Source organism: Kordiimonas lipolytica, assembly GCF_001550065.1.
Genome location: NZ_LRUB01000005.1, coordinates 1 through 45,661, shown reverse-complemented (window position 1 = coordinate 45,661; position 45,661 = coordinate 1). Strand labels below are relative to the sequence as shown.

Here is a 45,661-nt window from a genome sequence, read left to right as displayed (position 1 = left end):
GGTAATACCCCCAATAAATAGCGGTACTCAAAAGTAGAATTTTCTCGTAACCAGAACGCAGGAGATTTTACATGAAGACATCACGTTATTCGGACAGCCAGATCATCAGCATCTTGAAGCAGGCGGAGGCTGGCACGCCGGTGCCTGAACTGTGCCGGGAGCATGGAATGAGCAGCGCCTGCTTTTATCGGTGGCGTGCAAAATACGGAGGCATGGATGCCTCGCTGATGAGCCGAATGAAAGAGCTGGAAGCGGAGAATGCCCGGCTCAAGAAGATGTATGCCGATGTGCAGCTTCAGAATGATGTCATCAAGGAAGCCATGGCAAAAAAGTGGTGAAGCCGTCCCGACGTCGCGAGATGGCAAGAACTGCTGTCTGCAAGGGGCGGCTGAGTATCAGGGCGGCGTGCAGCGCCTTTTCGATCAGCGAGACATGCTACCGGTATAAACCGAAGCTCTCAGACGAGAATGCCGAGATCGCTGACTGGCTTGTCGGCATAACCGATCGTCAGCGCAACTGGGGTTTCAAACTGTGCTTTTTGTATCTACGCAACGTGAAGGGCTATGGCTGGAACCATAAGCGTGTGTACCGGGTCTACCGGGAACTGGAGCTGAACCTACGGATCAAGCCGAGGAAGCGTCTGTATCGGGAAAAGCCTGAGCCACTTTCTGTGCCTGAGGCGATCAATGATGTCTGGAGTATGGACTTCATGCATGACCAGTTGTCGGATGGTCGCAGCTTCAGGGCCTTCAATGTGATTGACGACTATAATCGCGAAGCCTTGGGCATCGAGATCGACTTCTCCTTGCCAGCTACGCGTGTCATCAGGGCCTTGGACCAGATTATTGAATGGCGCGGGGCTCCCCTGGCTCTTCGCTGTGACAACGGTCCTGAGTATGTCGGTCACCAGTTGGCAGAGTGGGCTTCAAAACGCGGGATCGCCTTACAGTTCATCCAGCCAGGCAAGCCTCAGCAAAATGCCTATGTTGAGCGCTTCAACCGGACAGTTCGTTATGACTGGTTGAACCAGTATATCTTTGAGACAATTGCGGAGGTGCAGGAGGCCGCCACGGCCTGGCTCTGGACTTATAACCATGAGCGCCCCAATATGGCGCTCGGCGGCATCACGCCAAAACAGAAACTGGCCATGGGCATGCCCATGGCCGCCTAAAGTATTCTACTTTTGAAGCCCTCTATTATTGGGGGTATTACCGGCCCCGCCGCTGATTGGCGATAATTTCCTCAATTGCAGCGCCTATCCTCGGCGGGCAACCTGGCCCAGAACGCGGATCGTCGCCAGAAAACCAGCCATCAAAGGTCGGTGTCAAGCACGCTCAGTATACGCTACAGCGTATATATCTGACTTATACGCTGTAGCGTATATTGACGAAATATGCGCTATAGCGTATATGCTATCTTAACTGATTATATGAGGCAGTTATGGATCATCAGCTTGTCAGGTCGGCCAAGGATATCGGGATCGCGCTCCGGCGGCGGCGGCGTACGCGCAATCTCACACAAGCAGAGCTCGCGCAGCGTGCTGGGCTCAGGCAGAGCACGGTCTCACAGGTCGAGAATGGCCTCGAGACGGTAAAGCTCAGTACCATCATTGAGCTTATGCGCGTGCTTGATCTCGAGATCCAATTGCAGCCGCGCAGCAAAAGCACACCCCAGGATATTGAGGACCTGTTCTGATGGCGCGGCAAAAAAGGGCGTCCCGCCTCCTGGTCGCCCTCAATGGCCGACATGTGGGCAATCTTGACCGCTCGAACAACGGTGCCGTCAGCTTCACCTATGCAGCCGATTGGCTTGCGGATATGCGGCGGGCTATCCCGGTTTCCCTGTCCTTGCCTCTTCGCGAAGAGCGCTATGTCGGTGCGCCCGTCTTGGCTTATTTTGACAACCTGCTGCCCGAGAATGATCCCATCAGACGCAAAGTTGCCGAAAGGGTCGGGGCTGAGGGCACGGACGCTTTCAGCATGCTTGATAAAATCGGCCGGGATTGTGTGGGAGCCCTGCAGTTCGTACCGGACGGAGACGATATTGCACAGCCGGGTCCGCCGGAAGGGGAACCGGTGGATGACGCAGCAGTCGCCGACATCATCCGCAATCTGGCCACGGCGCCTCTTGGCATCCGCACAGACAAGGACCGCGACTTCCGTATCTCGCTTGCCGGGGTTCAGGAGAAGACGGCTCTTCTATGGGCGGATGGATGGCAAATACCGAAAGCGGCCACACCGACCACCCACATTCTCAAGCCCCAGCTCGGCAAACTGCCGAACGGCCTTGATATGTCGGACAGCGTCGAGAATGAGCATTTTTGCCTCACACTGTGCGCCGAGTTTGGCCTCGATGTGGCAGGTAGCCAGATCATCGATTTCGAAGACAATCGCGTTCTGGTCGTGGAGAGGTTTGATCGGCGCCACACAAAAGATGGCCGGTTGCTGCGCTTGCCGCAGGAAGACTTCTGCCAGGCTCTTGGCGTACCGGCGACCCGAAAATACAATAATGAAGGCGGACCCGGTATCGGCGAATGCCTGCATCTATTGGGCGGCAGCGACTATGCCGATGAGGACCGCCGGCATTTCCTCAAAGCCCAGATGCTTTTCTGGCTCATGGGGGCAACTGACGGGCACGCCAAAAATTTCAGCCTGTATCTGGCGCCGGGCGGCGGATACCGGATGACTCCTTTTTACGACATCATGTCGGCCGAGCCCAATCTGGCTCGGCATGAACTGCGCCGGCAGGAGATGAAACTGGCTATGGCGGTTGGCGACAGACGGCATTATCCGATCGACACCATCTATCCACGGCACTTTCTGCAAAGTGGCAAGGCAGCTGCGATGGACCCCGACGAGATCGAGGAAATCCATGCATCGATACAGGAGGCCGCTGATGGCGCGACCGAGCGCGCCAGAACAAAAATGCTAGAGGACTTGCCTGAAGAAGTGGTGGTAAAAATCTCAGAGGCTGTTCAATTGCGGCTCCGCAGACCAATGCAAGAACTATGAACACTGCATCGGTCAAATGAGGTGGCTCGAGTTCTTGATTGCAGGCGATGCATCAGCACCGGAATTTCTACAGGCTGCCGAGTGCCAAAGCTCACCCCATTTGAGCTTCAGCTCCAGTTTGTATAGGTATCAAAACTTGAGATATCGAAATTTTTCTACTAAAAAAACTGAGACCATTTTTGAAAACTTTTTTACCTCGACGGCAAAACTCGAGACGGATCGGCGTTAATAGACCAAAAAAGTAAACTCATATTTATTCAATAAATTCAAATAATTATACGATAAAAGCCATTTAAAGCCACATCAAAACAACAGACAACTTTAGATCGGGTTACACTGGCAGTGTAGAGGTTTCGTTTCCTCCTTGTCGCCCTTGTGGCTTTCACCCAGCCCGCGCTTGGCGCGCCCGCGCTCTGGCGGGTGGCAGACAGCGACACGGAAATCCACATCTTCGGCACCCTGCACATCCTTTCGGATGGCATGAACTGGCTGAGCCCGGAGGCTCGCGTGGCCTTCATGGACGCCGACGCGCTGATCGTGGAGCTGAGCGGCGAGGAAATCGACCGCGCCGGCCCCCTCTTTACCACGGCTGGCAAATTGCCCGAGGGGCAGACCCTGCGTTCGCTTGTGGGCAGCGGCATCTATAATGACGTGGAGCGACTGTCGCGCAAGCTCGGCCTGCCGGCCAATCATTTCATGGAGAATACGCCCTGGTTCACCGGGCTGTCGCTTTCGGTCATTGGCCTTGTCAAAGCGGGCTATAATCCGGCGAGCGGGGCGGACAAGTTTTTCATCGCCCAGGCCGAGGGCATGGCAAAACCCGTTTTCGGGCTGGAGACCGCGGTGCAGCAGGTTGCCCTGTTCCAGAACCTGACCGTCCAGCAGGAGAAGGCCCTGCTCATCGATACGCTCAAACAGAATGCACAGATCGACGTGCATTTTGCCGCCATGCAGGCTGCCTGGCTTGAGGGCAACACCACGGAGCTTGATCATATCCTCAATGATGCACTCAAGATCGCGCCGGGGCTGAGGGAACAGATGCTCACAACCCGCAACCGCGACTGGGCCGGCAAGCTGATGCAGGTCCTGGACAAACCGGGCAAGTTTTTTGTCGCCGTGGGGGCCGGGCACTTAACCGGCAGCGATTCGCTCATCCTCATGCTGGAGGGCATGGGCGCGCCGCCCGCCCGGATTGAATAGGACAGACCATGACCGCAGGCTATTCTGGCACCCCGCTGATCAAGAAACTGGGCATCAAGGAAGGCTTCCGGGTGCGCCTTGAACATGCCCCGGTGCATTATGACACGCTGCTCGGCCCACTGCCCGTGGGCGTTGAGGATTCACAAGATGACTGTGACTTCATCCATGCCTTTTACAAGGAACGCGCGCTGTTCGCTGCGGAACTGCCAAGCCTGATGGCGGCCATCAAACGTGACGGCATGATCTGGATTTCATGGCCCAAGAAGGCATCGAAAGTCCCGACTGACATGACAGAGGATGTGGTGCGCGACGTGGCGCTCCCCATGGGCCTTGTCGACGTGAAGGTCTGTGCTGTCGATGAAGTCTGGTCCGGCCTCAAGCTCGTGATTCGCAAGGAACTGCGGTAGCTCAGCCGTCGGCCCTGCTGAGGTCGGCGAGGACATCGGGCCGGTCTGCAAACAGGCGGCGAAGCTGGGCCTGCGCCTCTGGTGCAGGCAGCGCGCCCTGCGGCTTCACAGTGGGATAGGCGCTGAAGTCCATACCGAACAGTGGCGGCGAAAGGTCCGGGCGGTAGCGGGCGCGCACGGCCTCGTTGCTGTCTTGATACTGTGCCACAAAACGCTCGGCTTCTGATCGGGTCGGCTGGACGGAGGGCGCAGCAGGCAGCGCCTCAAGGCGTTCGAGAAGCATGCCGCGCCAGCGCCCCGAAGGCGCAAACACACCGTCCTTTTGTGTATTCACATACGCCAGCAGGCGCTGCGCCTCTGCGGGCAAGGCTTCATTGCGCCGGGGTGGCACACAAAATCCTGCGTCCCACAAGATACCCGCAGCGAAACAGAAATCGCTCAGCAGGTTTTGATCCTGAAACGCTTCCTTGTCATACAGGCGCACCGTCAGCGCCCCTTGGCCAAAGGTATCCTCATACAGGGAGCAGGCCGCGTGGTAGTTGAAGCGGTGCGCCTGTGCGCCGAACGAAAGGTCCGGCTCCGTATGCGCATAGCCGGCCCGAAGCGCTGTCGAATAAAGACTGACCGCCACCTCATCCTGCCGGCGGACATAGAAGAGGACCCTGACCTTGCGCGCCAGCGGTCGCAGCAAATTGGCGAGGCGCGCAGCTTCCTCCGCGTTTTTCACCCGGGTATGGCAATGTTCGCCCGAGAATATGAGGCGCCGGAACCCCGCTGCGGCCGCATCAGCCAGCTCTGCGTGCAACGCCGCCAAAAAGGTCTCCTGAAAGGCTGCCAGCGCCTGCGGGCTTGCATCCCCCACCTCCTGCCGGAGGAAGCCCTGTTCACGCACGCTGTTCTGGGCAGCAACCGCAAGACGGGTGTGATTTTCTTCGCCAGGGGTGTGGGGATAATAGATATTCTGTGCGCCAAGCCGGTCCCGGTTCGCGCTCAGGAAACGCTGGATGGTGGACGTGCCGGTTTTCTCTGCACCGATGTGCAGAATGATTTTATCGAAAACCGGGGCCGCCATGGCCACGGTCAACCGTTGATGCTGTCGGCGATCGCGCGTGCCGCCGCCGCCGGATCATCCGCCCCAGTAATCGGGCGCCCGATCACGAGGATATCGGCGCCGGCTGTCACCGCGTCCGCTGGGGTCATCACCCGCTTCTGGTCACCGGCAGCGCTGCCGGCCGGCCGAATGCCGGGCACAATAAGCTTGAAGGTTTCGCCGCCCGCCTTGCGCGCAAGCGTGATTTCGCGCGGGCTGCACACGAGGCCGTCGATGCCGCTCGATTTGGCGAGGCCCGCGAGGCGTGCCACCTGTGCCTCGACCGCGTCCGCCACGCCGATAGCATTCAGGTCGCTGCCATCAAGGCTCGTCAGTACACTCACGCCGATCACCCAGGGCTTATCAAGCCCGTGTCGGTCAGCCTCTTCCGCCGCGGTTTCGGCTGCGCGGCGCATCATCTCCGGCCCGCCCTGCGTGTGGATCGTGAAGAGCTTCGGTCCAAGCGGTGCCACAGCGCGAATGGCGCCCGCCACCGTGTTTGGGATGTCATGGAACTTGAGGTCGAGGAAGATCGGCAGGCCTGCGTCTGCCACACGCTTGAAGCCGTCAGCGCCGTTCGCGCAGAAGAACTCGAGCCCCAGCTTGATGCCACCCACGCTGCCCTTGAGCGCTTCTGCAAGCGCTGTCGCCTTGGCGACATCAACAGTGTCGAGGGCGCAATAGATGCGGTCGCTGGGTTTTACGGTTTCAGGCATGGGCGTATTCCTTTTCGGCCGGGCGGTTGCCCCCGGATTAGCCCTGTTTGCCCCCATTTGGCAAGGCCTCGGTCGCACTGCGCACCGTTTCGTGGGCGCTCCTGGCGTGTGCCTTGTGCACATCTTCCGAGAGCGCAGAGACCTGGTCCTCCAGGTATCCGGCACGGCGTTCGGCCTTGCGCCGGCGGGCAAAGCCCTTGAGCCGCAGCCAGCCAGTCACACCGCCTGCAATCAGGAGGCCGACGAAGATGCCAAGAAACAGAACAAGGTAAAGCGGCACCGACACAGAGAGGGCACCAAAAGGCTCAAGTGCCAAAACCACATGCTGGCGGTTGGAAACCGAAAAAAGAATGAGGAGAAGCGCAAGCGCAAACCAGAAAATGCGGCGAATCAGGCTGCCGAGAGACTGTGCCATGACACTCTTTCGATTAGGTATCTGCGGTCCGGGCCTCGCCACACAAGCGCGGGGCCCATCGGTTTCTAGTCGTTCAGCCGCTCACGCAGGTCCTTGCCGGTCTTGAAGTAGGGCACCCGTTTTTCGGCCACCTCAACCTTCTCGCCCGTGCGAGGGTTGCGCCCGACACGTGCCGGACGTTTTTTCACGGAAAAGGCACCAAAACCGCGGAGTTCCACCCGGTCGCCACGCGCCAGCGCCGCAGTAATTTCATCAAAAATCTTGGATACGATGCGCTCAACGTCCCGATAATACAGATGGGGGTTGGCTTCGGAAATTTTTGCAATCAACTCGGACTTTATCATCTAGGTCCTCCCCTCGGGGCAATCTTGTCAGCAACACTCGGAACCAAGCTACCCGTGTCCAGCGCCTTAAGCGTGCCACCTGATCTCGCACACGTCAAGATAAGCCTTTCTAGGAAAAGGGCTTTTGTCACAGTTTTTTGAACCGGGCGCCGATGATGGACACGATGACGCCAAACTGAGCCGGAAATATGGCCACGCCCGGCCGAACCGGACGTGGCGTGTCAGGGGTTCAGGACCCCAGGTGCTCGAGGAACGCGCACAGCGCGGCAAGGGCGAAAAAAGCGGCCGCCGGCACAGCTGCAAGGCGAAAGGATTCCCGGTACATGGTGCCTTCCCTAGCTTGAGGCGTGTTCATGGGTTACCCGCCAGGTGTCACCCTTGCGTTCCAGGATGAAGGTGGCATAGCCGGTGGCACTGTGGTCACCGAAATCCAGCGTCCAGCGGCAGAAGATCATGCCGGAAGTGCCTGAAAACCGGCGAGCGCTGATTTCGGAAAAGGTCACCTGACCCATCTTGTCCCTGCCCGGATAATGGGTGGCATACCGTTCGCGGGTTGACTGCCAGCCGCGCGATGCCGATTTGCCAGCGGCAAAGACAAAACCTTCATCATTCCAGTAGCCATTCAGGAAGGCTGTCATGTCACCGCGGTTCCAGTCTGCCGCCATGGTATGCAGCCGTTCGATCATCGGCTCCGGGAGCGTCTCACCGGCACCGGCCGGCAGGGTGAAAACCGGCAGGGAGAAGAGAAAGACCGCCGCAAGGGCCGTCAATTTGAGCTGTCGTGTCATTATGGTCTCCTAAAAGAAAATGCGGGCCCGAAACAACGGACCCGCATTCCTTTTAGTCGCGCGTAGGGGGCACGGCTGTGCCCCACATCACAGGATGACTTATTTGTCTTCCTTGGCTTTCTCGAGTGCAGCACCGAGGATATCGCCGAGGCTTGCGCCCGAATCGGCGGAACCATACTGCTCAACAGCTGCTTTTTCTTCAGCAACTTCGAGGGCCTTGATGGAGAGGTTCAGCTTGCGGCTGCCTTTGTCCATGCCGGTAACCATGGCGTCAACCTTGTCACCTTCAGCGAAACGCTCAGGGCGCTGGTCAGCACGGTCACGGGCGAGGTCGGAGCGGCGGATGAACGCGGTAACGCCCGTGTCGCCAACTTCAACTTCGATGCCGTTCTCGTTTACAGCTTTAACCACACAGGTGACTTGTTCGCCTTTCTTCTTGGAAGAAACGTTGGAGAACGGATCGCCGGACAGTTGCTTGATGCCGAGGGAGATACGCTCTTTCTTCGTATCGACGTCGAGCACAACAGCCTTGACCATGTCGCCTTTCTTGAATTCCTGGATGGCTTCCTCGCCCGAACGCTCCCAATCGAGGTCGGAGAGGTGAACCATGCCGTCGACATCGCCGTCGAGGCCGATGAACAGACCGAATTCGGTGATGTTCTTGACTTCGCCTTCGATTTCGGTGCCGGCCGGGAATTTGGCAGCAAAAGCTTCCCACGGGTTTTCGCCACACTGCTTGAGGCCGAGGGAGATACGGCGCTTCGAAGGATCAACTTCGAGAACCATAACTTCGACTTCCTGGCTGGTGGATACGATTTTGCCCGGGTGTACGTTTTTCTTGACCCAGCTCATCTCGGACACGTGTACGAGACCTTCTACGCCGCTTTCGAGCTCAACGAAGGCACCGTAGTCGGTGATGTTCGTAACCGTACCGGTGAACTTGGCGCCAACCGGGTATTTGGCTTCGATGCCATCCCACGGATCGGCTGCAAGCTGCTTCATGCCGAGGCTGATGCGCTGCGTTTCCGGGTTGATGCGAACAACCTGTACTTTCACGGTCTCGCCGATCGACAGGACTTCCGACGGGTGGTTCACACGGCGCCAGGAGATGTCGGTCACGTGCAGCAGGCCGTCGATACCGCCGAGGTCAACGAAGGCACCGTAATCGGTGATGTTCTTCACAACGCCCTCAACAGCGTCGCCTTCCTGGATCTGACCCATGAGCTCAGCACGCTGCTCAGCACGGTCTTCTTCGAGGACGGCACGGCGCGATACAACGATGTTGCCGCGACGACGGTCCATCTTCAGGATCTGGAACGGCTGCTCGATGTTCATGAGCGGGGTCACGTCACGGATCGGACGGATGTCAACCTGGCTGCCCGGCAGGAATGCAACAGCGCCAGAGAGGTCAACCGTGAAGCCGCCTTTAACGCGGCCGAAGATAACGCCGTCAACACGGGCGTCGCCTTCAAATGCTTTTTCAAGCATTTCCCAAGCTTCTTCACGACGAGCTTTGTCGCGCGACAGGATCGCTTCGCCGAGCGCGTTCTCAACGCGGTCCACGAATACTTCTACGGTGTCGCCGATCTTGATCTCAGCCGCTTTGCCAGCCGGGGCAAATTCTTTGAGCGGTACACGGCCTTCAGCTTTGAGGCCAATGTCCACAATCGCAAAGTCGTTCTCGATGGAAACGACGGTACCCTTTACAACACGGCCTTCAAAGCCGTCGTCTTCGGAGGGGAGGGTTTCGTTAAGCAGTGCCTCAAAATCGTCGAGGCTCGGCATCTTTGCCGCTTCAGACATGTAGTCTTCCTTTCAGGTCTATACTTTTCGTGCCAGCCGGTTGGCTCCGGCGGTCTTCTTCCGGGTTTCTCAAGTGCGGGACCACCCCGCGCTTTTCTGTGGTCCGGAAGCCTCAAACACCAACAAATTATGACCCCTCGGGCCAAGCTTCCCAGTATGGTCAGCGTCTGGCCCGGGAGTCGCTCTCGTAAAGCGTCATCGGTTATTGGGGCGCCATGCGTTCTTTCACAAGTGCCGCCGCCCTTAAAAACACGGCGTCTATATCCAAATTGCTCGTATCAAGCAAGAGGGCATCTTCCGCGGGCTTCAGGGGCGCATCCTCGCGGTTCATGTCGCGTTCGTCCCTTTCGCGCACGTCGGCGAGTATAACACCAAAATCGGGCTCGACGCCACGCTCCTCCAGCTCCTTGAAACGGCGCTTCGCACGCACCTCCGCGCTTGCGGTCACAAAGAGCTTCACGTCCGCGCCGGGGCACACGACCGTGCCGATGTCCCGGCCATCCAGCACCGCGCCGGGTCGGCCTTCCGGTGGGTTGGCTGCAAAATTACGCTGAAAATCCAGAAGGTTAGCTCGAACGCCCGGGAGGGCTGCCACCTTGGAAGCTGCGTTACCTGTCGCCTCCGCCCGCAGTTCGGGGTCAGAGAGCAGCGCAAGGTCAAGGCTTTTGGACTGCGCCTCCGCCACACCGGCATCGGCCGGGTTGCCACCGACGCGCAGCACGCTGAGGCCCACGGCACGGTAGAGCCCGCCGGTGTCGAGATAGGCGAAGCCGAACTCATCCGCCAGCCGCCGCGCCAAAGTGCCCTTGCCCGCCGCTGCCGGCCCGTCAATTGCGATAATCAATGCGAATCACCTCCCAAAGTTCGAGCTAGGGTTATAGGCCCATCCGCAAACCCTGCCAATTTTTTTGCTTGATTTCCCATTGTACCCCATGTACCCCTATTACAGATGGTACATATCAAAAACAGCGAACAGCCATGAACATCACAATCGATATCGACAGCGAGGAACCGCTTTTTGCCCAGGTGGTGGAGCAGGTCAAAGGCGCGGTACGAGCCCAGGCCCTGAAGCCGGGCAACGCCCTGCCGTCCATCCGCCAGCTTGCGGGCGACCTTGGGCTCAATAACAAGACGGTTGCCAAGGCATACCGCCTGCTTGAGCGTGACAATGTCATCGTCACCCGCGGCTATCGCGGCACCTTCATCCATGATGACGCGGAGCAACATTGCTCCTTCGACCTGGCTGGCTGGACCCGGTCCCAGCTCGCCACCGCCATTGAAGCCTGCCGCAAGGCGGGCGCCACTGACAGCGAGATCCGCATCGCCTTCGCAAGCGCGATGCAGGAATAGAAAGGAAGAGCAGAAAATGCCTGCCGATTTCAACATGACCGCCGTACTCACCCTGATGTACGCCGTGTTCCTGAGCCAGATCTACCTCATCTCCGTGCATTATCCGCGCAAGATGTGCGCGCGTATCCGCGAGGTGATCGAAGCCTACCCGCCCGCAGACTATCCCAAGCTCTACCCCGGCCCCTATGCCTGGTACGCCGAAAGCGCAAAAAGCCGCGGCCTCAGCCTTTTCATGGCGATAAATTACGCCATCGCGGCCCTTGGCCTTGTCATCCTTGGCGTCATGCTGGGCACGGGGTATGAGCCAGCGCTTCTGGGCGGTGATGAGGTTTTTGTCATGCTGTATTTCATGCTGCAGATGTGCCCGCTTTTTTACATCCAGATTGCCGAATTTCGCCACTATGCGCTGATGCGGCAGCAGTTTGCGGAAACGCGCCGTTCGGCGTCTCTGGCCCCGCGCCGCATGAGCCAGTTTGTGCCGCCAAAGCTTGTCGCGCTGGCCGCCCTTCTCTTCGCCCTGTGGCTGGTATTTTACCTCAGCGGCAAGGGCGACATAGCTACATGGGGCAGCGAGGTTTATGCCACGCTTGTGATGATCACCGGCATGAACATCTTCTACGTGCTCTATATGCGCCGCATGGTGTTTGGCAAGAAGATCGACCCCTACCGCGCGGACGAGGATCGCGACCGCCAAATCCGCGTGATGGGCAAGATCTATGTGCTGTCCAGCATCGGTGTCAGCCTGTTCCTTGCCCTCACCCAGGCCGCAGACCAGTATGGCTTCGAGATTTTCGATCCCGTGCTTGTCAGTTTCTACCTGCAGCTTTGCATCATCGGCGGCCTCGGTTTTGTGTTCCGGGACATTTCCGTGAACAGCCTGAATTTTGAGGTTTACCGCAAGCAAACGGCCAGCCAGCCCTGACATAGCCACTCGTCATCATATGCCCGCACCCTCCCGACGTCCCTAAGCGCGAGGGGGTTCGCTTTCACGACAGCGAGGGACATATGGCACGGCAGCGGGCTCCATGCGGGGCCCGCTGTTTTGTTTGGCCGGTAACCCAATATGGATTCGACTCTCCGCCATATCAGTGATAAGAACAAAAAGCGAACACATGAGAGGGACGGACCATGATTGAAAGCGCAACGGCGGTGCTGCCGGTTGACCGCATTGAACCCAGTATCGACTTTTTTGCCCGTGTCGGCTTCGAGAAGGTGGTCGAGGTGCCGGAAGGCGACCATCTGGGTTTTGCCATCCTGATGCAGGGCGGTGTGCAGCTCATGTACCAGACCCGAACCAGCATCTTTGAGGACAGCGGCATGCTGCCAAACCCGAATGAGGGCACGCCCGTGCTGATGTTCCTGAAAACGGACGACCTTGAGGGATGCAAAAAAGCGCTGGAGGGTTATGAGGTGGTAATGAAAGAACGCACCACCTTCTACGGCGCGCGTGAAATCGGCTACCGCGAGCCCGGCGGCCATATTGTCACCTTCGCGGAATTCGCTGAAGAAGCCGAGGGCTGATCAACGCGCGAGCTTGAGCCCCGCACCAAGGCCGGTTAACAGGTCGATGAACACGGGGAAGCTCGTTTGGATGGGTGCGGCGTCATCGATGGTGATGGCGCTTTCCGCCATCTGGCCGAGGACCGAGAAGCTCATGGCGATGCGGTGATCAAGGTGGGTGGCGACAATGCCGCCGCCCTTCACCTTGCCGCCCGCACCCCTGATCTCGATCCCGTCTTCAAATTCGGTCAACTCAACGCCGTTGGCCTTCAGGCCCGCCGCCATCACGGCGAGACGGTCCGATTCCTTGACCCGCAGCTCCTCAAGGCCCTTAAAGCGGCTGGTGCCTTCCGCGACCGCAGCGGCACAGAAAAGCACAGGGAACTCGTCAATCATCGTCGACGGGTCAACCGGCAGTTCAGATACGGCCTTGAGCTTCGCCGCACGCACCCGCAGGTCCGCCACCGGCTCACCGCCAAGCGTACGTTCGTTCAAAATCTCGATATCCGCGCCCATGGCCTTGAGCGCGTGCACGATGCCGGTGCGCAAGGGGTTCATGCCCACATTCTCGACCGTGATGTCCGAGCCCGGGATGATGGATGCGGCGACCAGCAGGAAGGCGCTCGAGGAAATGTCACCCGGCACCTCGAAGTTCACGGGCTTCAGCTCAGGCTGGCCGGTGAGGCGCACGACATAAAGCCCGTCTTCTTCTGCCGTCTCAATCTCCGCGCCCATGGATTTGAGCATGCGTTCGGTGTGGTCGCGGGTGGCGACCTTCTCGCGCACCGTGGTCACACCCGGTGTATTGAGCCCCGCCAGCAGCACGGCGGACTTCACCTGCGCGCTCGCCATCGGCGTGGTGTAATCGATCGGCAGCGGGTTCTGGCTGCCGGTGACCGTAAGCGGCAGGAACTTGCCGTCGCGTGCACTGAAGGTGGCCCCCATGGTGGTGAGCGGGTCGATCACGCGGCCCATGGGGCGGCCACGCAAGCTCGCGTCGCCGGTCATGGTCACGGTAATGTCATGACTGGCAATCAGGCCCATGATCAGGCGCGTGGACGTGCCCGAATTGCCCATGTCGATCACATTATCGGGCGTCTGCAGCCCGCCAATGCCCACGCCGTGCACAACCCAGTGCCCTTCGCCGATTCGCTCAACGCGGGCACCCATGGCACGCATGGCCTCGGCCGTCGCCAGCACATCCTCGCCTTCGAGAAGCCCTGTAACCTCGCTTTTCCCCACGGCCAGTGCCGAAAGCATGATGGAACGGTGGGAAATGGACTTGTCACCCGGCACTTTCACAGTGCCGTTCAACGGACTACGGGGCGATGAAATAAGACTTGGCACGAGAGGAATTCCGGCTTTAGAAGTATGGACAGACACTAATGCTTTGACAGGCGCAAACGATCATGGCAAGGGATGCGCCGAATTCTTGGCCGAAAAGCGCAATGAGCGCAAGGCCTGATAAGTGCGGAAACGCAAGGAGAGAGACGTGGCGAAACCCGAATGGGGCACAAAGCGCACCTGCCCGAAATGCGGCACGCGCTTTTATGATCTGGGTAAAGACGACCCGGCAACCTGCATCGATTGCGGCAACCAGTGGGCGCCTGAGCCTGTTCTGAAAGCCAAGCAACCGGTTATCATTGAAGACAAGCCTGCCAAGGAAGCCGACAAAGACGAGGACGATGTGGATCTCGACGACGAGGACGACATCGATATCGATGACGATGATGATGTTCTCGGTGACGTAAGCCTTGACGACGACGATGATGACGAAGTGTCGGGCATGGTCGACACGTCGCTTTCGGACGACGAAAACTAAGCAAATTCGCTCTGCGGGCGGCAGTTTTGCCGCCCGGGGCACCCTGGTTCCCCGAACTGTTTTTTTTGCTTGCGCGAGAATAGGGCTCCGCCTATAGTCCGCGCCGTTCCGGGGACGGAACACCACCAGCAGATCGTCATGATCATGGGGCCGTAGCTCAGCTGGGAGAGCGCTACACTGGCAGTGTAGAGGTCGTCGGTTCGATCCCGATCGGCTCCACCACTCACAAGTGGTTGATATTAAAGGAAAAATTCTTATTCCTTGTCGCTCTGCAGCAAAGTGCTAGAGCTCTGAGTCAGAGGCGGTGAGTCTCTCGACCAATCCATCTCCAAAACTTCGGCTAAATGGTCTCTCTTTTGCGGATTCGATTCAGGAATCAAATTTATCCCGTGTTTACGCGGGCTTGCGCGGACGATTTTTTGCGAATTGGTCGCTGGTTCGTCTCACTGGAAGCCCACCACCAGTAAAGCATTGATATAGAACGATATTTTTTGATTCGGCACTTCCCGCAGTTCTGCGGGAGATGGGCTGATCGAATTGGATCAGAGACCCTTCATTTCAGCTCAAAATCGGTCATTTCCAGCCCCGGTCTCTGTTGGGCTTTTGACGTCCAATCCGTTGAAGCAGTCTGGTGTCAGATAAACACCCATCCATCCGGGCGATAGCCTCCTAAAACCAGACTATCAATACGAATGACCGTGCCTCGAGAGGCCGCCCTCGGCACAGGCAAAACCAGGATGTCATAAGGAAATCAGGGCAAGCCAGACCAGACGAATCCGAGCACGCGTCTCTGGTCCTGCCAGTCGAGGGGGAGGTCCTTGAGACGCTTGAGTTTCTGGGGCGTGAGGTCGACGGGCTGTTCGCCATGGAGGATGGCGGTGACGATATCCGGAGCGAGGAAAGCCAATGGCAGGATGCGACTCACATCTGCCGGATGCACCTGTTCCCGTTCGGCAATGTCCCGGACCTTTTCGACTTTGCCGGTCTTCAAATCCTCGAACCAGCAGTGGGCTCGTGCCACAAGTTTCACGAGGGTTTCATCGGTGGGTTTTGATTCAGACTTCTGGCCCGGTATGACCAATCTCATTTCCGCTCCGCGACGCTTGAGTTGAACGGGAACGGTGATCCGGGGAGGGTCGTTCTTCTGTTGATCAGGAGTCTCATCTGAATCCGATATTGGGCCTATCGCGCCTAAACGCTCCCGAAGCTCCAGGGGATCAAAGGTGATCCTGATTTCGTAGAGGCTGACATCGATGCGCTGGATCAGCGGGCGCAGGAGATGTTTGAATGTATCCGGGTCGGTCTTCTCTTTGGCGGTCTGGATATGTTTCGAGAACCTGGCGCAGGCTATGGTGACTTTATCCAACCGGGTTGACGTCAAGATGTCACTGCCCGTCAGTTTCAGGACCTGCACTGGATCTCTCAGAAGGTCCAGGATGCTGGTGAGAATGATGTCCTCCACCTGTCTGGCCGGGAGACGCCAACCCTTGTTGGGATCGGTCTTCTTGTCCCTGAGAGATGCTGAGATGTAATAGCGATACCGTCTGCCACCTTTCTGACTGTGGCTGGCGACCATGCGTTCTCCGCTGTCGTCATAAAGAAGGCCTGCGACCCAGGAAGGTGAAGGAAGGGTCCTGTTTTTGTTCTTGCCCGGACCATTCTTGTCGAGAAGGGCCTGGACCTTCTCCCAGATATCGTGGTCTATGATGGCCTCATGTTCGCCCTCATAGAGCTTGTCCTTGTGACGGATCTTTCCGGCATAGAGCGGGTTGCGGAGAAGATAATAAAGCTGGCCCCGTGAGAAGTAATGCCCACCAACTGTCTTACCGCTTTGCTGGGTATAGCGCTTGCTCCTCAGGCCTTGGTCCCGGGCGGTAAGGGTCAGGTGTTTGACGTTCCCGAGGTCGAGGTAAGTCTCGAAGAGCCAGCGGACTGTCCGGGCTTCTCCTTCATTGATGTAAAGCTTCCTGTCCCTGAGATCATAGCCGAGGGGCACCGGCCCTCCCATCCATATGCCCTTCTTCTTAGACGCCGCAATCTTGTCCCGGATGCGCTCTCCGGTGACTTCCCGCTCGAACTGGGCAAAGGACAAGAGGACATTCAGGGTCAATCGTCCCATGGAGCTGGTGGTGTTGAAGGACTGGGTCACTGAGACAAAGGACACGCCCTTGTCTTCCAGTCTCTGGACAATATGGGCGAAGTCCAGCAGGGACCGTGTCAACCGATCCACCTTGTAGACCACCACCACGTCGACTCTACCGGCATCGATATCGCCCAGAAGCGTCTGCAAGCCCGGACGGTTCATGGACCCGCCCGAGAAACCGCCGTCGTCATAGCGATCCCCTAAACAATTCCACCCCTCATGGGCCTGGGACTTCACATAGGCCTCGCAGGCCTCTCTCTGGGCATCCAGACTGTTGAACTCCTGCTCCAGTCCATCCTCCGTGGACTTCCGGGTGTAGATGGCGCAGCGGAGCCTGGTCATGGGGTGGGGTCCGGTTCGGGGTGAGGCATGGCGTCAGTCTTGGCATCTTCTGTGAGTAACTCTGGATAAGCGGGAGCGTTGACACTGCTATTGTTTGGCGACCTGGAGGCTGGGCGTTTTGCGCTGGAATTCGGGGTTGGGGGCTTTGCTCGCGCTGGATTGTAGGCGTCCACTGCATCCGACCGCTTCCGCAGGCCAAAGAAGCGGTTCCCGCTCCAGCGGGTGCCGGTGATGGTCCGGGCGATGGCGGAGAGCGATGCGTAAACACGTCCGTTCCACACCAGCCCGTCCTCGGTCACATCCACCACATGGACGGTACCGCGCCATTCTCGCATCAGCCGGGTGCCGGGCGTAAGTTGGAGAGAGTCGGTAGAAGCCTTTGATGAGCTTGGGTCGGCGACCTGACGGAGTTCTTGCCTTACGGCAGATTTCAAACCCCCTGAGCCTAGTTTCTGAACTTCATAGGCCAGAGCATAAATCATCAGACGGTGGCTCAGGCCCTTGGGAACGGCGGCGCCGAACGTCTCTACCCATTGCGATTTGAGTTCTGCATGAGAGAGGGAGGGCAAGGCGGCAAGGCCGGTTGCCACCTTGGCTGCGCTCTCGGCCGTCCCTCTGTTTCCGTTCGGGACGCTGGAGTGTTTAGGCCTTCTTGCGGTACGAGCAGTCATGATTTATCTCTGCTCCAAATGATACAGAGCGGTACCGTCCCGAGTTGTTCGTCGAATTGTATATCCCCGCGCCCGAAGTCGACTGAGTGCACCGCGAACCGTTGCTTGCTTCCACCCGGTTAGCGTCGTCAGGTCATGCAGGGAAGTCGCTTCTGACGCTTCAAGGCAGTAAACAATCTCTCCAAGCTTGCCGGCAGGGGGAGTTAGGCGGATGCGGTCCCTTGGTCTGGCGTTTAGAACAGTTTTCCAGCGGCTAATCATCGACCTCACCTGTGTCGCAAGGCCTGATCGCGTTACTCCGTCTCCGGGGGCGTCCAGCATTGTCTGTCTCCACTTCTCATTTTCGTCTCGTCCATGCATCCATGGAACCGACACCAATGCCAGTGGAATGTAGAGATAGAAAGGTTCTATTCGAACGAGTGTAGCAGAGGGGAGACTGATGTTGGGCAAGTCGGCTTCAGATTGCGTGCGATCTCCTTCCCAAATTTCAGGAACCAGAGACGCACAGTTTCATAAGAAATTTCCAAGCCTCGTTCGACCAGCAAGTCCTCAACGTCACGGTAGCTCAAAGTAAACCGGGCATATAGCCAGATCGCATGGTGGATAACCTCAGGAGGAAAACGATGGCGATTGTATGAGATTTTCTGCATGCCAAAATTATAGTGCAGCTTCAAGTACAGTGGTAGACAAAGTAAATGTGACAGTACCATTCGAAAAACGTCGGTGTTGAATTTTCACTGAAAAAATGCAGCATATGGTTACAGAAGTAGTATTAATCACTGGTGAAATCGAAGTTCATGATGCTGCGCCTATTTCAGGTCGTCATTCTTTCTTCGCGAAGTTTTGATCTGCGTGTCTTGCCATCGAAATCGCGTAATCTTTCCTGCGTGAACTCGAATGTTCGAGGGATTTTATATGGAGTGAGAAACTCAAGTAAGAACTCTCTAAGTTCATTTTCAGTGGGTGCAATGTCCCCATGTTCAGTTTCCATTATTGCATGGACACTCTGGCCAAGATCATTGTCCGGAAGCCCGATAACCACACAAGATTGAACATTTGGATGAGCCTCAAGGGCACCTTCGACCTCTGCCGGATAAATATTTGCCCCACCAGAGACGATCATATCTGTTCGCCGATCAGCTAGATAGATATATCCTTCGTGATCGACCCAGCCGATATCTCCTAGGGACTCCCATCCATCAGGCCGTCTTCTGGGAACTGCCCCAATGTAATGTGATCTTGACCCTGGCCCTGATTCCGGTAGCAGATATAGAATGACCTGCTTCCGTGAAACTGGACCGTTCTATGTGAGAATTTTCTCGTAATATGTCTGGCAGGCAACGCGAGGACGGATGATGAAGAAATCCAGGTTCAGTGAGCAGCAGATCGCCTTTATTCTGAAGCAGGCAGACGACGGTTTCAGTGTCGAGGAGGTCTGCCGGAAAGCGGGCGTTTCGCAGCAGACGTATTATATCTATGGACGGCTCTCCCGTTGCAAGCCGATTTTGACATGATCTGCATTGGTCCGTTGCAAACATCTATCCGGCGTCACCTGGTTTGTCCAGGGCGCCCAAATGGGGAATCCGCGCACACACGCCTCTACAGCTGGTAGGCCATTGAATGAAGGCCTCGATAAAAATCAGGCTCGTTGCATGCCGGTCCGACCTGTGCAGTTCATTTCTCCGTCGTCTCGCAAACCTTGGGCGGGTCTTCAGAAAGCGGCACGGTAAGGTTCACCTTTGTGCAGCACGGCCCAGATAATCCGTGCGTTCTTGTTGGCGACCGCAACCGTGGCCCGGTTGAAGCCGCGCCGCTCTCGAAGCTGATTGACCCACTGATTGTTTGGGTCGGTTTTGTTCGGTGCCGTTCGCACGACGGCTCTCGCCCCATGAACCAGCAGGCTTCTTAAATGTTGACTTCCCCGTTTGGATATTCCCATCAGCGTCGTCCGGTCGCCACTGGAGAACTGTCGTGGTACGAGGCCAACCCATGCGGCCAGGTGTCGCCCGTTTCTGAACTCCGATCCGTCACCGATGGCGGCGATGACTGCAGTCGCTGTCTTGGGGCCCACACCTTTGATTTTTGCAATGCGCTGACAGGACTCGCTCTGTCGAAAGACAGCGTCTATCTTCTTGTCGAAGCTGGCTATGCGGCGATCAAGGTCGCGGAACAGGTCATGGAGTTCAGCGATGGCTTCACGCGCCAGAGGTGTGAGCTCATTGTCGTGATCCGACAAGATCTCCGGAATGAGGCGCCGCGCCCGCGTTATTGATTTCGCCATGGCAAAGCCGCGATCGAGAAGCAGGCCCCGGATCTGGCTGACAACAGCTGTGCGGTGGTTCACCATACGCTGACGCGCGCGGTGTAACGCCTGAATGTCCTGTTGCTCAATCGACTTCTTCGGCACAGAGGGAATATGGGGCTGGCGGGCCGCTGTGCAGATTGCTTCGGCATCGTTTCCGTCGTTCTTCTGCCTTCGCACAAAAGGCTTCACATATTGCGGGCTGATAACCTTCACCTTGTGGCCGAGTTCTTCAAATTTACGGGCCCAATAAAACGCGCCGGTGCACGCCTCGACGACAATCATGCAGGGCTCAATCCGGGTAATGACCTGGAGCAACTGGTCGCGCATCACGCGCTTCTTGAACACCGCCCGTCCGGCCTTGTTCACTCCATGCAGCTGGAACACATTCTTCGCGATATCTATGCCAAGGGTTTCTATGCTCATCTCCATTCTCCTTTCGTTGCGCACATCAAGTCTGCGCTACCTGAGGGAGAGCCGTCCATCCCATTGATGGCGCAAGAAGTATGGCGGGCTTATGCCGTCTGAGGTGAAAAGGCTGAAGCAGCTCGAAGAAGAGAACGGCCGGCTCAAACGGATGGTGGCGGACCTGTCCCTGGACAAGGCGATGCTGCAGGATGTTCTGGCAAAAAAGCTGTAGCGCCTGTGGCGTGCCGACGCCTGGTTGACTATCTGCAAGGTATTTTTCAGGTTTCGATCCGCCGTGGCTGTTCTGTTCTTGGCCTGCAGAAATCGACCTACTTTTACAAGGCGCGGCGGCCGTCACAGGCAGCTTTGAGGAGGCGCATCCGGGAGATTGCGGAGACCCGCGTTCGCTATGGATATCGGCGGATTCATATCCTGTTGAAACGGTAGGGGTGGGAAGTGAATGCTAAACGGGTTTACCGGCTTTATGTGGAGGAAGGCCTGCAAATCAGGAACAAGCGACCGAAGCGAAAGGTGGCTGCCAAGCTGCGGGAAGACCGCAGGCCGCCCGAGAAGCCCAATGACGTTTGGGCGATGGACTTTCTTTCGGACCAGCTCTTTGACGGCTCCAAAATCCGCATCCTGACCATTGTGGACGCTTTCTCGAAGATCTCTCCGGCCATTGATGTCCGAACGCGCTACACAGGGGCCGATGTTGTCCGGACGCTTGAGCGAGTTACGGCCGAACACGGGATGCCAAAATCCATCCGGGTTGATCAGGGGCCGGAGTTCATCTCCAGGGATCTCGATCTCTGGGCTTACATGAACGGTGTAGTGCTCGACTTCAGCCGGCCCGGAAAGCCCACCGACAACGCTTTCGTGGAGGCATTCAACGGCAAAGTCCGGGCCGAGTGCATCGACCAGAATTGGTTCTTGTCTCTGGATGATGCCCAAGTAAAATGTGAAGCGTACCGCCACGAGTACAACACCGACCGACCGCACAGCTCAATCGGGGCCACCTGCCCTCCGATGAGTTAGAAGACGGGAAAACGCTCCAGGCAGCGGTCCAGCGTTGGGGGCAAGTCCAAGATGAAGAACAGACTAACCTTAAATCGAGGACTTTCCAGGGGTGCAGGTCAAAGCACTGGGGCAGGGGAGGTATATTCCCCTGCCCCTCAGTTGCTGAACGGCCTTGCGGTTTAGAAGTTCTTGCGAAGTGAAACGCCCCACCATCGTGGCTTGGCGTAGCTATATACAGCGTTACCCCCCGAGGCTATGAGGTCAAAGGCAAAGTTCCGACGATCCACATCGCTGATGTTGTCAACAAAGGCAGAAATTTCGAGGTCTTGGTCCGGTAGGAAATAGCTCACCCGCGCATTATGCACGAAGGATCCGGGCACAAATGTAGCAAAATTATTATCAAGCGATGCATAGCGATCATCAATGTAATCAAAACTCCACTGGAGTGTCAGAGATCCCGGGCCCACATCAAAGCTCTTGCTGGCGAGGCCATTAATTGTCCATTTTGGCGCCAGCACACCATCCTGATCCTGAACTCCTGAATAGGTCGGGATGCCTTTCAATGTTGAGTGAAGATATGAAATACCGAGGCTTAGATAAATACTGTCGTCCGGGCTGGCATTGATTTCCAGTTCACCGCCGTAGAACTCACCATCGTAATTCGCCACGATGTTCTGGAATGCGGCAAAGGTATAACCCTGGAAGTTATTATAATCGTAGTAGTAGCCGCTGACATTTAGCTGCACCATACGTTCAGCAAGGGCCATCTTTGTACCCGCTTCGTAAGCCCACACCGTTTCAGAACCATATGGTGTTTCATTGAGACCCAAGGCACCGTTTGAGTTGGTGTTAAACCCTGGACCTTTTTGACCGCGGGACGCACTTATGAAAATGAGTGTATTGTCGTCCGGTGTGTAATCAAGCTGTAGTTTGCCAGTCCAGAGATCTTTATCCAGAGAAGAGAGAGCGCCGACGGTTTCCGGGCTGAAGTCATAGTCCAGCAAGGGCAGATCATACACTGTGGTGCCGGTGCCGCCGAAATATCCATTGCCGAGTTCCAGATAGTACAGCTTGGAGTCGATGTCACGTTCGTCTTTTGTGTACCTCAAACCAAAGCTGGCTCTCACTTTCTCTGAAATCTGATATTCCAACTGCCCAAATGCAGCGTAGGACTTTGCGCCCTGATCGATAATGTTGATGTCGCTGAAGGCAAAGTCACTTCCAGACAGGCTCGGATACTCAAACGAAATATAGGAATCTTGGCTGATATTCAGGTAATAGAGACCCGCCGTCCAGACCAGCTTTTCATCTGCGCTGGTGCCAGTGGCGCGCAGTTCCTGGCTATATTGCTCAAGCTCCTGTCCAAGGCCATAAGCACAATAGTTGACTGGACCGCCATCACAGTCTTCCACATAATCAAATTCAAAGTCAGTGTAGTTTGAAATCGAGGTGACGGTTAAGTCATCGCCACTCCATTCCAGCTTCAACGTACCGGTCATTTTCTCGTTTCGGAAAAGGCCGATATTGTTGAACTCACCTGTCTGGGCGTTGGGGAAAGGATCCCGATAACCATTAAAGTCATTTCCAGGTCCGGTGCCATAGGCATCGACATCCGCAGGCAAGGGTGCCGGAGCTCCGGTTACAGGGTCTAGATATGCTACAATGCCCTTGTAATTCCCTGACTCATGTTCCGGCTTTTTATCATAAGTGATGATCAGGTTGGCAACAAGGTTTTCAGAAAGGTCGGCTTCAAGCTGGCCGCGGACGCCATAGAATTTATTTTCCATGGTGTCTTTCCCTTCGGGTAATTTGTTTTTCCACCAGCCGTCGGCATCTTCAAACCGGCCGGTGATGCGCCCGCGCACCTTGTCTGAGATCGGACCGCTGATTGCGCCTTCAAGGTTGATGCTGTTAAAACGGCCATACTCGGCAAAAGCATAACCTTCAAATTCTTCAGTCGGGCCTTTGCTGATGAAATGGGCCAGGCCGCCGCTTGATGCACGACCGAATAGGGTGCCTTGAGGGCCTCTTAGAATTTCCACCCGCTCGAGATCATAAATCGGAAACGCCGCCGCACTGGAAGACGCCAGATATACGTCGTCAATATATATAGAATTTGGTGACTCCTGAGTTGGCGAAAAATCCGACTGGGCGATGCCTCGTATGGTCAGGTTACTTGCGAGACTGCCGCTGGAGACGGAATCCAGCAATACGCCCGGCGCGACACGAAGAATATCCTTGGATTCGCGGACACCAGCCGCGTGCAACTGATCGCCGGTGCGGGCGGTAATGGAAATGCCAACGTCGTTAACGTTCTGTTCCCGCTTCTGAGCTGTAACTGTGATTTCCTCCAACAGCCGGGATTGCTGCGCAAATGCCCCCTGTGCCACCAGAATGCCCGCGCTTAGAGCGGTTAAAGTCAGTAAAGGGGTATTTGTCATTTTCCTCTCCTTGCGATGTAACTTAGTTTTTACGATTGATTAACTTTCACGAAATTTTCGCTGCATTCGCCACAATGCTGGTTCACTAGAGGAAGGTTACGGACTGCCATCGTAAATACGGCTAATAGATCACCCCTCTTAGGGAACTTGATAACGTCATTGATACTAACTCGTCGAACAACGCTAACTTCACCGTGGATTGCTCAGGTTTTATACACCGTCACATGACGGACGTTATTTAAGGCGATTATTTTTGTCAATAGGGTAATAATAACTGGGCCAATTTCCCATTTGTCGGGAAGGGCCCGGAAGCTTGAGAAGCATTGAACGGATAACCCGGTACGGGTTTTCAGAGAAGGTATGCAACTGTCTGCTATTAAATGAAAAAAACGCCTGGAAAGCTCAAATTATTGGCTAATTCTGGCTACTGGTGCAGAATATTGACAATAGCTTTACAGGTACCTCCTCAAGGTGTATCGGGCCGTGGGGCACCAGTGAATCAAAGGTAAGGCTATCAAAAGGCTCGAGGTCATATGTGTCTTCCCCGACCCGGTAGGTGAGCTTGCCCTGAATGATGTAAAGGAATTCAATTCCCGGGTGGGAAAAAGCAGGAATGACCTCGCTGGCATCATTCAAAGTGATAAGGAAAGGCTCAAAAACTTTTTCATAGCCCTTCTCATAAAACAGTAGTTGATAGGAATGGCCTTGGCTCGTCCCTCGGCCGATGACTTCGGGGCCCTGATCAGCTTTCACATATTGGGCAGTGGACCGCGGTCTGTCGTAGTCCCCAAATACTTCAGATATGGCCATTCCCAGTGCCTTGCAGATGCTCTCAAGGACATCAAGGCTTACATTGGTCTGGTTGTTTTCAATCTTGCTAAGCATGCCCTGGCTGATACCTACGAGATGGGCAACCTCACGTAATTTGATTCCTTGGGCGAGTCTTCGCCGCCTGATTTCGAATCCAACATGTCCACTAAGTTTTCCGACCATTATTCTTCCCAGTCGCCCAAATAATTTTTACCAACAGGATAGAATATTCATATCATGAATAAAATTTTCATGAAATTAAAATTCTTATTGCGGAGGGGAGTAGTCTGAATATCCTCGGGAGGTGCAGTTGATCGCAAGGAGACCACTTCATATGTCTTTAGCTCTTCTCAAGCAGGTTCTTTTCCCCTGGCAGGAGGCTATACGGTTTTTCCCGGATGAAAAGCCGTTGAGGGACTCATATGATGTGGTTGTTATTGGTGCCGGCGGTCACGGACTGGCAACCGCCTACTATCTGATCCGTGATCATGGCATCAAGGATATTGCCGTTCTTGAGCAGGGCTATATCGGTGGTGGCAACACCGGCCGCAACACTACGATTATTCGGTCGAACTACCTGACGCCAGAGGGTGTCAGGTTTTATGATGAGAGCGTCAAGCTTTATCAGGACCTGTCTGACGACCTAGATATCAACCTGTTTTATTCAACCCGCGGCCACTTTACGCTGGCGCATTCTGACAGCGCTTTGCGAACCATGCGCTGGCGGGCCGAAGTCAACAAGCATTTCGGTATTGATAGCGAGGTGTGGAACCGTGACCAGATCGCAAAAGATGTTCCGTTCCTCGACCTTGACTGTGGCGGCGAGCATCCGATCTTGGGGGCGCTCTATCATGCGCCTGGGGCCCTGGCGCGCCATGATGCTGTGGCTTGGGGCTATGGTAGGGCGGCGGCGCAACGCGGCGCGGAAATTCATCAAAAGACCCGGGTAACAGGGATAAAAACCTCTGGCGGCGCGGTGACCGGCGTCGAGACCAATCGTGGATCTATTGCTACCAATCAAGTGGTCTCTTGTGTAGCCGGTTCAACACCTCGAATTACAAAAATGCTGGATATTGAAACCCCGCTGGAGATCTACTCCCTTCAGGCGTGCGTCACCGAACCGCTCAAGCCGTTTCTGGATCGTATTATCGTGTCTGGCAGCTTACATGTCTATATCAGCCAATCTTCCCGAGGTGAACTGGTAATGGGAGCTTCCCTGGATCCCGCGCCGTTGCATTCCACCAGGTCCACGTTTGATTTTACCGAGGGCATGGCGGACATGCTTTTGGACCTGTTTCCCTTTGTTGGGGACGTGAAGCTGGTTCGCCAGTGGGCGGGTATGGCGGATATGACGCCGGATTTTGCGCCCATTATGGGGCTGACTCCTGTTGATGGCTTCTTCATCAACGGTGGCTGGGGTACCTATGGCTTCAAGGCGACCCCGATCAGCGGCAAGACGCTGGCTTACACGATCGCCAATGGCCGCGCTCATCCATTGATTGAGCCCTACGCTCTGGAGCGTTTCGCCAACCTGTCACTGGTCGGCGAAAAGGGCGCAGCGTCAGTTGGGCATTAGGGGAGGAGGCGGCATCATGAAACAGATCAAGCTTGATCGCATCGGTACCCGTCCGTTGTCAGAATTCAGCTACGGCGGAGAAGTGGTCGACGAACCTGAAGGAGACACGCTCTCTGATCGCGAATGGGCTGGCTATCTATTCAATGCGGATGGTGCTCCAGGCGTCAAACTGGAATGGTGGCGCCATGTACCGACCGGCATCTGGTACCGTCTGCGTCGCAATACCATCACCGATGAGTTCATCATTGACCAGCCCAAGGTGGAGGCAAAGGCATGACCCGACGCTTACCTCCCATTGCCGGTGAATGGATTAACCGTGAAAAACGTCTGGACTTTACTTTTGAAGGGCGGTCGGTCAGCGGCTTTGAGGGCGATAGCATCAGTGCCGCGCTGATGGCCAATGGTGAAGTAGTCCTTGGACGCAGTTTCAAATACCACCGCCCACGGTCCGTGATGAGTGCCGCGAACCATGATGTAAACGTGCTCGTCCAGACTGCTGAACGCACCAATATCAGGGCAGATGTGGAGCGCGTAGAAAGCGGCATGGCACTGATGCCGGTAAATGTCTTCGGATCGCTGAAGCGAGACCGGGCAAGCCTGTTGCAAAAATTCAAAAGATTTTTACCGGTAGGGTTTTACTACAAGGCATTTTACCGCCCTAAAGGTATGTTCCCTTTTTGGGAAAGGCGGATTCGTGCCATTGCTGGGCTGGGTCGTGTGGATACCAGTTGGCGTTCTGAACGTCCTTTCGCCACCTCTCATCATACGGATGTACTGGTTGTCGGGGGCGGCGCGAGCGGTATGTCTGCAGCGCTGTCAGCTGCCGAGGCCGGCGCTCGGGTTGTTCTCGCTGACGAAAACCCTCAACTGGGCGGCAGTCTGCACTATCAGAGTTTCTCTGACGCTAGCAGGCACAGGGCGCTGAAAAAGCTGATCGCGGCTGTTGAGGCTGAGCCCGGCATCACAATCCTGACCGGTGCCGAGGCCTGTGGCTATTATGGCCATCATCTGGTGCCGCTTGTTACCAGGGAAGGTATTACCAAGGTTCAGGCAAAGGCGGTTGTAGTTGCCACAGGTGCATTCGAGCAGCCCGCTGTCTTTGGTAATAATGATGTCCCTGGTGTGATGCTGGCGTCGGGCGCGCAACGGTTGATCGCGCGTTATGCTGTGCAGCCTTGCCAGCGTGCCGTAATTCTTACCGCCAACGAGGAGGGATATCATGCGGCGCTTGATATGCTCTCTGTTGGTCTTGAACTCGCAGCCGTTGTTGATCTGGCGGCAAGTGCCGATCGTGGGGGCGCGGCGGCAGAAATCAAGAACAAGGGTATCCCGGTTTTTGATCACTCCGCAATATATGAAACTGTTACGGGAAAGTCCGGTGTTGCCGCTATAGAAATTTGCCCTCTGGATGAGGGTGGCAACCTTGACCGCAGCAAGCGCACCCTTATTAGTGCTGATGGTGTATTGACTAGTGTTGGCTTTGCGCCTGCAGCTGCTCTCCTCTACCAGGCGGGGGTGAAATTCAGCTATGACCCCGTCCTGCATCAGTTGGTACCGGGCGACCAGCCAAAGGGCCTATATGCAGTTGGCCGGGTAAACGGTGTTTATGATCTGTCGGACAAACAGGTCGATGGAAAGGCCTGTGGCAAGCTCGCAGCGGCGGATGCGCTTGGACAAACTGTCGGTCAGCCGAAGCGGCCAGGCCGCAGCCAGACAGCGCATTCACACGAATACCCTGTATTTGAGCATGCCAAAGGCTGGAACTTTGTCGATATGGACGAGGATCTGACCCTGAAAGATCTGACCCGCGCCGCAGAAGAGGGCTTTGACAATATTGAATTGATGAAGCGTTTTTCGACCATCGGTATGGGACCAAGTCAGGGCAAGCATTCAAACATGAATGGGATCCGCATTCTGGCCCGGAAACGGAATCGCAGTATCGATGAGACCGGATCTACAACAGCGCGGCCCATGTTCCATCCGGTACCGGTCAAGGCTTTGGCCGGCCAGCGGCTGCGGCCCATGCGCCGCACTGTGCTGCATGATTTCCATGCTAGCCACGGCGCACAGTTCATGGAAGCCGGGCACTGGTTACGACCCGAGTTTTATGGCCTCGAAGCTGACCGCGGAACCGCAATATCTGCCGAGGTCGCAGCAGTCCGAAGTGGCGCCGGGCTGATCGACATTTCAACTCTTGGGAAAATCGAGATTTTCGGTGTCGATGCTGCGGAATTGATGGATAGACTTTACACCATGCGCATGTCCAATATTAATGAGGGCATGACGCGTTATGCCTTGATGGTGGATAAAACGGGCATCGTCATCGATGATGGGCTTGCGGCGCGGCTCTCTGAAAACAGGTTCTATGTTACAACGACGTCCGGCACCTCCGACAGCTCTTTTGCGGAAATGCAGAAGCGGATACTGGAGTGGGGTCTGGATGTGGATATCCTGAACCTGACAGGGCAATTGGGCGCGATCAATATCGCCGGCCCGCTATCACGGCAAGTACTGGGCCCGCTGACCGACATTGACCTTTCAGAGGAGGCTTTTCCCTTCCTCGCGGTGCGTCAGGGTCTGGTGTTCGGCGAACCGGCGCTGCTAATGCGGGCCGCCTTTGTTGGAGAGCTGAGCTATGAAATACACATGGCGCCTGCGGCGCTTGAAAAAGCGGTTGCCGCCATTATGGACACGGGAGAAAGTGTCTCCATCCGGCCCTTTGGTGTTGAGGCACAGCGGCTGCTGAGGCTCGAAAAGGGACACATCATTGTTGGTCAGGATACGGATGGTCTCACAAATCCGTTTGAGGCGGGGATGTCATGGGCGGTCCACGCCGAGAAGAATTATTTTGTTGGCAAGCGTACGCTCGAATGTCTTAAGCCGAAGAGAGCGCGCAGCCTTGTTGGTTTCACCGCGGACATCGATGAAGCCGCGTTAAAGATGGCCGAGTGCCATCTGGTGATCGCTGATGGTGACATCCGCGGCCGTATCACCAGTGTTGCCCAGAGCCGCACTATCGGCAAGGTGATTGGTCTTGCTTACGTGGATGACGGCACGGTGCGGGCCGATGGCAGCTTTCATGTCAGGATCAGTGACGGGCGGATGGTCAAGGTCAGTCGTGCCGATCTGCCTTTTTATGACCCTGACGACTCCCGTCAGAGGCTGGGCGTTGATACCCTTGATGGTGTCGCAGTGCCGGGAGAGGCTGCATGACCGGGATACCGACAATTGCGTCGCTCGACGGCTTTATCCTGTTTCATATTCGGGGCACGGCAGCGCGTGAAGCGGTGGAAGCAGTCCTGCCGGATGCACCGACCGCGGTGTTGACGGTACATGACCTGGTGGACGGCGGATTTATCGCCTGCCTCGGCAAGAAAGAATATTTTCTGCTGACACATTCCGGTCAGCCGTTGTTGCAGCCGGAACGGCGGGACAATCTGACCGTTTATGCTCGATCTGACGCCTTGTTTCTGCTGTCCGGCGATGGTGTCGAAGAATGGCTAAAGCGGACATCCTCGCTGGATTTGAGAAACAGGCCGCCGGAAGAATTTTTGATGTCACGCCTTTTGAAAATCAGTTGCTGGCTGAAAAAGGCGTCAGGCGCTCTGGGTGATGGCTATCTGATTGGGTGCGACCCAACCTACAGCCGCTATTTCACGCGGGCGTTGGAGACTTCGATGCAGTCATGTGCGGCCGGCAAGTAATGAAATCGAAATAGGGCGGGAAACAGAAACAGAGAAGGGAAAAAAGTGGTGGAACTCAAGGAAGCTCAGAAATTTTTGAAAGAAAATGACGTCAAGTTTGTAATGGCGCAGTTCGTGGACATCCATGGAACGGCGAAAACCAAGGTTGTTCCGACGTCGCACCTTGAAGATATCGTCACCGACGGCGCTGGTTTCGCTGGCGCTGCCATCTGGGGCATGAATCAGGAGCCCCACTCACCCGATTACATGGCAAGGGCCGCTCTCAGCACCCTTTGCCTCATGCCCTGGATGCCGGGTTTTGCCCGTGTTGTCTGTGTCGGCCATGTCAACGATGAACCCTACCATTATGACAGCCGTTACACACTTATGCGGCAGATCGAAGTGCTAAAGAAGCGTGGCTGGACCATGAATACGGGTATCGAGCCTGAAATGAATCTTCTCAAGCGGGACCCGGACGGCACACTGAAACAGGCTGACGAGACGGATACCCTGCAAAAACCCTGTTACGATTACAAGGGGTTGGCTCGATCCAGTGCCTTCATTGAAAAATTCGTTGGTTCCTTGCAGCAAGTTGGCTTCGATGTTTACCAAGTTGACCATGAAGATGCCAATGGACAGTTCGAAATCAACTACACCTATTCTGACTGCCTGACATCTGCGGACCGTCACGTCTTTGTCCGTATGGCAGCCAGCGAAATCGCCCATCAAATGGGGCTGATTTGTACGTTCATGCCGAAGTATGACTCAAAGCGCACCGGTTCCGGCATGCATTTGCATATTTCGATGTCCAGCGCAGAATCAAATAACATTTTCCATGATGATTCTGACGCGCGCGGATTGGGGTTGTCCAGAACCGGCTATCATTTCCTTGGTGGCATCATGAAGCATGCCAAGGCTCTGTGTGCTTTGGCGGCTCCAACGGTGAATTCCTATAAGCGGCTTATTGTCGGCACCACTCTCTCGGGCGCGACCTGGGCCCCGGCGATTATCGCCTATGGCGGTAACAACCGTTCAACGCTCGTGCGTTGTCCCTATGGCCGCCTTGAGTTTCGCATGGCGGATGGGGGCTGCAATCCCTACCTGCTGACCGCGGGGCTAATCGCAGCGGGCCTTGACGGCGTCGACAAGGAAATCGATCCGGGAGATCCCTACCACGTCAACCTGTTTGCTTGCGATTTCAAGGAAATGGGCCTGGATATTCTGCCGCAAAGTCTGGATCGGGCCCTCGATGAACTGGAAGCAGACAAGGTTCTGGCCGAACGTATGGGAGAGGGGATCATCGAGGAATTCATCAAGGTCAAGCGCCAAGAATGGCAGGACTATATGCGTCACGTCTCTGATTGGGAAGTTGATCGCTACCTAGAATTCTTCTGATCATAATCTATTCAAATAAAGGACAAAGCAATGTGTGGAATTGTGGGTTTATACCTCAAGAACAGTGCGCTTCAGGGCAAGCTCGGTGCTCTCTTTGCGCCAATGCTGATTGAGATGGCGGATCGTGGCCGGGACAGTACGGGCATCGCCATTTATGGCGACGAGGTCGATGACAGCCATGTTAAACTGACCCTGCAGCATGAGGATATTAATTTTGACTGGCCGGCGGTCGTGGCCGCCCTTGAGAAGGGCGTTGGCGCGCCGGTCGACTGGTTTCAGAATGCCGGTGCCATAGTTGCCAAGGTCAAAGGCGACGGTACAGCTGCCCGGTCGCTATTGTCATCGGAGTTTCCGGATGTCGCGGTTCGCAGTATTGGCCTCAGTATAGAGATCCTGAAAGATATAGGGTCGCCGGAAGCTATTTCTGAAAAGTTCAACATCCCCGGCATGAAAGGCACTCACGCCATTGGGCATACCCGCATGGCTACAGAAAGCGCAGTCACGACCGACGGATCCCACCCCTTCTCCACGGGATATGACCTGTGTCTCGTGCATAATGGGTCGTTGTCCAATCACAACCGACTGCGCGCCTATCTGAAAAAGCAGGGCATTGTCTTTGAAACCATGAACGATTCAGAGGTTGCCGCAGGCTATGTGATGTGGCGCATGCAACAGGGCAAAAGCCTGGAAGAAGCGCTGATTGCCGCGCTGGATGACCTGGACGGCTTTTACACCCTGACAGTGGGCACACGGGACGGCTTTGCAGTTGTTCGCGATCGGATTGCCTGCAAGCCTGCGATTCTGGCTGAAACGGATGATTATGTGGCGATGGCCTCGGAATACCGGGCGTTGGCAAGTCTCCCCGGCATCAAGAATGCCCGGCTGTGGGAGCCGGAACCGGGCGAGGTTTATGCCTGGGGCCATACGGCCCATGAAGGAATATCTAGACAGGAACTGGAACTGGCATGAGCGAATATGACCTGCAAAAAGTCTCGATAAGAGAAGTCAATCAAGCGCTACATGACCTGACCGACGGCGCAAATGACACGGAAATCACCATTTCCAACCCCGGTGGTATGCACAATATTGCCTGCGGTGTTGACTCCCCGGTGTCTGTGAAAATCGATGGCCATACCGGCTATTATTGCGCAGGCATGAACAAGCTTGCCAATATCGAGGTGAATGGAAACGTCGGCACAGGTGTTGCTGAAAATATGATGTCCGGTACCGTGCGCGTGCGCGGCAACGCCAGCCAGTCTGCGGGAGCGACCGCCCACGGCGGCCTGCTGGTGATCGAAGGCGACGCCGCGGCGCGCTGCGGTATTTCAATGAAGGGCATCGACATTGTCGTTAAAGGCTCGGTTGGGCATTTGGCCGCTTTCATGGGGCAATCGGGACGCATGGTGGTCTGTGGGGATGCCGGGGATGCGCTTGGCGACTCCCTGTATGAAGCCCGGCTCTACGTGAAGGGAAAGGTGAAGTCTCTTGGCGCAGATTGTATTGAAAAAGAAATGCGCCCCGAACACCTGGAAGAGCTGAAGGCTCTGCTCGATGCTGCCGGTATGGATGAAGACCCGAAGGCTTTCAAACGTTATGGCTCGGCACGCCAATTGTACAATTTTAAAGTCGACAACATGTCGGCTTATTAAAGGAGAGGGCAACATGACCACTCAGAGGCCTGGATTGCGGGAATCCGCCCTTTTTAACCGCGATGTCATCCATGATATTCAACATGCGGCAGAGACCGGTATCTATGATATTCGGGGATTTGGCGCCAAGCGCCCTGTGCCGCATTTTGATGATCTTCTGTTTCTTGGCGCCAGTGCGTCGCGGTATCCATTGGAAGGCTACCGTGAGCGCTGCGACACCAATGTAATACTCGGCACACGTTACGCGAAAAACCCGATCGAGCTTGATATCCCGATTACGATTGCGGGCATGAGTTTTGGGTCACTTTCAGCCAACGCCAAGGAAGCGCTTGGCCGTGGCGCCACCGAAGTCGGCACCAGCACCACGACGGGCGATGGCGGTATGACGCCTGAGGAGCGGGGCCATTCCAAAAAGCTGGTCTATCAATACTTGCCATCCCGGTACGGTATGAATCCGGATGACCTGAGGAAAGCAGACGCCATTGAAATCGTCCTTGGACAAGGTGCAAAACCCGGCGGCGGCGGCATGCTGTTGGGCCAAAAGATTACCGATCGCGTGGCGCAAATGCGCAATCTGCCTAAAGGTATCGACCAGCGCAGCGCTTGCCGACATCCTGACTGGACGGGTTCTGACGACCTGACCCTCAAGATTCTGGAACTCAGGGAAATCACCGACTGGAAGGTGCCGATCTATATCAAGGTCGGTGCGACCCGCACCTACTACGATACCATGCTCGCAGTAAAATCTGGTGCAGATGTGGTGGTGCTGGATGGCATGCAGGGAGGCACGGCAGCGACCCAAGACGTGTTTATTGAACATGTCGGCATACCGACACTGGCGGCACTGCCGCAGGCGGTTGAAGCCTTGCAGGAGATCGACATGCACAGAAAAGTGCAGCTGATTGTTTCTGGTGGTATTCGGTCTGGCGCTGATGTGGCCAAATGTCTGGCGCTCGGCGCGGATGCGGTTTCTATCGGCACTGCGGCGTTGATCGCGCTTGGCTGTAACCATCCGCAGTGGCAGGCTGAGTACGAAAAAATCGGCTCCAGCGCCGGTTTTTATGATGACTATCAGGACGGCAAGGATCCTGCCGGCATTTCAACACAGGACCCTGAATTGATGAAACGCCTGGATCCGAAAGCTGCCGGACACAGGCTGGCCAATTATCTGCGTGTTTTGACCATGGAGACGCAGATACTGGCTAGGGCCTGCGGTAAGTCTCACGTTCATAATCTGGAGCCGGAAGACATGGTTGCGCTGACTATTGAAAGCGCCGCTATGGCGCGGGTGCCATTGGCCGGTACAAGCTGGATACCGGGACAGTAAGGAGAAGACTGAAGGTTTGCCATTTTATCTGGTCATCTGTCCACCGGGACAGTGACTGGAGCATCCACGGAAATGGCATATTCACTGACACCGCTTCGGCGGTGTCTTTTTTTTGTGCTTTCATCCAGCGGGAATATGGTAGGGGGCTTGGCTCAGATTTTCGATCTATTCGGGCGACAGAGCATAGCGCATGAGCTGGTCATGGATCTCGTCCTTTATCCCAGCCATCTCCGGGTGTTTGGGTTTGTTGTGACCAATGAACATCACCAGGCCTTCGATATGTTCAGCGACGACCGCGGCGCGGAGCTGGACAGTAGACTCTGACAAGGCTGGATTGGCGTGGGAGATCAGGTTCGCAATCTGGTGGCGATGGCGGACGTAAAAGCTGTCCAGCGCCATACAGGCATCAGGGTCGCGCGCTGCCAGTGCCCATATTTCAACGAAGAAAAGCCCTGTTTCCATGGTGGTACAATCGTCGATCAGAAACTTCAATACCCAGGACAACGCCTTTTCGGGGCTCAGGTTAGTGATGCCACCATCAATTTCCTCGTACATTGCCAGATAGTGCTCATCAAGCGTGAAATTCATCGCCGCGGTTATCAGCTCGCTCTTGCTGTTGAAATAGTGCTGAAGCGTTTTCAGGTGAACACCAGCTCTCTTGGCGACCCTGCGCATCGAAAAGGAGCCGTACCCCTCATCAATAAAGACCTGGCGGGCGGAATCGAGAAGTTCTCTCTCCCGCTTGGTCCAAGTGTGTCTGACCTCTTTTTGAGACGAATGGAATGGAGACTCGGATTCTTGCCACTCATCAATAACTGTTTCCTGATCAGACAAAATATCCCTTCCTTCGGAGTTTCCTGATAGCCGCCCGGCGGAAAAATCTTATTTAGCGTTCTATATGGTATGTGTCACACGTGCCGTTTTATAGCTTTTTCCCGAGCAATCTGTGCGGTGAAGGCCGCACATTCATGCTTCTTTATCCGTGGACAAGGGCACTGAAATTTCGCCCAGCCACGAATGCTTATCTAGCAGACAGGATATTCTGTTGACAAGAGTTGGTGATGTAACTAGCGTATACCGTCACATGACGGATAAAAGAAAGAATCGATCCGCAAAGACGTTTTTGAAGCGAATTTGACTCTAAAAATAGACGAGGGAGAGGCGGGCTTGATGTTGACTGGCGGTGGGTTCCGAAAGTTCAGTCGAATAATCCGATCAGCAGATTATTCTTGTACCCTTGGCGGTTTCCTCGCTTCTTCAGCTCAGTCCTTCATAAGAGAGGAGACAGAATGTGCTTATAGCCATTGACCCGAGCAAACTGACAGAAGCTGATTTTACGCCTAGCCAGGCCTTGAAACCAGATTGGCTTATTTCGGGTGCAATCGATGAGCATCTGAAAATGCTCTACACGGCGCCTGATGAGAAATTCATGGTTTTGGTTTGGGAAAACCGTTGCTCTATTGAGACCAAACTTCCCGATTATCCAGTGGACGAATTTCTGACCATCATATCGGGTAATGTGGAAATCGAAAATGAGGATGGCAGCAAGGCCTTCTATGGGGCAGGGGACAGTGTTTTCATAGAAAAAGGCACCACCTGCATTTGGCGGCAAAACGGGCCTTTGCGCAAATACGTTATATGGAACATCCGCTGAGGGAGAGGGTGATGAAACTGGCAAAGATTATAAATGCAGGTGCAGGGGTATGGCTTGGTCTGGCTATGGCCGGTGGCGCATATGCGGGCGAAAGCTGTGACGTGGTAGCGGGGGAGCAGGCCGCGAAAAAATGTGTAGCCTGTCATGCCCTTGATACCGACGAGAATAAGGTGGGCCCAAGCCTGAAGGGCGTCTATGGCCGCACCATTGCAAGCTATGAAGGCTTCCGGTTCTCGCGCGCCCTCAGCAAAGTTGAAGGCGAGTGGACAGAAGAGGAACTGGATAAGTTTCTGCTCAAGCCACAGGCATATGCCCGTGGTACCAGCATGGGATTTGGTGGGCTTCGTAAGGAGCAGGAGCGCGCTGACGTGATTTGTTACCTCAAGAATATCAGCGAGTAAGGCTGCATCCTGTCGTGCTTTTGGCATGGCGAATTTTGATGTTGGGAGAATGGATATGAGCGACAATGAGAAAAAAGAAGTAAGGCGGCCATACGCCGGACCGACAGCGCCATCACGGCGCGGATTTCTGGCAGCGGGTGCTGGAGCCTCTGTTCTGGTTGCCTCAGCGGGGGCGCTGGCGGCCAGTACTGCAGAGGCAGGGGAATACAAGGGCAAGAGTAAAGGTCATGTGATTGTTATTGGTGGCGGGTTTGCCGGTTGCACCGCGTCGAGGGAGCTAAGCCGGAGCGGCTACAAGGTTACCCTTCTGGAAGCCAGGAACCGTCTTGGAGGCCGGACATTTACATCCAAGTTTGCTGGTGAAATGGTCGATATGGGGGGGACTTGGGTACACTGGTCGCAGCCCCATGTGTGGTCCGAGATCCGACGCTACGGGATGGAATTGGATGAGACTGTCGGCGCTGTAGCTGAGAATGTGATCTACATTGACTATGATGGTAAGCGGCACGAGGCAAAATGGTCGGACATCTGGCCAACTGCAGAGGATCACGACAAAGTCTGGCGGAAATATTATCCTGACGCCTATGAGATGATGCCGTTTCCTTCCATGCCTTTCCAGGACCTGAAGTGGATTGAAACCGACAATATAACTATGCAGGAAAAACTGGACACGGCAGATCTATCCGAAATCGAGAAGATTTATATAGATTGCTACCATTCGACCTGTGGCGCCAATGCAATGGATCAAGTGTCCTATGCCTACATTCTGCGCTGGTATGCCCACGCAGGATACAGCGGCACTTGTATTAATGATCTGGGACTTCGGTTCAAAATCAAGGGTGGCACGAAAGCGCTTCTGGAGAAGATCATCGGCGACGCTAATGCTGATATCCACTTGTCGACCCCGGTTCGCAAAGTGACTCAGACGAAAAACGGTGTTGAGGTTCTGACCGATACGGATAAGAAATTCACTGCCGACGCTGTCGTCTGCGCGATGCCTCAAAACGTTTTGCGGGATGTTGAATTCTCACCTGCGCTTCCGGCCGGCAAGCTGAAAGCTTCCGAGGATACTCATGCCGGATCTGGCACCAAATTGCATGTCCAGCTTGAAGGTGAATACGAGGCCTTTGGTGGTTGGGCTCCTGGTGGCGACGTGCCAATCAACTATGTGCTGTGGGACAGCGCCAAGAATGGCCATACTCATCTGATCTGTTTTGGCCCAGGCACTGATACCCTTGATATGAACGATACCGAAGCCGTTCAGAAAGCCATTGAGACTTTTTTGCCGGATGCGAAAGTAATTCAGGCATTTGGCTATGGCTGGAATGATGACCCCTATTCGCAAGGTGTCTGGTTCTCGCCTCGCCCGGGTCAGGCCTATGGTATATTGGAAGACATGCAGTCGTCCCATGGCCGTATACACTTTGCAAGTGGTGATTGGGCCAATAGTTGGCGTGGCTTTATTGACGGCGCCATCGAACAGGGACTGGTTGCCGCTGATAAAGTGCGTGATCAGCTCAAGGGCTGAACGGCGCCGGGCTGCTGGATGACTAGAGGCCAAGTATAGTGAAAACGGATTGCTCTGATGATGCAATCCGTGGCTATTTCACCGACGCTGTTATCGTGACGCCGGCGCATTAGGGTTTCTCGCGGGAGTGGACCACGCCAGCGCATAGGCTAGCGCCGGAGCCGATAGTCGGGGGAGGCATGGGCGGATTGGAGAAGACAGTACGCCTGAAATCTGTGCTCATGGCGGATGTTTAGAGATTTCAAGACGATCGAGGATCATTGATTTTATCGAATGGAGGGCAAGATGCCTTTTGATGTACCCAAGTTTAAAGAAAAATATGACAATTATATTGGTGGCAAATTTGTTGCGCCGGTTGGCGGACAGTATTTTCCCAATACGTCGCCGGTGGACGGCAAGGCCTTTACCAAAGTTGCACGCTCCGACGCTCGAGATATCGATCTTGCTCTTGACGCCGCGCATGCTGCAAAGGATGGCTGGGCCAAAACCTCGGTAACAGAGCGCAGCACCATCCTTCTGAAGATTGCTGACCGCATTGAACAGAATCTCGATTCTCTGGCTATGGTTGAAACCTGGGATAACGGCAAAGCAGTCCGGGAATGTAAGGCCGCTGATCTGCCGCTGGCGATTGATCATTTCCGTTATTTTGCGGGCATCATCCGTGGCGAATCCGATGATATTGCGGATCTCGGTGGTGATACTGTCTCCATGGAGATCAAAGAACCGCTTGGTGTAGTTGGTCAGATTATTCCGTGGAATTTTCCGATCCTGATGGCGACATGGAAACTGGCGCCAGCACTTGCGGCAGGTAACTGTGTGGTTATGAAGCCAGCCGAACAGACCCCGACATCAATCCTGGTGTTAATGGAGGTGATTGGCGACTTGTTACCCCCCGGCGTTGTCAATATCGTCAATGGTTTTGGTGAGGAAGCTGGCGCGCCGCTCGCCAGTTCTACCCGTGTTGCCAAGGTAGCATTCACTGGCTCCACGTCGGTTGGTAAAGCTATTTATGAAGCGGCGGCTCCAAATCTGATTCCGGTCACGCTGGAATTGGGTGGGAAGTCGCCGAACATCTATTTTGAAAGTATAGCCTCCGAAGATGACGAGCTTTTCGACAAAGCGATTGAAGGCTTCGTTATGTTTGCCCTTAATCAGGGTGAAGTCTGTACCTGTCCGTCTCGTGCGCTGATCCAGGAAAGTATCTATGAAAAATTCATGGCGCGCGCCATCGAGCGCGTTAAAGCCATTAAGGTGGGTAATCCGCTGGATCCAGAGACGATGATTGGAGCCCAAGCATCCAACGAGCAGTATGACAAGATCCTGTCATACATCAACATTGGCCGTGATGAGGGTGCCGAGGTGCTGACCGGGGGCGCTGCACGAGAGGTCGATGGCCTTGAAGGTGGCTATTATATTGAGCCAACCATTTTGAAAGGCAGCAACTCTATGCGGGTTTTCCAGGAAGAGATTTTTGGCCCGGTGGTCGGCGTTGTGACCTTTAAGGATGAGGCAGAAGCCATTGCTATCGCCAATGACACCGAATACGGCCTTGGCTCTGGTGTCTGGTCCCGGGATATGCATCAGGTGCACAATGTGTCCCGGCAGATTGAAGCAGGCAGAGTTTGGGTGAATTGTTACCATCTGTATCCGGCTCATGCTTCCTTCGGCGGGTTCAAGAAATCCGGTATCGGTCGCGAGACACACAAGTGTGTTCTGGATGCCTATCGCCGCACCAAGAATGTCCTGATCAGCTACGACAAGAACCGGCTCGGCTTTTTCTGATCGGATTCAATGAGGTTTTGACTGACGGGCAAAACTGCCCGTCGGTCATAAGAGTATAAACCGTCCCGGTTTGCATACACGTACCTGATAGATAGGGAAGCCGTTCATTGATCAATAAGTTCTTGAGAAAATTTGTTGTTTTTTCAGCTTTTCTCATCGTCTCAGGCTGTTCGCAAGCTGACAACAACAGTGATGATCACGCAGCTTCGGTTGAAGCTGAAATTGATGAAGTTGCGATCATTAAAACCATAGAAGGCCGGTTTGATACCGCCTTCCATACGGTCTGGTCAAAAGACCATGATGCCGAAACTTTTGTACATGAATACTTGACTCCAGACGCTGTCATTACAGCGTCAGACAGTCCGACAACCTGGTCCGGGTATGATGAATTAGTTCCGTTGATGGTCGATTTGATTGCGTCCTATCCTGGCATCACAGCAGAATCTGTATTCACCCGGGTAGCCAGCGAAACAGTTGTCTACCAGTTTGCCCAGTTCACCTTTCACCCGGCCGATTCGAACGCTGATACCATTCCGGCTAAGTCCCTCTATGTCTGGGTGCACAGGGATGGAAAATGGAAGATTACCGCAGATCATTTTAGCTACACGCTGATGGATGTGCCTTCAATCGCAAAATAGAGTTTCCTTTCCCGGTTTCTAGATCCTGGACAAGGGTCGTACTTAAGCGCGGCAAGCGAGGGACCTCCCGAATTTGACAGCGCTGCCCAGCCGCCTTGACTCTGGCTCGAATCGGGATGGAATACGTGGGGAGAAATTACAATGTCTGAGATCGCCGTTTATAAGGTGCCCGAATCTGTTGCCGCAAACACCTTTTGTACAGAGGGGCAGTACAGGGACCTATACAAACAATCCATCAACGACCCCATCGCTTTCTGGAGTGAGCAAAAAAACTGTGTTGACTGGTTCCGCGACCCCCAGATTATCAAGAACACTTCGTTCAGCGGAGAAGTATCGATCAAATGGTTCGAAGACGGCGAACTGAATGTCTCCTACAATTGCATAGACCGCCATTTGCCATCCCGCGCCAATGAAATCGCCTTGATCTGGGAAGGCGATAATCCGGCTGAAAGCGCGAAGGTGACATATGGCGAATTGGCCCGGGAGGTGAATCGCTTTGCCAATGTCCTCAAGTCGCTGGGTGTGAAAAAAGGCGATCGGGTCACCATGTACATGCCGATGATCCTTGAAACTACTTATGCGATGTTGGCTTGCGCCCGGATCGGGGCGGTGCATTCGATCGTCTTTGGCGGCTTTTCTCCGGATGCTGTTGCCAGTCGGCTGGACGATTGCCAGTCAAGTTTCATTATTACCGCTGATGAGGGATTAAGGGGCGGTCGCAAAGTGCCTTTGAAGGCCAATGTAGATGCCGCTATCGTGGAGTTGGCCGCATCTACCGGTCGGTCAGTGGATACCGTTCTGGTGGTTAGGCGAACCGGCGCGGATATCGCCATGACCAAGGGCAGGGATGTCTGGTACCACGATGTGTCACAAGATGTCAGTGATCATTGTGACCCGGAGCCGATGAAGGCGGAAGACCCGCTTTTTATCCTTTATACCAGCGGATCGACCGGCAAACCCAAAGGCGTGTTACACACTACGGGCGGGTATCTGGTCTGGGTAACCATGACCTTCAAATATATCTTCGATTACAAGCCGGGTGAGGTCTACTGGTGTTCAGCCGATGTCGGCTGGATTACCGGGCATAGTTATATCGTATATGGACCTCTGTCCAATGGGGCCACCAGCTTGGTTTTTGAGGGGGTGCCAAACTATCCGGATGCCTCGCGGTTCTGGAATGTCATAGATAATTTCAAAGTCAATATCTTCTACACTGCCCCCACCGCCATTCGCGCCCTTATGCGCGAAGGCGAGGATTTTGTGAAAGCGACGGATCGATCTTCCCTCAGGTTGTTGGGGTCTGTTGGTGAACCCATTAATCCCGAGGCATGGAACTGGTATTACACTGTCGTTGGGGAAGGGCGTTGCCCGATTGTTGATACTTGGTGGCAGACCGAGACGGGCGGCGTCCTCATATCGCCTTTGCCGGGCGCAACGCCACTGAAACCTGGGTCGGCGACCCGGCCCTTTTTTGGAGTAAAGCCCGCGCTGGTTGATGCAGACGGTAATATTCTTGATGGTGCGACAGAGGGGAATCTGGTCCTTATGGACAGCTGGCCAGGCCAAATGCGGACCGTCTATGGTGACCATGAGCGGTTCATTCAAACCTATTTCAGCTCTTATAAAGGCCTTTATTTCACAGGGGACGGCTGCCGCCGCGATGAAGACGGTTATTACTGGATTACGGGCCGTGTTGATGATGTCATCAACGTATCAGGCCACCGTATGGGGACGGCCGAGGTGGAGTCCGCTCTCGTGGCTCATGAAGATGTCAGCGAGGCCGCCGTGGTAGGCTATCCGCACGATATCAAAGGACAGGGCATATTCGCCTATGTCACCTGCAAGGCCGGGGTGGAACCCACCGATCAATTGCGATCCGATTTGGTCAAATGGGTGCGCAAGGAAATCGGGCCAATTGCGTCACCTGATGTTATTCTCTTTGCCCCTGGCTTGCCAAAAACCCGCTCCGGCAAGATCATGCGCCGTATCCTGAGAAAGATTGCAGAGAATGACACCGATAGTCTCGGGGATACATCCACCTTAGCGGATCCGTCCGTGGTGGATGATTTGATAAGGACCTACCGCGTGGCGACATCTGTCTGAAAGGTTCTGTAATCCATTTATAGGGCCTGATCTTAAGTACCAATATTTGCTATAAGAGGCTTTGTTGACGTTTTGGAGGCTATCCATGCCCAGAAACACATCCGTCTCTCTCGGTGATCATTTTGCCGGGTTTATCGAGTCCAAGGTTAGAACGGGCCGTTATGGTTCCGCCAGCGATGTCGTGCGGGCCGGTCTCAGGCTTCTTGAAGAACATGAGGCCCGGGTCGAAGCGCTGCAGGCTGCTCTTGCCGAAGGGGAAGCATCGGGCACGCCCCAATCGTTTGATGCCGGTGCATTCCTGAACGAGATGCGGGACAAATATGCCGACTAGGCCGGATGGATACCGGCTTTATCTGCGCGCCCGTACCGATCTCGAGGGGATCTGGCTTTATACCTTCGAAACATGATCGTCAGGCCAGGCCGACGACTACATCTCCGAATGCTTCAGAGCCTTTGAAGGATTGGCCCTGGGCCATATCCTCTCTGCAAGTGGGAAGTTATTCCCAAGGATTGATAATATCGAGTTCGGCAAACGCGAAGTCCTTGGTGTTTCGCGTCACAAGGGTGAGACGGTGATGGATGGCCGTTGCGGCAATCAGGCTGTCAATGGCAGGAAGGGAACGTCCCGCCTTGGCCATAAGACGTCCCCACTCGTCGGCTACTTTGGTGTCAACGGAGAGAATATGGCTTCCAAACCAGGTCGGCAGATCATGCTCCAGCCAGTCCACGATCCTGGCGTATCGGTTGCCTTCGGTAAGTCCTGCAACGCCTTTGCGGATTTCGCCAAGGGTCAGGACGCTCAGGTAAAGCCCTTCCTGAGGAGCCGTCCTGAACCATGCCCGGACTTTGGGGTTCGGTCTTGGCCGTACCAGTTCCGATATGGCGCAAGTGTCAATGAGGTAGCTCACAGATCAACATCGCGCGTGGGCGATTGATCCCGTTCGATGTCGATATCGAGACCTGCCAAAGGCGATTTCCTGAGAAAGCTTGCCAGGTCCGGTTTTCGCCCGACCATTTTCTCGTAATCCGCTCGTGACATAAGGACGGCTGCAGATTTACCCCTTAAGGTGATTTCCTGGGGGCCTTCCTTGGTGAGCTTTACAACTTCACTGAACTTTGCCTTGGCGTCCTGAAGAGGCCACTGTTTCATGTCTTGCTCCATACTAGTCAGACTGGTCATATGATATTGGGGATCGGGGCGTTGATCAAGGAAGTTTATGTCATCTGAACCGGGGCGCGGTCGCCGAAGGTACTTTTCGTCCGACGGTTTCTGTACCCTTTATTTAGGGTCCTTGTTCGTTCCTGTGTCAGGGAAGCCAAATTCCCTGTTGTCCTGCATCAGAGCATGCAGGTAGAGGCGCGGCAAAGACAACGGTGGCCATCACTTGCCATCAGCCTTTGAGCGGACCCATCCTGGCCGCCAGGGCTTAACGGTCGTTCCGGAAAGCGAAAGCTCATCCCACCAAAAGGGCGATCTGTCCCATGGTCGTCCCACTAATGACGATGTTCATCCCGCTTCAACGCAGATCTATCCCACATCCGTCCCACCAAACGGCATTCTCATCCCGCTAAACCCGTTTTTCATCCCACATTCATCCCGTTAAACGGCATTTTCATCCCACTAAAAATACGGCCATCCCGCTTGAAGGTTGGGCGGTTTCTATAATCGAAAGCATAGGAAATGCGAAAAATAATATGGCGATTACAGTGGGTTAGTCTCTCCAAGAAGCGAAAAGAGGTACGGATTCAGTGAAAAATCGGACAAAATTCCGTACAGCTGTTCCACTTGGCATAATTCGCTGTTATGGCCCGAAAATTTCCTGTTCTGAGAAGGAACAGGGAAGGGGCGTTCCCTGTTCTTACCAACGGGAATTTGACTCTTAACTCACTGATATGGCGGGGTTTATAAGGGAAAGTGGAGTACCCAAAGGGCCCAAAACCGGTTCATTACCCTGTAAATTAGCCATTATCAGGGTATTTGAGCCAGGAACAGGGAAGAGACCGGTTCGAGGGTGACTGCAACCGCCACCAATAATTCCAAGGGCTTAGGAAGCATTTCCTAGGCCCTTATTCTTTGTGGGACCACCAAAGGGACCATGATGGGACCAGTGAAATTTGTAGAGCTGGCGTTCCTACGTTTCCGGATCTCTATACAAGTTAGTCGGTACGGTCAGGAATATGCTCAACCAGCTTTTCAACCGGCACCCGAAAGTAATTGCATAGCTTGTCAATGATCTCCGTCGAAGCGTTATAGCCCTTCTGGTTCGCGACTTTGGTCAACGTCGTCCGATGAATGCCGGTCTCCCGCGACACCTCATCAAATGTGACCTTACGACCTTCATTGAAGCCCTTGTCAGCCATTACCTCTCTCAAGCGAAAACGAATCATCACCAACTTACATTCATCAAATGATGTGTATGAACATCTTTTTTTGTTGACATACATCATTGCAGCGATATAAATGATGCGTACACACATCATTGGCCGCGTGGGAGTAACAAAAGATGAGCCCAACATACTTAACAACCGAAGAGTTGGCTAGTAGAATCAAATACGATGTCCGCACCATCCGTGAACGCCTTAAAGATAGCGTCCTTCTGGAGGGGGTTCATTACATTCGGCCGTTCGGCGGGCGCAAAATTCTCTATCTCTGGGAAACTATTGAAAGAGATATGCGCGAGCAGCACAGCCTACCCACCAGCTTCTCGAGTCTGGCGGTTTAACATGGCCGCAATCGGATCTCGGAATGGACGACTATATATTGACTTCCGCTACCAGGGAATTCGATACAAAGAATACACCGGCGCACAAGATACGCCGGCGAACCAAAGAGCAGCTCAGCAACTTTTGAAGCGCATGGAAGCCGAGATTACACTCGGAACGTTTAGCTATCTCAAGTATGTCAAGGGCGGAGCAAAATTAGGCCATAGGGCGGCGTAAAAGTGAGCCAGTATGGATATGGTTGATATGATAGCCGGGGGCATGCCCCCGGCTATCATATTTTGGCGATCATTTTGGGTGGGGTTTTGAGCGGCTCTGCGCGAGGCGGTAGCTTTCGCCGTTCATCTCGAGGATGTGAACATGGTGGGTCAGCCGGTCGAGGAGCGCGCCGGTGAGGCGTTCCGAGCCGAAGGTTTCTGTCCACTCGTCGAACGGAAGGTTGCTGGTGATGATGGTGGAGCCACTTTCATATCGCTCGGAGAAGACCTCGAACAACAGTTCGGCGCCGGTCTTTGAGAGCGGCACAAAGCCCAGTTCGTCAACGATCAGCAATCTGTATTTGGCCAGCTTCTTCTTGTAGCGCAGCAGGGACTTCTCATCCCTCGCCTCCATCAGTTCATGCAC

Annotated in this window: 45 protein-coding genes, 1 tRNA gene and 3 pseudogenes; 29 read left to right on the top strand and 20 right to left on the bottom strand. The window is 54.9% G+C overall.

What is annotated here, in order from left to right; all coding sequences use genetic code 11:
- Positions 1 to 71 precede the first annotated feature (71 nt).
- The 5 genes from KORM41_RS02910 (at position 72) to KORM41_RS02890 (ending at position 4,618) form a co-directional block, all read left to right on the top strand.
- Positions 72 to 1,171, top strand: a protein-coding gene (locus KORM41_RS02910) for an IS3 family transposase (RefSeq protein WP_231727107.1) whose coding sequence is annotated in 2 segments (ribosomal slippage) — positions 72 to 333 and positions 333 to 1,171 — 1,101 coding nt in all. Because the reading frame shifts where the segments join, the coding sequence is not laid out codon by codon here.
- A 269-nt stretch (positions 1,172 to 1,440) separates the two neighbouring features.
- On the top strand, positions 1,441 to 1,695 hold the full coding sequence (locus KORM41_RS02905) for a helix-turn-helix domain-containing protein (protein WP_068144227.1): 255 nt from the start codon (positions 1,441 to 1,443) through the stop codon (positions 1,693 to 1,695).
- Entirely contained in the window at positions 1,695 to 3,011 is a 1,317-nt protein-coding gene (locus KORM41_RS02900; RefSeq protein ID WP_068144224.1) for a type II toxin-antitoxin system HipA family toxin, read from the top strand. Before KORM41_RS02905 ends, KORM41_RS02900 begins: the two co-directional genes overlap by 1 nt.
- A 375-nt stretch (positions 3,012 to 3,386) precedes the next feature.
- Positions 3,387 to 4,211 (top strand): TraB/GumN family protein, encoded by an 825-nt coding sequence (locus tag KORM41_RS02895; protein ID WP_068144221.1) that lies wholly within the window; start codon positions 3,387 to 3,389, stop codon positions 4,209 to 4,211.
- 8 nt (positions 4,212 to 4,219) lie between these two features.
- Positions 4,220 to 4,618, top strand: a complete 399-nt coding sequence (locus tag KORM41_RS02890) for a DUF3052 family protein (protein ID WP_068144218.1) — start codon at positions 4,220 to 4,222, stop codon at positions 4,616 to 4,618.
- A gap of 1 nt (position 4,619) precedes the next feature.
- Here KORM41_RS02890 and KORM41_RS02885 read toward each other — a convergent pair whose 3' ends face one another.
- The 7 genes from KORM41_RS02885 to cmk form a co-directional block, all read right to left on the bottom strand.
- On the bottom strand, positions 4,620 to 5,690 hold the full coding sequence (locus KORM41_RS02885; RefSeq protein WP_156431871.1) for a hypothetical protein: 1,071 nt from the start codon (positions 5,688 to 5,690) through the stop codon (positions 4,620 to 4,622).
- 8 nt (positions 5,691 to 5,698) lie between these two features.
- Positions 5,699 to 6,424 carry an orotidine-5'-phosphate decarboxylase gene (pyrF, locus tag KORM41_RS02880; protein ID WP_068144211.1) on the bottom strand — a complete coding sequence of 242 codons (726 nt, stop codon included), beginning with the start codon at positions 6,422 to 6,424 and terminating at the stop codon, positions 5,699 to 5,701.
- A 37-nt stretch (positions 6,425 to 6,461) separates the two neighbouring features.
- Entirely contained in the window at positions 6,462 to 6,839 is a 378-nt protein-coding gene (locus KORM41_RS02875) for a lipopolysaccharide assembly protein LapA domain-containing protein (RefSeq protein ID WP_068144209.1), read from the bottom strand.
- Between the two features lie 65 nt (positions 6,840 to 6,904).
- Complete coding sequence (locus KORM41_RS02870) at positions 6,905 to 7,183, bottom strand: integration host factor subunit beta (RefSeq protein WP_068144206.1); 279 nt, start codon at positions 7,181 to 7,183, stop codon at positions 6,905 to 6,907.
- A gap of 335 nt (positions 7,184 to 7,518) precedes the next feature.
- A complete protein-coding gene (locus KORM41_RS02865) occupies positions 7,519 to 7,971 on the bottom strand; it encodes a YybH family protein (protein ID WP_068144203.1) in 453 nt (150 codons plus the stop codon).
- 99 nt (positions 7,972 to 8,070) lie between these two features.
- Positions 8,071 to 9,774, bottom strand: a complete 1,704-nt coding sequence (gene rpsA / locus KORM41_RS02860; protein WP_068144200.1) for a 30S ribosomal protein S1 — start codon at positions 9,772 to 9,774, stop codon at positions 8,071 to 8,073.
- 202 nt (positions 9,775 to 9,976) lie between these two features.
- Positions 9,977 to 10,618 (bottom strand): (d)CMP kinase, encoded by a 642-nt coding sequence (cmk, locus tag KORM41_RS02855; RefSeq protein ID WP_068144198.1) that lies wholly within the window; start codon positions 10,616 to 10,618, stop codon positions 9,977 to 9,979.
- 134 nt (positions 10,619 to 10,752) lie between these two features.
- Between cmk and KORM41_RS02850 the strand changes: the two genes are divergently transcribed.
- The 3 genes from KORM41_RS02850 to KORM41_RS02840 all read left to right on the top strand — a co-directional run bounded on the left by KORM41_RS02850 (position 10,753) and on the right by KORM41_RS02840 (position 12,645).
- Positions 10,753 to 11,124 carry a GntR family transcriptional regulator gene (locus tag KORM41_RS02850; protein ID WP_068144195.1) on the top strand — a complete coding sequence of 124 codons (372 nt, stop codon included), beginning with the start codon at positions 10,753 to 10,755 and terminating at the stop codon, positions 11,122 to 11,124.
- 34 nt (positions 11,125 to 11,158) lie between these two features.
- Entirely contained in the window at positions 11,159 to 12,046 is an 888-nt protein-coding gene (locus tag KORM41_RS02845) for a hypothetical protein (protein ID WP_231727105.1), read from the top strand.
- Positions 12,047 to 12,252: 206 nt separating this feature from the next.
- Positions 12,253 to 12,645, top strand: coding sequence for a VOC family protein (locus KORM41_RS02840; RefSeq protein WP_068144189.1), 393 nt, complete (start codon positions 12,253 to 12,255; stop codon positions 12,643 to 12,645).
- Here the strand turns inward: KORM41_RS02840 and aroA are convergent, their stop codons facing one another.
- Entirely contained in the window at positions 12,646 to 13,971 is a 1,326-nt protein-coding gene (gene aroA, locus KORM41_RS02835) for a 3-phosphoshikimate 1-carboxyvinyltransferase (protein ID WP_082719703.1), read from the bottom strand.
- A 145-nt stretch (positions 13,972 to 14,116) separates the two neighbouring features.
- On the opposite strand from aroA, the gene KORM41_RS02830 reads away from it, so the two are divergent.
- Both KORM41_RS02830 and KORM41_RS02825 read left to right on the top strand, forming a co-directional pair.
- On the top strand, positions 14,117 to 14,446 hold the full coding sequence (locus tag KORM41_RS02830; protein WP_068144187.1) for an FYDLN acid domain-containing protein: 330 nt from the start codon (positions 14,117 to 14,119) through the stop codon (positions 14,444 to 14,446).
- A 146-nt stretch (positions 14,447 to 14,592) separates the two neighbouring features.
- Positions 14,593 to 14,668, top strand: a tRNA-Ala gene (locus tag KORM41_RS02825).
- A gap of 529 nt (positions 14,669 to 15,197) precedes the next feature.
- Here the strand turns inward: KORM41_RS02825 and KORM41_RS02820 are convergent.
- The 4 genes and pseudogenes from KORM41_RS02820 to KORM41_RS02810 form a co-directional block, all read right to left on the bottom strand.
- On the bottom strand, positions 15,198 to 16,931 hold the full coding sequence (locus tag KORM41_RS02820) for a recombinase family protein (RefSeq protein WP_068144185.1): 1,734 nt from the start codon (positions 16,929 to 16,931) through the stop codon (positions 15,198 to 15,200).
- On the bottom strand, positions 16,928 to 17,602 hold the full coding sequence (locus tag KORM41_RS02815) for a DUF2924 domain-containing protein (protein ID WP_068144183.1): 675 nt from the start codon (positions 17,600 to 17,602) through the stop codon (positions 16,928 to 16,930). Before KORM41_RS02815 ends, KORM41_RS02820 begins: the two co-directional genes overlap by 4 nt.
- 434 nt (positions 17,603 to 18,036) lie before the next feature.
- Positions 18,037 to 18,252: pseudogene (locus tag KORM41_RS22530) on the bottom strand (IS6 family transposase); the annotation flags it as partial.
- Between the two features lie 164 nt (positions 18,253 to 18,416).
- Positions 18,417 to 18,725: an AMP-binding enzyme gene (locus KORM41_RS02810; protein WP_068144181.1), complete on the bottom strand. Its 309-nt coding sequence runs from the start codon at positions 18,723 to 18,725 to the stop codon at positions 18,417 to 18,419.
- Between the two features lie 232 nt (positions 18,726 to 18,957).
- Between KORM41_RS02810 and KORM41_RS02805 the strand changes: the two are divergent.
- A pseudogene (locus KORM41_RS02805) lies at positions 18,958 to 19,074 on the top strand (transposase); the annotation flags it as partial.
- Positions 19,075 to 19,313: 239 nt separating this feature from the next.
- On the opposite strand, the gene KORM41_RS02800 reads toward KORM41_RS02805, so the two are convergent.
- Positions 19,314 to 20,330 carry an IS110 family RNA-guided transposase gene (locus tag KORM41_RS02800; protein ID WP_068144179.1) on the bottom strand — a complete coding sequence of 339 codons (1,017 nt, stop codon included), beginning with the start codon at positions 20,328 to 20,330 and terminating at the stop codon, positions 19,314 to 19,316.
- A gap of 67 nt (positions 20,331 to 20,397) precedes the next feature.
- On the opposite strand from KORM41_RS02800, the pseudogene KORM41_RS22135 reads away from it, so the two are divergent.
- A pseudogene (locus tag KORM41_RS22135) lies at positions 20,398 to 21,347 on the top strand (IS3 family transposase); the annotation flags it as partial.
- A gap of 161 nt (positions 21,348 to 21,508) precedes the next feature.
- Here KORM41_RS22135 and KORM41_RS02785 read toward each other — a convergent pair.
- Together KORM41_RS02785 and KORM41_RS02780 are read right to left on the bottom strand one after the other, a co-directional pair.
- On the bottom strand, positions 21,509 to 23,770 hold the full coding sequence (locus KORM41_RS02785) for a TonB-dependent receptor (RefSeq protein WP_068144175.1): 2,262 nt from the start codon (positions 23,768 to 23,770) through the stop codon (positions 21,509 to 21,511).
- Positions 23,771 to 24,184: 414 nt separating this feature from the next.
- Positions 24,185 to 24,763, bottom strand: coding sequence for a helix-turn-helix domain-containing protein (locus KORM41_RS02780; protein ID WP_068144172.1), 579 nt, complete (start codon positions 24,761 to 24,763; stop codon positions 24,185 to 24,187).
- Between the two features lie 151 nt (positions 24,764 to 24,914).
- Here KORM41_RS02780 and KORM41_RS02775 point away from each other — a divergent pair, with 151 nt between their 5' ends.
- From KORM41_RS02775 to KORM41_RS02740, 8 genes are read left to right on the top strand one after another with little or no spacing between them, the layout of a single operon-like run.
- On the top strand, positions 24,915 to 26,156 hold the full coding sequence (locus KORM41_RS02775; protein WP_068144170.1) for an FAD-dependent oxidoreductase: 1,242 nt from the start codon (positions 24,915 to 24,917) through the stop codon (positions 26,154 to 26,156).
- Between the two features lie 16 nt (positions 26,157 to 26,172).
- Positions 26,173 to 26,433, top strand: coding sequence for a sarcosine oxidase subunit delta (locus KORM41_RS02770; protein WP_068144169.1), 261 nt, complete (start codon positions 26,173 to 26,175; stop codon positions 26,431 to 26,433).
- Positions 26,430 to 29,369, top strand: a complete 2,940-nt coding sequence (locus KORM41_RS22340; protein WP_068144163.1) for a 2Fe-2S iron-sulfur cluster-binding protein — start codon at positions 26,430 to 26,432, stop codon at positions 29,367 to 29,369. Before KORM41_RS02770 ends, KORM41_RS22340 begins: the two co-directional genes overlap by 4 nt.
- Positions 29,366 to 29,860, top strand: a complete 495-nt coding sequence (locus KORM41_RS02760; protein ID WP_068144161.1) for a hypothetical protein — start codon at positions 29,366 to 29,368, stop codon at positions 29,858 to 29,860. Before KORM41_RS22340 ends, KORM41_RS02760 begins: the two co-directional genes overlap by 4 nt.
- Before the next feature lie 48 nt (positions 29,861 to 29,908).
- On the top strand, positions 29,909 to 31,234 hold the full coding sequence (gene glnT / locus KORM41_RS02755; protein WP_082719705.1) for a type III glutamate--ammonia ligase: 1,326 nt from the start codon (positions 29,909 to 29,911) through the stop codon (positions 31,232 to 31,234).
- 30 nt (positions 31,235 to 31,264) lie between these two features.
- On the top strand, positions 31,265 to 32,203 hold the full coding sequence (locus KORM41_RS02750) for a class II glutamine amidotransferase (protein WP_068144158.1): 939 nt from the start codon (positions 31,265 to 31,267) through the stop codon (positions 32,201 to 32,203).
- A complete protein-coding gene (locus KORM41_RS02745; RefSeq protein WP_068144155.1) occupies positions 32,200 to 32,883 on the top strand; it encodes a GltB/FmdC/FwdC-like GXGXG domain-containing protein in 684 nt (227 codons plus the stop codon). The genes KORM41_RS02750 and KORM41_RS02745 overlap by 4 nt, the downstream gene beginning before the upstream one ends.
- Positions 32,884 to 32,896: 13 nt before the next feature.
- Complete coding sequence (locus KORM41_RS02740; protein WP_068144152.1) at positions 32,897 to 34,210, top strand: FMN-binding glutamate synthase family protein; 1,314 nt, start codon at positions 32,897 to 32,899, stop codon at positions 34,208 to 34,210.
- A gap of 165 nt (positions 34,211 to 34,375) precedes the next feature.
- Here KORM41_RS02740 and KORM41_RS02735 read toward each other — a convergent pair whose 3' ends face one another.
- Entirely contained in the window at positions 34,376 to 35,044 is a 669-nt protein-coding gene (locus KORM41_RS02735) for a TetR/AcrR family transcriptional regulator (protein ID WP_197420939.1), read from the bottom strand.
- Positions 35,045 to 35,501: 457 nt separating this feature from the next.
- Between KORM41_RS02735 and KORM41_RS02730 the strand changes: the two genes are divergently transcribed.
- The 7 genes from KORM41_RS02730 to KORM41_RS02700 all read left to right on the top strand — a co-directional run bounded on the left by KORM41_RS02730 (position 35,502) and on the right by KORM41_RS02700 (position 42,647).
- A complete protein-coding gene (locus KORM41_RS02730; protein ID WP_068144143.1) occupies positions 35,502 to 35,864 on the top strand; it encodes a cupin domain-containing protein in 363 nt (120 codons plus the stop codon).
- 11 nt (positions 35,865 to 35,875) lie between these two features.
- Positions 35,876 to 36,265 carry a c-type cytochrome gene (locus tag KORM41_RS02725; RefSeq protein WP_068144138.1) on the top strand — a complete coding sequence of 130 codons (390 nt, stop codon included), beginning with the start codon at positions 35,876 to 35,878 and terminating at the stop codon, positions 36,263 to 36,265.
- Positions 36,266 to 36,320: 55 nt separating this feature from the next.
- Positions 36,321 to 37,793 (top strand): NAD(P)/FAD-dependent oxidoreductase, encoded by a 1,473-nt coding sequence (locus tag KORM41_RS02720; RefSeq protein WP_068144136.1) that lies wholly within the window; start codon positions 36,321 to 36,323, stop codon positions 37,791 to 37,793.
- A gap of 273 nt (positions 37,794 to 38,066) precedes the next feature.
- Positions 38,067 to 39,575: an aldehyde dehydrogenase family protein gene (locus KORM41_RS02715; RefSeq protein WP_068144135.1), complete on the top strand. Its 1,509-nt coding sequence runs from the start codon at positions 38,067 to 38,069 to the stop codon at positions 39,573 to 39,575.
- A 107-nt stretch (positions 39,576 to 39,682) separates the two neighbouring features.
- A complete protein-coding gene (locus tag KORM41_RS02710) occupies positions 39,683 to 40,213 on the top strand; it encodes a YybH family protein (RefSeq protein WP_068144133.1) in 531 nt (176 codons plus the stop codon).
- A gap of 141 nt (positions 40,214 to 40,354) precedes the next feature.
- A complete protein-coding gene (gene acs / locus KORM41_RS02705; RefSeq protein ID WP_068144131.1) occupies positions 40,355 to 42,316 on the top strand; it encodes an acetate--CoA ligase in 1,962 nt (653 codons plus the stop codon).
- An 85-nt stretch (positions 42,317 to 42,401) separates the two neighbouring features.
- On the top strand, positions 42,402 to 42,647 hold the full coding sequence (locus KORM41_RS02700) for a type II toxin-antitoxin system ParD family antitoxin (protein WP_068144130.1): 246 nt from the start codon (positions 42,402 to 42,404) through the stop codon (positions 42,645 to 42,647).
- Between the two features lie 166 nt (positions 42,648 to 42,813).
- Here the strand turns inward: KORM41_RS02700 and KORM41_RS02695 are convergent, their stop codons facing one another.
- The 3 genes from KORM41_RS02695 to KORM41_RS02685 form a co-directional block, all read right to left on the bottom strand.
- On the bottom strand, positions 42,814 to 43,224 hold the full coding sequence (locus tag KORM41_RS02695; protein ID WP_068144127.1) for a type II toxin-antitoxin system VapC family toxin: 411 nt from the start codon (positions 43,222 to 43,224) through the stop codon (positions 42,814 to 42,816).
- Positions 43,221 to 43,466 carry a type II toxin-antitoxin system Phd/YefM family antitoxin gene (locus KORM41_RS02690; protein WP_068144126.1) on the bottom strand — a complete coding sequence of 82 codons (246 nt, stop codon included), beginning with the start codon at positions 43,464 to 43,466 and terminating at the stop codon, positions 43,221 to 43,223. Before KORM41_RS02690 ends, KORM41_RS02695 begins: the two co-directional genes overlap by 4 nt.
- A 1,007-nt stretch (positions 43,467 to 44,473) precedes the next feature.
- On the bottom strand, positions 44,474 to 44,677 hold the full coding sequence (locus tag KORM41_RS02685) for a helix-turn-helix domain-containing protein (protein ID WP_197420943.1): 204 nt from the start codon (positions 44,675 to 44,677) through the stop codon (positions 44,474 to 44,476).
- 143 nt (positions 44,678 to 44,820) lie between these two features.
- On the opposite strand from KORM41_RS02685, the gene KORM41_RS21675 reads away from it, so the two are divergent.
- Positions 44,821 to 45,039, top strand: a complete 219-nt coding sequence (locus KORM41_RS21675; RefSeq protein WP_020400099.1) for a hypothetical protein — start codon at positions 44,821 to 44,823, stop codon at positions 45,037 to 45,039.
- Position 45,040: 1 nt separating this feature from the next.
- Positions 45,041 to 45,256, top strand: a complete 216-nt coding sequence (locus KORM41_RS22455) for an Arm DNA-binding domain-containing protein (protein ID WP_068144124.1) — start codon at positions 45,041 to 45,043, stop codon at positions 45,254 to 45,256.
- Between the two features lie 69 nt (positions 45,257 to 45,325).
- On the opposite strand, the gene KORM41_RS02670 is transcribed toward KORM41_RS22455, so the two are convergent.
- On the bottom strand, positions 45,326 to 45,661 hold a 336-nt coding region (locus tag KORM41_RS02670; RefSeq protein WP_197420904.1), incomplete at its 5' end, for an ATP-binding protein.

Excerpts from the sequence above, each read along its gene's own strand:
- KORM41_RS02875 (WP_068144209.1), bottom strand. The coding sequence starts at position 6,839 with ATGGCACAGTCTCTCGGCAGCCTGATTCGCCGCATTTTCTGGTTTGCG.
- KORM41_RS02785 (WP_068144175.1), bottom strand. The coding sequence starts at position 23,770 with ATGACAAATACCCCTTTACTGACTTTAACCGCTCTAAGCGCGGGCATT.
- KORM41_RS02840 (WP_068144189.1), top strand. The coding sequence starts at position 12,253 with ATGATTGAAAGCGCAACGGCGGTGCTGCCGGTTGACCGCATTGAACCC.
- KORM41_RS22340 (WP_068144163.1), top strand. The coding sequence starts at position 26,430 with ATGACCCGACGCTTACCTCCCATTGCCGGTGAATGGATTAACCGTGAA.
- KORM41_RS02690 (WP_068144126.1), bottom strand. The coding sequence starts at position 43,466 with ATGAAACAGTGGCCTCTTCAGGACGCCAAGGCAAAGTTCAGTGAAGTT.
- KORM41_RS02820 (WP_068144185.1), bottom strand. The coding sequence starts at position 16,931 with ATGACCAGGCTCCGCTGCGCCATCTACACCCGGAAGTCCACGGAGGAT.
- pyrF (WP_068144211.1), bottom strand. The coding sequence starts at position 6,424 with ATGCCTGAAACCGTAAAACCCAGCGACCGCATCTATTGCGCCCTCGAC.
- KORM41_RS21675 (WP_020400099.1), top strand. The coding sequence starts at position 44,821 with ATGAGCCCAACATACTTAACAACCGAAGAGTTGGCTAGTAGAATCAAA.
- KORM41_RS02720 (WP_068144136.1), top strand. The coding sequence starts at position 36,321 with ATGAGCGACAATGAGAAAAAAGAAGTAAGGCGGCCATACGCCGGACCG.
- acs (WP_068144131.1), top strand. The coding sequence starts at position 40,355 with ATGTCTGAGATCGCCGTTTATAAGGTGCCCGAATCTGTTGCCGCAAAC.
- KORM41_RS02845 (WP_231727105.1), top strand. The coding sequence starts at position 11,159 with ATGACCGCCGTACTCACCCTGATGTACGCCGTGTTCCTGAGCCAGATC.
- KORM41_RS22455 (WP_068144124.1), top strand. The coding sequence starts at position 45,041 with ATGGCCGCAATCGGATCTCGGAATGGACGACTATATATTGACTTCCGC.
- KORM41_RS02700 (WP_068144130.1), top strand. The coding sequence starts at position 42,402 with ATGCCCAGAAACACATCCGTCTCTCTCGGTGATCATTTTGCCGGGTTT.
- KORM41_RS02780 (WP_068144172.1), bottom strand. The coding sequence starts at position 24,763 with ATGGTCGGAAAACTTAGTGGACATGTTGGATTCGAAATCAGGCGGCGA.
- KORM41_RS02760 (WP_068144161.1), top strand. The coding sequence starts at position 29,366 with ATGACCGGGATACCGACAATTGCGTCGCTCGACGGCTTTATCCTGTTT.
- KORM41_RS02685 (WP_197420943.1), bottom strand. The coding sequence starts at position 44,677 with ATGGCTGACAAGGGCTTCAATGAAGGTCGTAAGGTCACATTTGATGAG.
- KORM41_RS02725 (WP_068144138.1), top strand. The coding sequence starts at position 35,876 with ATGAAACTGGCAAAGATTATAAATGCAGGTGCAGGGGTATGGCTTGGT.
- KORM41_RS02865 (WP_068144203.1), bottom strand. The coding sequence starts at position 7,971 with ATGACACGACAGCTCAAATTGACGGCCCTTGCGGCGGTCTTTCTCTTC.
- KORM41_RS02900 (WP_068144224.1), top strand. The coding sequence starts at position 1,695 with ATGGCGCGGCAAAAAAGGGCGTCCCGCCTCCTGGTCGCCCTCAATGGC.
- KORM41_RS02715 (WP_068144135.1), top strand. The coding sequence starts at position 38,067 with ATGGAGGGCAAGATGCCTTTTGATGTACCCAAGTTTAAAGAAAAATAT.
- KORM41_RS02905 (WP_068144227.1), top strand. The coding sequence starts at position 1,441 with ATGGATCATCAGCTTGTCAGGTCGGCCAAGGATATCGGGATCGCGCTC.
- KORM41_RS02750 (WP_068144158.1), top strand. The coding sequence starts at position 31,265 with ATGTGTGGAATTGTGGGTTTATACCTCAAGAACAGTGCGCTTCAGGGC.
- KORM41_RS02815 (WP_068144183.1), bottom strand. The coding sequence starts at position 17,602 with ATGACTGCTCGTACCGCAAGAAGGCCTAAACACTCCAGCGTCCCGAAC.
- rpsA (WP_068144200.1), bottom strand. The coding sequence starts at position 9,774 with ATGTCTGAAGCGGCAAAGATGCCGAGCCTCGACGATTTTGAGGCACTG.
- KORM41_RS02890 (WP_068144218.1), top strand. The coding sequence starts at position 4,220 with ATGACCGCAGGCTATTCTGGCACCCCGCTGATCAAGAAACTGGGCATC.
- KORM41_RS02870 (WP_068144206.1), bottom strand. The coding sequence starts at position 7,183 with ATGATAAAGTCCGAGTTGATTGCAAAAATTTCCGAAGCCAACCCCCAT.
- KORM41_RS02800 (WP_068144179.1), bottom strand. The coding sequence starts at position 20,330 with ATGAGCATAGAAACCCTTGGCATAGATATCGCGAAGAATGTGTTCCAG.
- KORM41_RS02740 (WP_068144152.1), top strand. The coding sequence starts at position 32,897 with ATGACCACTCAGAGGCCTGGATTGCGGGAATCCGCCCTTTTTAACCGC.
- KORM41_RS02810 (WP_068144181.1), bottom strand. The coding sequence starts at position 18,725 with ATGATCGTCTCTGGTGGGGCAAATATTTATCCGGCAGAGGTCGAAGGT.
- KORM41_RS02770 (WP_068144169.1), top strand. The coding sequence starts at position 26,173 with ATGAAACAGATCAAGCTTGATCGCATCGGTACCCGTCCGTTGTCAGAA.
- KORM41_RS02850 (WP_068144195.1), top strand. The coding sequence starts at position 10,753 with ATGAACATCACAATCGATATCGACAGCGAGGAACCGCTTTTTGCCCAG.
- KORM41_RS02885 (WP_156431871.1), bottom strand. The coding sequence starts at position 5,690 with ATGGCGGCCCCGGTTTTCGATAAAATCATTCTGCACATCGGTGCAGAG.
- KORM41_RS02745 (WP_068144155.1), top strand. The coding sequence starts at position 32,200 with ATGAGCGAATATGACCTGCAAAAAGTCTCGATAAGAGAAGTCAATCAA.
- KORM41_RS02775 (WP_068144170.1), top strand. The coding sequence starts at position 24,915 with ATGTCTTTAGCTCTTCTCAAGCAGGTTCTTTTCCCCTGGCAGGAGGCT.